Raw genomic sequence first — 57,671 nt, 5'->3', positions numbered from 1 at the left:
AAATCACGCCTTCAAAAATGCCATGAATCCGGTTGTTACGGCCATTTCAGGTTGGTTTGCTTCTATGTTAGCAGGAGCTGTTTTTGTTGAGTATATATTTAATTGGAATGGTTTAGGTAAAGAAATCGTAGAGGCCTTAAATACTCTAGATCAGCCGGTGATTATGGGTGCCGTTTTAGTCATTGCAAGCTTGTTTATTTTGATAAATATATTTGTAGACTTGATTTATAGTTGGTTAGATCCAAAAATTCGACTTGGATAGAGTATCCTATTCTCGAAAACGATTAAGTATTAGAAATATGGAATCTTTTTTATCTTAGGATTTAACAGTAAGTTTGTAGCTGTAATAGGGAATCTAAAAACATGATCCTTATTCATAGAAAATGAAATATTTGAAAAACATAGCATTCGTACTTTTGCTTTTTGTGCTGTCTTGTGGTAAGGCACAAGATAAAACTGAATTTCCTATTGTAGCTTTACAAGAGGAGATGTTGGATTTAAAAGGTAAGAAACTTAATTTTTCTGATATAATATCTAAATACAAAGGGAAACGTGTTCTAATTGATGTTTGGGCTTCATGGTGTGGAGATTGTATTGGTGGTTTGCCAAAAGTAAAAGAATTACAGAATGAAAATGAAGAAGTAGTATTTTTGTTTTTGTCTATTGATAAGAATTTTAAATCCTGGAAAAGAGGGATTGAAAAGTACAACGTTTTAGGAGAACACTATTTTATTCCGGCAGGATGGGATAGTAGTTTTAATAATGCTATCGATTTAGATTGGATTCCAAGATATATAGTATTAGATGAATTAGGAAGAATAAAATTGTACAAGGCGATAAAGGCATCTGACAAAGGATTAGAAAAAGCCTTAAAAAGTTAAAATATAAAATTAAACGATTAAATTAAGTAAAATGAGAAGTAAAATAGTAGCAGGAAACTGGAAAATGAACAATGATTTAGCGGCATCAAATGCATTGGCTAATGGATTGGTAGAAGGGTTAAAAGGAAAAACATTAAACAACACAAGAGTTGTTGTTGCTCCAACATTTGTAAACTTAACTGCTGTAAAGCAAGCTACTGAAGGTTCAGTTGTTGAGGTTGCTGCTCAAAATATGCATCAAGCAAAAAGTGGTGCTTTTACTGGAGAGATTTCAGGAGAGATGCTAACTTCTATTGGTTTAGAATCAGTTATTTTAGGTCATTCTGAAAGAAGAGAATATTTTGGAGAATCTGACGCTTTATTAGCAGAGAAAGTTAGTGCAGCATTGGCAAATAATTTAGAAGTTATTTTTTGTTTCGGTGAGGTTTTGGAAGATCGTAAATCTGGGAATCATTTTGCTGTCGTGGAATCTCAAATTTCAAATGCTTTGTTTGGTTTGGAGGCTTCTGCATGGAAAAATATTGTTTTGGCTTACGAGCCAGTATGGGCGATTGGAACAGGTGAAACTGCAACTGCAGATCAGGCGCAGGAGATGCATGCTTTTATCAGAAAAATTGTAGCTGATAAGTATGATGCTGCTTTAGCAGAAGAAGTTTCTATTCTTTATGGCGGTTCTTGTAAACCAGGGAATGCTAAAGAAATTTTCTCTAAAGAAGATGTTGATGGAGGGTTGATTGGTGGAGCTGCTTTACAAGCTGCTGACTTCATTGCTATTATTGAGGCTATCCAATAAGGAATCATAATAAATTTAAAAAAGGCTGAATATGTTCGAAGGAACATATTCAGCCTTTTTTTTTGTTAATATATGTTAATTTGTTCTTCGTTTTAAAAAACGTATCTTTAGAGGTAACCCTACCCGGATTTTTTTAAGATATGTTAAGAGATTTAAAACCACACTTAGCACTTGTTTTTACGTTGCTATTCTACCTAAATAGTTTTGCATTGGGAATTCCTAAAAAGGAAGATCCTCCGCAAAGAACTTTTGTTGATTATATTTTAGAGCAAAATAATGATTCAGATTATATAGAACTGTATACCAAACCACAACTTAAGAATGGAATATTAACTTTTATGGCTGATGTGGATACTGACGGCGATACTGTAATTGACGGAGCAGATTTAGATGATGATAATGATGGTATTTTGGATGAAATTGAAAATTCCTGTGCCTTAATATCTGGTTATGATGGATATTATACTTTCGAAAATACAGCGGATGATTTTTCAGGAGAAGAACATGATCAACAGAATGCTAGTGTTCCTATTTATTCTACAAATAGTGTAACAGGTTCTCATTCCATTGATTTTAGTTCGGATTATGTAGTGCAATATAGTGATGGAAGTTTTTTAATTGATGCAATTACTAATTTTTCTTATTCCATGTGGATAAACCCTGCTTCTATTTCAGTCGCAGAGCAAGTTGTTTTTGAGGAAGGAGGAAGGGTAAATGGTGTTGGGTTACGATTGATAAATAATACCTTGGAGTGTTTGGTAAGAGAGGATTGGAATTCTAGTTCGCCTTCTACTTTTTCGCTACCTAGTGCAAATGTTTGGTATCATATTGTTGTAACGTATAATAATGGAGATCTGACCTTATATTTAGATGGTGTGCCAAGCACGACTGTTAATTCTGGATATGGACAAATCAATAGGCATACAGGTTCGTCTGGTTTAGGTGGTGTAAGAGGGAATTCAGTTTATAACCAAGGATCAGGATTTTTCTTTAATGGTTTGATTGATGATTTTGTTCATTATCCTTTTGCGCTTACAACGTCTCAAGTAGTTCAGCTAAAAAATAACCCTTCTTGTGTACCTGAAGATACAGATAATGATGGAATAGATGATTATTTAGATATAGATTCTGATGATGATGGGATTCCTGATAATATTGAAGCGCAATCAACAATTGGTTATATTTCTCCAGGATTAACTTTTACAAATGGTTTGAATGATAGTTATCCGTCTGGTCTATCTCCTGTAAATACAGATGGTTTTGATACGCCAGATTATTTGGATCAGGATAGTGATAATGATGGTGTGTTGGATATTGATGAAAATGATAATGCAAGTTTTGTGGGGGCGGTTGATACTGATTCAGACGGATTAGATGATAGTTTTGAAGGGGGAGACATTGACGATGGGTTTGATGTGAATGATGAGTTTGATGATCCTATTAATGATTTTACCGATGTTGATGGAGATAGGAATTCAGGAGGTGATGTTGATTATCGGGATGCAACGTTTACAGATGTTTTTAGTTTTAATAGTGGGGCTACTCCAGAAGAAATGGCAAGTCAGATAACAGGTCCGGGAGTAACTATAACCAACCCGACACTTCTCGTGGGTCAAAGTGCTCAAATAGGTACATTTTCAAATGCGATTCAGGCAAAGGGAACAGAAATTGATGATGGAGTAATTTTAACTACTGGATCTGTAACAGAATCCTTTTCTTCTAATGATGCAACGAATAAAACCATTACCTACGCTGAAATAACATCAGGGACGGATACGCAATTGGATGATTTAGCAAATGGAAGTGCTACTCATGATGCTGTAGTGTATAGTTTTGATGTGGTCTTAGATGAAACAGCGACTGCCATAATCATAGATTATCAGTTTGCTTCAGAAGAGTACGGAGATTATGTCTGTGGAGATTTTAATGATGCTTTCGGATTTTATATCTCTGGAAATGGGTTGCCTGCAAATACCAATGTAGCTTTGGTGCCAGGTACATCTAATATTGTTTCATTAAATACCATTAATAATGGAGTTCCAAATGGAGTTGCAACTCCTTGTGATCTTACTCAAACCGCATATTACATTGAAAATTCTGGAAATGCTATTGATATGCAGTATGATGGTTTTACAAAAAGAATCAGGGCCTATGGGACTGGATTAACTCCTGGTCAGACATATACCGTTAAATTTATTGTAAGTGATATTGTAGATGGACAGTTTGATTCAGCAATTTTAATTAATTTAATTACTGGGTTTTTGGATACAGACGGAGATGGTGTTGATGATGTAACAGATGTTGATGATGATAATGATGGAGTTTTTGACGACGAGGAGGATGCTAACCTTGATAACGATAATAATGTATTGACTAACCCAACAGATACGGATGCTGATGGAATACCAAATTATTTAGATTTAGACTCTGATGGAGATGGTATTGCTGATAATATTGAGGCTCAACTTACTATTGGATATGTGAGTCCAAATGGAACTTATAATAGTTTAGGGGCGGATACTGCTTATACAAGCGGTTTGTCTCCAATAGACACTGATAATGATGGAGATGATGATTATCTTGATACGAATTCTGATAATGAAGGAGGGGATGATACTTCAGAGGTTGGCTATACAGTTAGCGATTTTAATGGGAATGTTGGAACGAATGGTTTTGATAATAGTTCTAGCATTAGTACGGATGATACGTTTTTAGATGTAAATGGGGTGATTAATGATCCTACATTATTAGTAGATAGTGATGGTGATTTAAACAACGCGGGAGGTGATGTTGATTATCGAGATTCTTTTGTGTCTGGAGATACCGATGGTGATGGTGTTTTTGATCCTTCTGATATTGATGATGACAATGATGGTATTTTGGATGTTGTTGAGGATGCTGTTTTGGATTTGGATATTGATAATGATGGTTTGAATAATTCAGTAGATTTAGATTCTGATGGGGATGGAATACCGGATAATATTGAGGCGCAAAGTACCTTAGGTTATATAGCTCCAAGTATCGTTTTTTCGGATGGAGATGGCGATGGTTTAGATGATGTCTATGAAACAGCGTCAGATTCAAACGGAGAAGGTCTGACTCCAAAAAACTCGGACTTGGATAGTGATGACGATTATTTAGATACGGATGCGGATGATGAGGGGCAAGGCGATACAATGGAAGCTGGGTTAACCTTAAGTGGTTCTGTTGGGATCAATGGATTGGACAGTAATATTTATACGTCAAATGATTTTTCGGATGTAAATGGGAATATCGATGATCCTACTGTACTTCCAGATTCAGATTCTGATATTAATACAGGAGATGTAGATTATAGAGATGCTGAGACAACTGTCAGTGCTGGAGAAGGAAATTTATTATGGTTGCGTGCAGATATTGGTGCGTCTTCGAGTACATGGTTGGATCAGTCGGGAAATAGCCATGATGCCATAGATAATGCCACTGCACCAGTACTAAATTCGAATTCAGTAAACTTTAACCCAGCCTTTCAGTTTGATGGAACAACAGATTATTTTGAAATTGTAGGAGGGATATTAGAATCAAGTGTAAGCTATTCAAATTTATCAGCATATGTAGTAACTTTGACAGATGTTGTTAAAGATTCGTATGTATTTGTTGAAAATACAAATGAAAACGATGATTTTTTAATTACTCTACCTTGGAGTGATAATGAAATTTATTATGGTATAGAACATGGAGGTTCAGATATTACACATGCTTGGTTGACAAATACAGCAAGTTTTGATATTCATAATTTTTATGGAAGTGACAATACGGTTAATACAGCTATTCCTTTTCAACAAGCACTTTATTTGAACGGTTCGGTTGTAGATACAGGCACTTCCTTTGAGTCCTCAATAACGGGTTCTGATTCTAACAGTTTCACGATAGGGCAAGGGCAAACTCAGGGAGCAGGTACCAATTATTATCATGATGGTCAAATCGCAGAGATTCTAATTTACTCTGGTAATCAATCTTCTGTTGAGCAGCAGAGCATTCAATCGTATTTAGCACTGAAATATGGAATTACTTTAAATCCAAGTGTTGCTGTTCAAGACGATGCAAGCATAACAGAAGGGGATTATATTTTATCCAATGGAACTACTATGGTTTGGAGTTATGCTGATAATAGCGCATATCATAACGATGTTGCGGGAATTGGACTTGATGCTACAAGAAACTTCGAGCAGAAACAATCTAAATCTCAATCAGGTAATTTTGTAACTATAGGTTTAGGGAATATTGAAGTTAATAATGCAAGTAATTCAAATTCATTCGCAACAGATAAAGATTTTCTTGTGTGGGGTAATGATGGGGCAACGAGTTTTAATAGTAACTCAATATTGTGTAGTAATACGAATATTTTAAATAGAGTATGGAAAATAGTGGAAAATGGAAATGTTGGTTCTGTTGAGATAGCAATTCCAGAAGCGACTATTTTATCTGATCTAAATAATTCTGCAGCACCCATTGCGATGAAAGTGGCAAGTGATGAGCTTTTTACAACGGATGTGGAATATGTTTCCATGAATTCATCTTCTTTAACTATTGAAGGTATTTCTCAGTTGGTTGGAAGTTATGATTTTGATGGAGAGAAATATTTTACATTTACAGAAATCACAGGAATTACATGGAATGGAACCTCTTGGTCGGGTGGATCGGGAATCGATGGTGCTCCGAGTACATCTGATACTACAGATTTGGTGACGGTAGATGCGGGAAGCGGTTCTCAAATTACAGCAACAGAGGATATTTCTATAGGGTGTTTATGGATAACTGAAGGTTCTGTGTTTACAATTGCAGACGGCGTTAGTTTAACTGTAGCCAATGAAATCCAATTAGATGGAGAGTTGCGCTTGGTAGGGGATGCGCAATTAGTTCAGACGCATACAGGCCAATCTATGGTTTCTGGTAATGGAAAGCTATATATTGATCAATCTAGTAGTTTAACAAGTACCTATCAGTATAATTATATTACTTCCCCTGTACTTTCTGTGGGAGAGTCGTTTTTTACAGTAAAAGATGTCATGAAAAATGGGACTGGGGGTACGACAGATGAGTCAACTCCAAAGGAAATTATTTTTACCAATGGATATGACGGTAGTTATACGATGGATGATATAACCCTTTCTAGTTATTGGATTTTTAGTTATTTAAATGGTTTGACAGGCGAATCGTGGATACAGCAAAGAGAAACTGGGGCATTTGAACCTGCAGATGCCTTTATATTGAAAGGGCCGGGGAAAGCTCAGATTTATACTTTTGTTGGAACTCCAAATGATGGAGATATTTCCATTGACATAACAGCTAGTCATTATTCATTGCTTGGGAATCCGTATCCAAGTGCCTTAGATGCAGACGCCTTTTTGAATGATAATCCATCTATAAGTGCATTGTATTTTTGGGAGCAAACTGGTGATAGCGATAGTCATTCTCAAGGTGGTTATGAAGGTGGTTATGCGAGTAGGATTTATCAATCAGGATCCGCTGCCACTAAAGTAGTTGAGGGAACGGCTGGTTTGACTGATGGGCATGTTTATAGATCTCCAGGAAGGTATATTCCGGTAGGACAAGGATTTTATGTTTTAGCAAGTACAGCAGGTGGGACTATAACTTTTAAAAATAGTCACAGAGTTAGTCAGCCAATTGATGATGTTGGCGGAACCTCTGTTTTCTTTAAAGGAGATCAAACAAAAAAATCTAAAATTTCTGAAGAACCAGCTACTCTAAAGTTAGGATTTGAATATACCGATGAAGAAGGCGTTGTGTTGCATAGACAAATTACGGCAGCCTTTCGAGAAGGAAATTCGTTTGCTCATGACAATGGATATGATGGATATATGTTTGATTTGGGAGAAACGGATATGTATTTCAAATTTGACGAAAGTAGGACGAATTATGTGATCGCTGGATTAGAACCCATATCAGAGGAACTAGAAGTTCCTGTCACCATAAAGACGGCAGCTGCGGGAGATGTTTATGTGATGTTAGATGAACAGCAAAATATTACACGACCAATTTTGCTTAAAGACAAGGAAACAAAAACGTACTATGATATCAAAGATTCAGTAGTCAAATTAACATTAGATTCTGGGGTGTATAAAGATCGATTTGTAATTGTTTTTAGTACTGAAAATGCCTTGAATATTAAACCTGTAGATTTGGAGGAAAACCTTAATGTGACTTATGATCGAAGTACGAAAGAACTGAAAATATCAAATGAAGATAATATAGCAATAAAAGAAATTCGTGTTTATAACTCATTGGGACAATTGATAAATGCGTATTCGGATAATGATAAGGTTATGAGTTTGTATTTGTATGATGGAGTTTATGTTGTTAAAATAAATACTGAAATAGGCATGTTTAGTAAATTGATATCAGTCCATTAAAAATTGTAGTTAAGAGGAGTTTCTGTCTTTTTTTCTGAATCAGTAAAACAAATTAAGGTAACTTTGTATTTCAAAATAGAAAAGATGAATACAATTTATAATGGGTTTACGTTTGTTGTAGAACCACGTGATCCTGCAACGGAAATATTAATTGCAGAATTAGGATATGCAGGTTTTGAAAGCTTTGTAGAGAATGAAACAGGGGTTGTGGCATATATTCAAAAGGAGGAATGCTATGATGATATTTTAAATGATATATATGTTTTGAATTCCAATGAATTCTCCATTCAGTATACAAAAGAAGAGATTGAACAAGTGAATTGGAACAGTGAATGGGAAAAGAATTTTTCACCTATTCAAGTTGATGATAAAGTTTCTATTAGGGCCCCTTTTCATGAAAATCCAAATTTAGAATATGATATTATCATAGAACCTAAGATGAGCTTTGGGACAGGGCATCATGAAACGACACATATGATGGTTCAGCATTTGTTAGAAATTGATGTGAAAGGAAAGAAAGCTTTAGACATGGGGTGTGGAACGGGAATTTTGGCCATTTTTGCTGAAATGAAGGGAGCCCAGCCTATTGATGCGATAGATATTGATAACTGGTGTTATTTAAACACAATTGAAAATGTGGACAGAAATAACTGTGAACATATATCATCTTATGAAGGTGAAGCAAGTTTGTTGGAAGGTAAAAAGTATGACTTGATAATAGCGAATATCAATAGGAATATTTTATTGAATGATTTGGAAGTTTATGCCAGTTGTTTATCGCAGGAAGGTGTTTTATTATTGAGTGGTTTTTATGAAGAGGATATTCCTTTGTTAGATGAAAAAGCGAGTGCTTTTGGTCTGACATTTCAAGAGAAAAAGAAAAGAAATAAATGGGTGTCTTTAAGGTATTTAAAAAAATCGTAATTTTGTTTACCAGAAGAAAATATAAAGGATGATGGAGAATATGAGTGTGAAAGAAAAAGTGCAAGAAGATGTTGATGTCCTTGAGATGTTAACTCCGAAACATGAGATCATATTACATAATGATGATGTGAATACATTTGATTTTGTAATAGAGTCTTTAATTAGTGTTTGTGAACATACCTTAGAACAAGCTGAACAGTGTACTGTTTTGGTTCATTACAAAGGGAAATGTGCTGTTAAAACAGGTGAGTATGATGAGTTGAAGCCAAAGTGTAGTAAGTTGCAAGAGCTTGGTTTATCTGCAGAACTTGTATAGATATAAGTAAAAGTTGAAAAAGTCAGGTTTTGAGTCTCATAACCTGACTTTTTTCTTTCTCATAAGTGTAAGTTTTATTTAAAACTTTTTAGATTCGTAGGATGTTATCAAAATGGAAAAAGAAAACGGTAATTAGAAGGTTTGCCAAAGATCGTATTATCGCTAAAAACACTAAAAGAAATCTAAACTCAAGGATTGTGAAGTCCGTTGGGATTCTGATGGAGGAGTCTCAGTTTTTAAAAAGTAATATCGTTTTAAATAAAATACAACAAGAATTGAATATACCACTTGATCATATTGATGTTTTGGTGTTTAAGTCGTATGAAAAAAATAAAGAATATTCAGATTTTGAATGTACGGAAAAAGATTTTGGCTGGTACGGAAGTTTAAAATTAAACAAGCTTCAAGAATTTGTTAAAAATGAATACGACTTGTTTATAAATTATGGATTTGAAGAAAATTTATATTGGAATGTAATAACTTTGCACTCTCTATCTAATTTTAAAGTAGGTTTTGCTTCGGATGATGATAGTTTGTATGATTTATCGGTTTCGGACGAAGGAAGAGATTTAGGAGTATTGACAACTGAGATGATCAAATATTTAAAGATTTTAAAGAAAATATAATGCAAGCATTTTTAGGAACAGGAAACGCTTTGATTACTCCTTTTAAAGAGGACAAAAGTGTAGATGTTGTGGCTTTGGAGCAATTAGTTGAATTTCAAATTGCGAACGGGGTGGAATATATAGTTGTTTTAGGAACAACTGCAGAATCTGTAACATTGACATCAGAAGAAAAAGAGCTTGTTAAAAAAACAATAATAGAAAAAACAGCCGGAAGAGTCCCTTTAGTTTTAGGCGTAGGAGGAAATAATACTTCAACTGTAGTTGCTGATTTGAAAAAATTAGATTTATCTAAGTTTGACGCAGTGCTTTCTGTTTCTCCATATTATAACAAGCCTTCTCAAGAAGGTATATATCAACATTATGTTGCTGTTTCGGATGCGTCTCCCGTACCTGTAATTATTTACAACGTTCCTGGTAGAACTAGTTCAAATATAGAGCCGGCGACAGTAGTTAGGTTGGCAGAAACGTGTGAAAATATAATTGGAGTTAAAGAAGCGGCAGGAGATATGGCACAAGCTATGAAGTTAATTCAAACTGTGCCAAATGAATTTCTTGTGATTTCAGGAGATGATATGATTGCTTTGCCGATGACATTGGCAGGTGGAGCAGGGGTGATTTCTGTATTGGGACAAGCTTATCCTAAAGAGTTTTCGGATATGATTCGTTTAGGTCTAGAAAAATCAGCAGAAGCAGCATTTCAAATTCAATACCAAATGATGGATGTTGTAGATTTGATTTTTGAAGAGGGAAATCCAGTCGGAATTAAGGCATTGCTGTCGATTTTAGAGGATATAAATACTTCTATGGAGGTTCGCTTACCATTAGTTGCTGCAACTGAAAGTCTTCAAGAAAAGCTAAGACAGTTTGCACACGCATTTGCTTAAGTAGAAATTAACAATTTTTTAGGAGCCTAAAAAGTCTTCAATTCTAATTAGAACTTATTTTTGGTAGTGGTTTTCAAAGGAAATCACTTTAATAATTCATAAATAATGTCTAATTTTGCAAAATGCTTAAATTGAAACATCTAATATATTTATTATCCATCGTAGTTTTGGCCTCTTGTAGTAGATACAATAGAGTGTTGAATAAAGGAAGCGTTTCGGATAAATATAAAATGGCTACAGAAATGTATGATGCCAAGAAGTTTGATAAAGCACTTCGTTTGTTTGAGATGATTACACCTGCCTATAAAGGGAAGCCTCAAATGGAGCGAATTCAGTTTATGGTGTCTATCTCTTATTTTAACACAAAGGACTATGCAAATGCTGCTTATTATTTTGAGAGATTTGTAACAAATTACCCTAAAAGTTCCAAAAAAGAAGAAGCTTCTTTTTATGCTGCAAAGTGTCATTTTTTAGCTTCTCCTAAATATAGTGTAGATCAAACGGAAACTAAAGAGGCACTGATTGCTTTTCAGAAATACATCAACGCGTATCCAAATTCAAAAAGATTGCCGGAGGCAAACCTTAGGGTTAAGGAGTTGCAATATAAATTGGAAACAAAAGCCTTTATGATTGCAAAGCAATATTTTGATATCGGTTATTACACTTCTGCTGTAGTTGCCTTTGATAACATGACTTCTCAATATTTAGGAACACAATATAGAGAAGAAGCTTTTTTTTATAAGTTTAAGTCTGCTTATGAATTAAGTGTCCGTAGTACCTTCACTAAGAAATATAAGAGATTGGTGGCGGCTGAAAAGGCATACGAAAAATTAGAAAGAAATTACCCTGAATCTAAATATCTTAAAGAGTCTCAAGTTTTATTGAAAAGGGTACAAAAAGAAATAGCATTAATATTAAGTTAATAAATAGTCAAGATGGATCACAAAAACACAAATGCACCAGATACTACTGTAACATATGATAAATCAAAAGTAGAAGCACCTACTGGAAATATCTATGAGGCAATTTCAATCATTGCAAAAAGAGCAGATCAAATTAATGGAGATTTGAAAAAGGAATTGGTAGAGAAGTTGGATGAGTTTGCTACGTACAGCGATAGTTTAGATGAGGTTTTTGAAAACAAAGAACAAATCGAAGTTTCTAAGTTTTACGAAAAATTACCTAAAGGACACGCTTTAGCAGTTGAAGAGTGGTTAAACGATAAAGTATATTTCAGAAATTCTGATAAAAAAGATTAGTCTACATGAGTGTTTTAAAAGGTAAAAAAATTCTATTAGGTGTAACCGCTGGAATTGCCGCCTACAAAACAGCTCATCTAGTAAGATTATTCATAAAAGCAGGAGCCGAGATCCAAGTGGTCATGACTCCTGCTTCTAAGGATTTTGTAACCCCGTTAACTTTATCAACCTTATCTAAAAATCCAGTTCATTCCGTTTTTTATGAAAAAAATGAAGAAAATGAATTATGGAACAACCATGTTGATTTAGGTTTGTGGGCAGATTATATGGTAGTAGCACCTGCTACAGCCAATACCCTTTCAAAAATGGTGAATGGAATAGTTGATAATTTATTATTGGCTGTTTATCTGTCAGCTAAATGTCCGGTTTACTTTGCACCAGCAATGGATTTGGATATGTTTAAGCATGATTCTACCACTGATAATATAAAAAAATTACAGGAATACGGAAATCACTTAATTCCTGCAGGAACTGGAGAACTAGCTAGTGGTTTAGTAGGTGAAGGAAGAATGGCGGAGCCGGAGGATATTGTTGCGTTTGTTGAAAATGATATTTTAGGTAAATTACCACTTAGAAATAAAAAGGTTTTGATAACCGCAGGGCCGACCTATGAAGCTATTGATCCTGTTCGATTTATAGGAAATCATTCCTCTGGGAAAATGGGATTTGAACTAGCCTTGCAGGCTGCAAATCTTGGAGCGACAGTTTATTTGATTACTGGTCCTTGTTCTTTAAGCATAGCACACTCTTCGGTTCATAGAATAAATGTAAAAAGTGCAGAGGAGATGTTTGATTCGGTTTTTGAATATTATGCTACAGTAGATATTGCGATTGCTGCAGCTGCAGTAGCTGATTATACTCCCGTTTCGGCAGCTGATCAAAAAATTAAAAAGAAAGAAGGAAATTTAACAATTGAGTTAAAGGCAACCAAAGATATTCTGGCGACTATGGGCGCTGAAAAGGGGCATCAATTTTTAGTAGGTTTTGCTTTAGAAACCAATGATGAGTTGGAGAATGCGAAAAGCAAGCTATCTAGAAAAAAATTAGATATGATTGTTCTCAATTCTTTAAGAGATAAAGGAGCGGCATTTGGAGGAGATACAAATAAAATTTCTGTAATTGATGCATCCAATAATATTGTTGAATATTCGTTAAAGTCAAAAGAGGAAGTAGCATCGGATATATTTTCTGAAATTCTAAAAAGAGTGAATGTTTAAAAAGTATCTTACATTTTTATTTTTCATATTGATGGTTGCGATAGGATATTCGCAAGAGTTAAATTGCACGTTTTCGATTAACTCGGATCAAGTGGGTGTTAGCAATAAACAAGTTTTTCAAACTTTGGAAAGAGCTTTGACTGAATTTGTGAACAAACAACAATGGACTAACAAGGTTTATAAAAGTAATGAGAAAATCGATTGTGGTATGACCTTAATTGTTTCTTCATATACGAATAACAAAAATTTTTCAGGTACTCTACAAGTAAACGCAGTTCGTCCTGTTTTTGGAAGTAATTATAAAACTCCAATTTTTAACTTTAAGGATGATGCTATTTCCTTTGAATATACTGAATTTGAACCTTTGATTTACAATCCAGCCACGTATGAATCGAATTTAATTTCTTTAATTTCGTATTATGCGTATATGATCATTGCTATTGATGCTGATACTTTTTCGTTAAAAGGAGGAGAAAATTTTTATCAGCAAGCGTTAGATATCGTAAACCTTGCACAACAAGGTAATTATTCGGGATGGGAAGCAAAAAGAAATTCATTAAACAGATATTCTCTTGTGGATTTAATTATTTCCAATGCTCATAGAGAATATAGAGAAATTATGTACGGTTATCATCGTTTAGGAATGGATGTGTTTGCGAACAATGCTGAAATAGCTAAGAATGAAATTTATGAACAGTTGATGAGTTTTGAGAATTTGAATAAAAGAAGTCAGAATTCATTTATGTTTAGAATTTTTTTCGATGCAAAATCTGATGAAGTTGTGGATGTTTTTGGATCTGGACCCGATTCGAATGTAAAAGATTTAAAAAAGTTGTTAAATAGGATCTCAGCTCCCAATAGCAACAAATGGAAAAAAATTTAAGAATAGATTAAAGCTAATTTAAAGTCCTTGTTGAGGGCTTTTTTTTTGCTTCATATTTAAGGGAAAATTCACAAAAAGAATCGTTAAATTTACGGCATTCAAAAAAATAGCACACATAAAAACATTACATCTTGTTAACTACATTATCTATATCTAACTATGCTCTAATAAAAGAGTTACAAACGGATTTTACAAAAGGACTTTCTATAATTACTGGAGAAACTGGAGCAGGTAAATCTATTGTTTTAGGAGCTTTAGGACTTGTTATGGGAAATAGAGCCGATTTGAATAGTTTAAAGGATAGTGAAAAAAAATGTGTAATTGAGGCAACCTTTTCTGTAAAGGACTATCAGTTGAAAGCGTTTTTTGAGGACAAAGACCTAGATTATGAAGAAGAAGCAATAATTAGAAGGGAAATTTTACCTAGTGGTAAGTCTAGAGCTTTTGTAAATGACACTCCAGTGACACTCGCTATTTTAAATGTATTAAAAGAAAAGTTGATTGATGTTCATTCTCAGCACAAAACAGCACAATTATCTGAATCGAGTTATCAATTTCAGATTTTAGATGCCTTGGCAGGGAATTCAGATTTATTGGATAATTATGGTAATCAGCTTAAAACTTTCAAAAAACATGAAAAAGAGTTAGCGGTTCTATTACAAAGTCAAGAGGCTGCGAAACAAGAATATGCTTATAATTCACATTTGTATAATGAATTAATAGAGGCGAATCTAAAGGCGGGAGAACAAGAAGAATTAGAGGAAACTTTAGAACGTTTGAATAATATTGAAACAATCAGCGACGCATTATCAGATGCCTTAAACTTAGCCACTGATGAGCAAGTGGGTGTGCAAACAAGTTTATATCAAATGAAGAATTCTTTGGATAAAATTTCAAGTTTTTCATCGGATTATGAAAGTTATGCATCTCGTATGGAGAGTATGAAGATTGAGTTGGATGACATAGTGTTTGAGTTAGAGAAATCGATTGAGAATGTAGATGTAAACCCTGAGGAAATAGAAAGCCTTAATGATAGATTACAGTTGATTTATGCACTGCAAAAAAAGCATATGGTTAGTTCTATAGAGGAACTATTAAAAGTTCAGGAAGCATTGGAACTGAAGGTGGGACAGGTTGAAAACGCTTCTGAGTTATTGGAAAACAAGCAAGCTGTTATAGAACAAATAAAAGTAAAATTACTTTCGTTTTGTGATAAAATTCACAAGAAGAGAAAAGCCTCTATCCCAAAATTAACAAAACAGTTAGAGGAGGTTTTGTCTAAGTTAGGAATGCCTAATGCAACGTTTAAAATTGAAATAAATGAGACTAAGGAGTTTTATTTCAATGGAAATGATGAACTAAAGTTTTTGTTTTCTGCTAATATGGGGGGGAATTACGATGAGTTGAAGAAAGTTGCTTCTGGAGGTGAGATGTCTCGGATTATGCTGGGTGTTAAATTAATACTTTCTAAATACACCAAGCTACCAACAATTATTTTTGATGAGATTGATACAGGTGTATCTGGAGAAGTGTCGAATAAAATTGCTGATGTGATGCATGAAATGGGAGATTATATGCAGGTAATTACAATTACCCATTTGCCTCAAATAGCAGCAAAAGGTGAATCTCATTTTAAAGTGTATAAAAAAGATGTAGAAGGAGTTACGACTACCTTTTTAAAGCCGCTAACAAAGGAAGAAAGAATAACCGAAGTAGCGGAGATTTTAGGAGGAAAAAACATCACAGATTCTGCATTAGAACATGCAAAAGAATTATTAAAAGCATAAAGCAAGGATATAATATATGAAGCAGTATATGAATTTAAAAAAGATCACTCCATATGTGATTGCAATACTTGTTTTTACAGGAGTAGCACTCGCTTATTTTTCACCGGTGTTAAAAGGAGAAAAATTGTTTCAGAGTGATATTCAGCAGTTCCGAGGAATGTCTAAAGAAATTGTTGACTTTCGTGCAAAACATGGAGAAGAGCCCTATTGGACGGGGTCCGCTTTTTCTGGAATGCCATCTTATCAGCTGAGTACTTATTACCCACATGATTATGTAAAAAAAATAGATGGGCTGATACGTTTTTTACCAAGACCTGCTGATTATCTGTTTCTTTATTTTTTAGGATTTTTTATTCTGTTGATGGTCTTGAAGTTTGATTGGAAACTTGCGATTATAGGCTCATTAGCATTTGGATTTTCAACTTACTTTATAATTATCTTAGGAGTTGGACATAATGCAAAAGCGCATGCAATAGGATATATTCCGCTTGTTCTTGCTGGAATTTTACTTGTATTTGAATCTAAATATTTTTGGGGTTTTGTACTGACAACCCTGGCAATGGCACTAGAAATAAATACCAGTCACCCACAAATGACTTATTATTTAGGTTTTACAGTTTTGATTTTAGGTATTGTGTTTTTAATTGATGTTCTGAAATCTAAGGGTAATATCAAAGTATTTTTTTCGCAAGTAGGTATCATTGTTTTGGGAACGTTTTTAGCATTATGTATGAACGCTAGTAGTTTGTTAGCCACCAAAGAATATGCTGATAATAGTACTAGAGGGAAAAGTGAGTTAACCATTACAACAGACGGAAAAACAAAAAAGGCAAGTTCTGGTTTGTCTAAAAGTTATATTACCGAATATAGCTATGGAAAAATGGAGACTTTTAATTTGTTTATTCCAAGGTTTACAGGAGGAGCTAATAGTGAAAATTTAGGAAAGGAATCTAAAACTTATGAATTTTTAAGTTCAAAAATTGATAAGAATCAAGCCGCTGGTTTTGCAGAAAACATTCCAACGTATTGGGGAAGTCAACCTATTGTGGCTGCTCCGGCCTATATAGGTGCAATTTTTATATTTTTGTTTGTATTGGGGATTTTTTTCGTGGATTCTAAATTAAAAACTTGGTTGGTTTCTGCTACTGTTTTTTCTATCCTAATGAGTTGGGGACATAATTTTGAGTTTTTAACGAATATTTTTATTGAATATGTTCCTTTATATAATAAATTTCGGGCAGTTAGTTCAATTCAAGTAATAGCTGAAGTTTGTATACCATTGCTTGGTTTATTGGCACTAAAGGAATTTTTTGGAAATAATTTATCGAAGGGAGAAAAAGAAAAACAATTAAAGAAAGCTTTATTTATTGTTGGTGGAATTGCATTGTTTTTTACGTTGTTAGGTTCTATCGTGTTAGATTTTAATGGAACCAATGATGCATATTACGACAATATGTTGAAGGGCTTAGGAAGTGCCATCAAAGCAGATAGACAGGTTATTTTCTTTGATGACAGTCTTAGAACATTGCTTTTGGTGTTGATAAGTGCTGTGGTATTGTTTCTGTATCTAAGGCATACACTAAAGCAACAAGTAGTATTAGTTGTTTTCGGGGTTTTATTTTTGTTTGATATGGTTGGTACAGCAAGAAGATATGTAGATACAAGTGATTTTCATAATGCTAGACAAATAGAGAAACCTTTTGTGAAATCTAAAATAGATAAAGAGATTCTTCAGGATAAAGGTCATTACCGTGTAGCAAATTTTGCGGGTAATTTTATGAATGATGGGGCAACTTCTTATTTTCATAAATCAATCGGAGGATATCATGCAGCAAAATTAGGAAGGTATCAAGAGTTGGTAGATTTTCATATTTCAAAGAATAATATGGAAGTTTTAAATATGCTAAATACCAAATATTTTATCATTCCTAATGAAAAAGGAGAAAAGAGTTTGCAAGTTAACCCAGATATTAATGGAAATGCTTGGTTTGTTAGAGAGGTAAACTTTGTATCTACAGCAAATGAGGAAATATTGAGCTTAGGGGATTTCAATTCAAAACAAACTGCAATCGTCAACGAGTCAGAGTTCCCGCAATTTAAATCGTCGTTTAAGGCAAACGATTTAGATTCTTTGTCAAAAATTGAACTGGTAAATTATGAAACAAACCATCTCACCTATCAGTCAAAAAGTGTTAAGGCACATCTTGCTGTTTTTTCAGAGATATATTACAAAGACGGATGGAATGCTTATATCGATGGTGAATTGAAAAAACATATAAGAGCAAATTATGTTCTAAGAGCATTGGAAGTACCAAAAGGTGAGCACATCATTGAATTTAAATTTGAACCTACAATAGTTGCAAAAGGTGGAATTATAAACCTTGTTTCTTTATTTGTTTTCTTGTTGATTTTAGTGGTAGTATTTGTTAAAAATAAAAAACAGAAAACGAGTGTATAAAACAATGCCAAATAAAAGGTATAAACATACCTTAGAGTTTTTACAAGAAGTATTACCGGCGCCTGCTGTAATTTTAGATTTAGGAGTTCGAAATCCCTTTTCTGAGATCATGGAAGAGCATGGGTATACCGTATATAACACGAATGGAGAAGATTTAGATGAGTTACCTACAGTTGTAAATAATCAAAAAGTTGATGCTGTGACAGCGTTTGAAATTTTCGAGCATTTATTAGCGCCCTATAATGTTTTAAAACTTATTGAAGCAGATAAGTTGATCACTACAATACCTTTAAAATTGTGGTTTGCTAGTGCATATAGAAGCAAGACAGATATGTGGGACAGGCATTATCATGAGTTCGAAGATTGGCAATTTGATTGGTTGATAGAAAAATCAGGATGGAATTCTAAGCGAACTAAAAAATGGACAAGTCCAATTAAAAAAATTGGTTTGAGACCGATTTTAAGAAAGTTTACGCCAAGATATTACGCAGTGTACGCAGAAAGAAAATAAATTATGAAAATAGGGATGCTTTTAGATGCTGTTTTTCCACCTGATCCAAGGGTGGAAAATGAAGCTTTAACCTTGATTAAGGCAGGGCATGAAGTATATCTGTTTTGTTTGCATTATGGCGAACAACTTGATCAAGAGGTTTATAAAGGAATTTTTGTAAAAAGATATGAGTCCTCAAGAATTGAGTATAAATTATCGGCATTGGCTTATACATTTCCATTTTATAAAAATATACTTTCGAAAAAGATTAGCCATTTTTTAGAGCTTAATTCGATAGAAGCAATCCATGTGCATGATCTTCAGTTGGCAGGTGCTGCTTTTAAAGCAAATACAAAGTTTCAGTTACCAATACATTTGGATTTACATGAGAATCGACCTGAAATAATGAAGTTCTATTCTCATTTGAATAAATTTCCAGGAAAATTTATCATTTTTCCCAGTCTATGGAAATATTTTGAGCAGAAGTATGTTGAAAAGTATACCAAAACTATTGTCGTAACCGAAGAGGCAAAGCAAGACTTATTGTCTCGTTGCAATATTTCTGAACATAAGATTGTGGTTGTAGCGAATACGGTTCATAGGTCATTTTATAAAGACGCACTTTTTGATTCTTCTATCATTGATAGGTATGTAAATGATTTTGTTATTCTGTATCTCGGGGATACTGGATTAAGACGTGGGTTAATGACTGTAATTGAAAGTTTGTCGAACTTGAAAGAGTTTATTACGAATTTAAAATTAGTAATTGTAGGAACGAGCAGTGAAGATGAATTGCTGCATAATAAGGTAAAAGAATTAAATTTAGAGCAATATGTTGATTTTGAGGGTTGGCGAGATGTTTCCTTATTTCCTTCATATATAAAAGCCAGTAAGATTTGCGTTTCTCCGCTTCATAAAAATAAACATCACGATACTACTTATGCGAATAAAATTTTCCAATATATGAGTTTTGCAAAACCAATTTTGGTTAGTGATGTTACGGCTCAAAAAAATATTGTTGCCATGGCACATTCCGGGTTAACGCATAAAGCAGAAGATGCCTTTGATTTTGAGAAAAAAATACTTCAACTTTATAGAGATCCATCTTTACAACAGGCGTATGGTGCAAATGGAAATAAATTTATTGAAAATGAGTTTACTTGGGAGCATACCTCAAAAAACTTATTAAATCTATATAAAAATTTAGATTCTTGAAAGTTCTGATTCTAACATATTATTGGCCACCTGCTGGGGGGTCTGGAGTGCAACGTTGGTTGAAGTTTGTAAAATATTTACAAGATTTTGATATTACTCCTGTAGTTTATACGGTAGATAATCCGGATTTTTCTATTATCGATACTAGTTTAGAAAAAGATATTCCTAAAGGGATTGATGTTTTAAAGCAACCTATTTGGGAGCCATATAAATTGGCGAGTTTTTTCTCGAAAAATAAAAAAACACAAACCAATGCTGGTTTTTTGAATGCTAAACAAGGGCTGTTAAGTAAGTTTAGTACTTATGTTAGAGCAAATTATTTTATTCCTGATGCACGTATGTTTTGGATCAAACCTTCTGTGTTGTATTTAGAGGAATATTTGAAAGAAAACTCTATAGATGCTATCATATCTTCTGGACCACCTCATACCATGCATAGAATCGCATTTGAGTTGAAAAAAAGAACCGGAATTAAGTGGATTTCTGATTTTAGAGATCCATGGACAGATATAGATTATTTCCATCAGTTACCACTAAATAAGAGCGCTAAAAAAAAGCATTTTAAGATGGAGAAAGAAGTGCTAGAGCATTCCGATGCAGTGGTAGTTGTAGGAGAAACTATGCGAGAAAAATACCTAGCGTACAATAAGAATACTGTTGTAATAACGAATGGATTTGATTTTATCCCATCCAAAACATCCGAATTGTTGGATGATACCTTTTCTATTACTCATATAGGAATGATGAATGAGGATAGAAATCCAAGTATGCTTTGGGAGGTTTTAAAGGAACTTTGTGTGGAAGACGCTGAGTTTAAGAATAAATTGTGTATTCAATTGATTGGGAAATTAGATGCATCTGTAGAAATTGAATTGGAAAAAAATAATTTGAACGAGAATACTCGTATCATTTCTTATTTGCCGCATGAAGAAGTACATCTTTTTCAAAAAAAATCACAGGTATTGCTTTTGGCGGTCAATAATGTGCCAAGCGCTAAAGGAATTATTACCGGAAAAATATTTGAATATTTAGTAGCGAAAAGACCTATTTTAGCAATCGGACCCGTTGATGGAGATTTGGCAAAAATATTATCTAGTTCTGAGGCCGGCCTTATTGTGCCGTTTGGAGATAAGCATTCCTTAAGATTGAAAGTAAAAGAATTGTATAATTCATATAAAGGAGAAGGTGTACAGATCGCTTCTCAAAATATTGAAAAATATCATAGAAAAGAATTGACCAAACAGATGGCCGATTTGATAAAAAGAACAGTTTCATAAATGAAAAAAATTGTAACCATATTAGGGGCTAGACCTCAGTTTGTAAAAGCCGCTGTTTTAAGCAGAGTAATTGCGGAGAAGGATGAATACGAGGAGATACTTATTCATACCGGACAACATTATGATGAAAATATGAGTGCCGTTTTCTTTGAGGAAATGGAAATACCACACCCGAAATATAATTTGAATATAAATGGAGTAGGGCATGGGGCTATGACAGGTCAAATGCTTGAAAAAATAGAAGCCATTCTTTTAAAAGAGGAGCCTGATGCGGTTGTTGTATATGGTGATACTAATTCCACTTTAGCAGGTGCATTAGCAGCTAAAAAATTGCAGATCAAGGTAGTGCATATTGAAGCAGGTTTACGATCTTTTAATATGGAAATGCCAGAAGAGGTGAATAGAATTTTAACAGACCGTATTTCAAGTTTGTTATTGTGTCCAACAGATACTGCCATAAAAAATTTGGATAGAGAAGGATATACCAATTTAGATATAAAATATATCAATTGTGGTGATATTATGAAGGATGCGGTGAGTTATTACAGTAAAAATTCTGAAAAGAAATCTGATATTATTAAGGAATTAGGATTAGATAAAAATAATTTTGTTTTAGCAACCATCCATAGACAGGAGAATACTGATTCTTTAGAGTCTCTGAAAAATATTTTTGAAGGACTGTCAACAGTTCATAAAGAATCTAAAGTGGTGATGCCAATTCATCCAAGAACGAAAAACATACTGGCTAAAAATAATTTGGAATATCCTATTCAATTTATTGAGCCAGTTGGATATTTTGATATGCTAGAATTATTGAAAAACTGTAATTTAGTAGTGACAGATAGTGGTGGCCTTCAAAAAGAAGCTTTTTTTAATAAAAAATACTGCATCGTAGCCAGAGAACAAACGGAATGGGTGGAGTTAGTGAATCATGGATATGCTGAACTAGTAGGCAGTGATTCAGAGAAAATGAGAAAAGCATTTGATAAATTTCAGATCCAAACTAAGGATTTTACGGAGAATCTTTTTGGTGATCAAGTAGGACTTAAAATTCACAATGCTATAAAAAGTTTGATTGAAAATTAATGGGAATAGTACTAAAGCAATCATTTAAAAATACCTTAACCATTTATGGTGCATTTGCTATTGGTGGGATTAATGCATTGTTTTTATACACTTCCTTTTTAGAGGATACGTATTACGGATTAGTGACATTTTTGTTATCTACTTCAAATTTATTGATGCCTTTTATTGGGTTTGGAGTTCAGTATACCATTTTAAAGTTCTATTCATCCTATGTCTCAAAAATTGAACGGGATAGATTTTTATCAATAGCGTTAATTCTTCCATTGTTGGTTGCTATTCCTATTGGGTTTATAGGTGTTCTATTTTATGAAGGAATTGCTTCTTATTTATCCTTGAAAAATCCGGTAGTAAAAAATTATGTAAGTGTTATTTATTTGGTAGCCATCGCTTGTGCTTATTTTGAAATATTTTATGCATGGTCTAAGGTGCAATTACAATCGGTTTATGGTAATTTATTAAAAGAATTATTTTCTAGAATAGCGGCCATGATTTTGCTTTTTTGTGTTTATTTTAAAATCATTAGCGTAGCAGATTTTGTATGGTATTTAACAGGTGCTTATTTTATTCGAATGTTTTTAATGGGAACGTATGCCTTTTATTTATATCGTCCAAAATTAAAATTTGAAATGCCTGAAAATATGGTTGAAATATTCAGATATTCAGCCTATATAATTTTAGCGGGTGCAGCGGGTACCATATTAATTGATATCGATAAGTTTATGATTCCTCAAAAAGAGGCGATTGCATTGACGGCTTATTATTCAGTTGGTGTGTATATTGGTTCTGTTGTAGAAACACCGGGAAGGGCAATGGCTCAAATTTTACAGCCCTTGATTGCAAAAGCACTAAACCAAAAGGATTTGGCAGAAGTGAAAAATCTTTATAAAAAGAGTTCTATCAATCTATTGGCGATATCTGGGTTGGTTTTTTTGTTGATAAATTTGAATATATCTGAAATGTTTCAATTGCTTCCAGAAAAGTTTAGAGGAGGTGAATGGATCGTTCTATTTATTTCACTAGCTAAGTTATATCATATGTTTTTGGGAGGGAATGGTGCTATCATTTCTAATTCAAAATATTATAAAGTATTGCTACCTTATGGTGTTGCAATGGCACTATCGGTAATTATTTTGAATCATTATTTGATCGATTTAATGAGTATTGAGGGAGCGGCATTGTCTACCTTACTAGTGGTGCTTGTTTTTAATTCGATTAAACTTTTTTATGTAAAAAGTAAATTTAAGATGTACCCATTTACTTCAAAAACGCTGATGTTATTCGTAGTAATAAGTGTCTTTTATGCAGTTTTTTCTTTTTGGGATTTTCAGTTTCATCCTCTTTTGAATATTATATTAAAGGGAACTATTATAGCGGTACTTTATATAATAACTATCTACAGAATGAATATTTCATTAGAAATTAATACGACTATCAATAAGTTAAGATCAAGAATTTCGTAATGTGTTGATGCCATTTGATAAAAAGTAAAAAAACAGTGTAATTGAATTTGTATATTTACGTCAAACACAATCAAAATAGAATTGAATGATTGAAGTTATTGAACAGAATTTAAGAAAGGGAGAGCACTTATTAAAATGTATATCAAACGATCAATACAAAAATACAACTGTAGCACCTTATTATTCTAGCATAGGAACGCATATTCGACACGTTATGGATATGTTTCATTGTATATTTGAAGGCCTACAAGCAGGAAAGGTTGATTTGTCTGCAAGATCAAGAAATAGAGCTGTGGAAGAGCAGTTAAAATTGGGGCTTGATTATATACATATTACCATTGATAAATTGCAAGGTATTGGTGAAGATACTCTAGATAAAAATATCATTGTATCAGATGATTTAGGGGCAGGAAAAGTAGAAGTTACTTATACCTTAGCCGCCATATTAAGCCAAGCTCATAGTCATGCTATTCATCATTATGCAAGTATTGGTTATATCATTCATCAATTAGGCATAGAATTACCTGAAAATGGATTTGGGTTCAACCCTACAACACCCAAAAAAGCGGCAGTAAGTTCTATTTAAAAAGTGATTTTAAAACCGTTCTTATTCCATTAGCAACTAAAAATATAGCACATAAGGCAGCTATAAAACCAATGACACTGAAAATATAGTTGTTGTCTTTTTTTATGGCAGAAAATCCAATACTTATCATAATAGGGGCAAGAGCAATCAACGGAATTGCTCCAAAAATAAATTTAAGTCCTTTTTTTAGTAAATTTTGATCTGTACTCATTTTTTATGATGTTCTAAAACGTTTCTTACATTCCCGTATTTTTCCAACAATTTGGTAGCCTCCTCATAACTTACATTTAGAGAATCTACTACCATTCTATTGGCTCTGTCGATTAATTTGGAATTGGACAGTTTCATGTCTACCATTTTGTTTCCTTTTACTTTTCCAAGTAATATCATGGTAGAAGTACTGATCATATTTAAAATAAGCTTTTGAGCCGTACCCGCTTTCATTCTGGAACTCCCAGTTACAAATTCTGGCCCAACGACAGATACAATTGGAAATTGAGCTGTCAAATGCAAGGGGCTATTTTCATTCATAGTGATACAACCCGTAATGATATTGTTTTCGTTTGCACTTTGTAATGCTCCTAGTACATATGGTGTTGTACCGGAAGCAGCAATGCCAATCACAACATCGTTGGTAGTAATATTATGTGCTTGCAAGTCCTTCCAACCTTGAGTTGTATTGTCTTCAGCATTTTCTACAGCTTTACGAATGGCCTTATCACCTCCAGCGATTAGTCCAACAACCAATTCATGAGGTACACCAAATGTTGGTGGGCATTCAGATGCATCTAAAACCCCTAACCGTCCACTAGTTCCGGCTCCCATATAAAAAATTCTACCACCTTTTTTCAGTTTTGAAACAATCTGTTCCACTAAGGCAAGAATTTGTGGCTTGGATTTTTCCACAGCAAGCGCCACTTTTTTATCTTCATTGTTGATATGAGTTAGCAGGTCTTCTGCTGACATATTCTCAAGATTATTATAAAGAGAACTTTGTTCTGTTGTTTTTGAAAAATCCAAATTGTTATTTTTTTCAAAAATACTAAATGGTAGTTATTTATGATACTTCTATTCTCAGAAATATGAATAAATAATTATAAATTAATAAGGAAGACTCTCTAATTTTTTTTCATAATTAAATTAAAATGGAGGTAAGATGATTGCGTCCTCATCATTTATAGTGTATTTTACAACATCCATTTCAGATAATCTAAAATACCCTAGAGGTTTTTTGTTTGTATCTGAACTAGAGGTATTGACACAGTTCCCAATAACCTGAGCCGGAGGAGTTCCAAATGGGTTTCCACTAGATATTTGTTCAAGTAATAAATCCATATAATTAAAATGTGTTTTAGAGGAGGCATAGAAGTATAGAGTTAAATCCTCTCCTGGTTTTAAACTATCGTCCTGTTCAAAAACACTATTTTCTTGTCCATCAGAAAACTCATCACTTCTCGTTCTATAAACATCTACAGCATAATCAGTAGGATAGCTAAATTGACTTAAATAATAGTTTTCTTCATCCGCAGGATCATCGTAGAAAAATTCAACTTTTATAACTTCTGTTCCAAAGAAATTATCCGTAGACTGTTCAATTCTGGTAATAGCAGGAGCGGCAAGAAGTGTTTCTTCTGCGGTATAAGATTCTCCTTTATAACTCACATTTAGAACATATGAATTTCCTATCACTGGCACAAATGATGAAGTTGTGTAGATTCCTGTACTTCCATCTTCAATAAAATCAAATTCTGCAAGACTTGTAGTGTTTGTTATTTTTACCGTGGCTCCGGTGGCAATAGGGACCGTTAAATCATAGAATCCTGCTGTTTCTGTCAAACGTATCGCTTGTTCGTTACCTGCGGTTCCTTTCTCCCAGTTAATATTGGCATCAATAACCAAACGCTTTGGCCCTTCTTCTAAAGGTAAGTCAATAACGTCTTCGCAAGAAGTAAATAAAAGTATGGTGATTGCTAAGTATAAATATTTCATAACAATTAAAATTTAAAGTTGTAAGTAAATGAAGGAGTAAATCCAAATATTGAAGTTTTTACCGCTTCATTTTTACCCGTCATATCATTTTGTCTAAAATTGATAGAAGCCGCATTTCTTCTTCCGTATAGGTTATAGATACTAAACACCCATTCGCCTTTCCATTTTCTTGGTTTTTTAGGTTGGGGAGTATAGGTAGCTGAGATATCTAAGTGGTGATAGCTAGGCATGTTAAATTCATTTCTTTGACTGTAAACAGGCACCTTTAATGTACTTGTTGAATTACTAAAATCGGCATTGATGTTGGTTTCATATTGCCCATTAGGATATGTAACCGGTTTTCCTGATTGGTAAACAAAATTTGCACCGAATCTCCATTTTTTATTCAAAAAGTAACTTGTGGTAACTGAAAGATCATGTAATTTATGATAAGGAGATTGGTACCATTCCCCATTGTTTATTCCAGTAGCTCCAGGAGTTGTTCCAACAACTTGTTGTTCTGTATTAGAAAGCGTGTAGCTGATCCAACCTTTAAAGTTACCCGTGTTTTTCTTTAAAGATAATTCTAAACCATAAGATCTAGATTTACCGCTCAGAACTATTGTTTCAATTTGATTTTGAGCAATTAAGTTGGCACCATCTCTGTAATCTAGTCTATTCTGAACGTCCTTATAATATACTTCTGTTTCAATAGAGTAATCTCCATCCTTAAGGTTTCTAAAATATCCTACGGCATATTGATCTAAGATTTGTGGCTCAATATATGGCCCACTCGGAGTCCATACATCTAATGGAGCTGCAGAAACAGTATTCGATATTAAGTGAATGTATTGAAACATTCTATTATAGCTAGCTTTAAATGCATGAGTTTCATTAGGAGTGTAAGACATAGAAAGTCTTGGTTCTAGCCCATAAAAAGTTTTGATAACTTCTCCTCTGTCATAATCAGTTTGACCATCAATTACACCTTCTTCATATACCCCCGTTGTGGTATTAAAAGTTATTGGTTCATCATTTGCATAGCTGTAAATAGGTTGTCCCCCCATTCTGTAGAATGAACTAACTCTAAGTCCGTAATTCATAGAAAATGTATCAGAAAAAGAGTGTTCTGCCATGGCGTACACTGCTGGTTCAATAGCGTATTTTTGATCTAGTTTACTAGCAACAATAGAGGATTCATTAGAACTTGGAGTTATTTCTCCGGGATGAAAATGATAGTGAATACCGCTTAATCCATAGGATAGAGAAAAATCATCAGATAAATAATGCTTAAAGTCGTATTTGATATTGATATTTTGTATTCCAGAATCCCAATCAAACCCAACAAAGTCGAGGTTTAAAAAATATTGATATTCACTAAAAATAACGGTAAGGTTAGAGAATAATTTATCACTAAATAAATGGTTCCACCTTGTGTTAAAAGTTTGGTTTCCGTAGGAATTTACAAATAGGTTAGCGATATTAAATTTGTCTCTACCAAAATAACCAGAGAAGTATAATTTATTTTTTTGATCTAAGTCAAAATTTAACTTGGCATTTAAATCATAGAAATAAATGGTATTGTCTTTTGTTTCTGGGTTTAATTTTAAAAATAAATGGGCATAGGAACCACGTCCTGCAATCAAGTAAGAACTTTTATTATTTTGAATAGGTCCTTCCGCCATTAATCTACTAGAAATTAATCCGATTCCACCGGTAAAATGATGTTCTTTTTTATTACCATTTTTTTGATGCACATCTAAAACAGAAGATACACGACCACCGTATTTGGCAGGAATACCACCTTTATAAAGTTTTACATCCTTGATGGCATCTGCATTAAAAATAGAGAAAAATCCAAAAAAGTGGGAAGAACTATAGAGTGTTGCTTCATCTAACAAAATCAAGTTTTGATCTTCAGCTCCTCCTCGAACGTTAAAACCAGAGGCACCTTCACCAGCACTTGTAACACCAGGAAGCAATTGAATAGATTTAATGATATCTACCTCTCCTAAAACCACAGGCATTTCTTTAATTGTATTCACAGAAATTTTATGAACACTCATTTCTGGTTTTTTTAGATTCATTACCCTGTTGTTACTCTTAACAATAACTTCGTCAATTTCTTCGCTCGCCAATTTCAAGCTGAAATTTTCCTTGAGGTTGCCATCAAGCATAATTTTTTTGACAATTGTTTGGTATCCCAAGTAGCTTATTTCTAGGTTGTATTCACCTTTTGGTAAGGTTATAGAATAAAAACCATAACCATTTGTTACGGTTCCTCTCTGCTGATCAGGAAATATTACATTTACTCCAATAAGTGTTTCTCCACTGCTTTCTTCCGATACAATACCACTCAAGGTATAATTGTCCTGGGCATAACTAAAGCTCGATACTAATAATAGTAGCAGGACTAGGATTTTTTTATTCATAATTGTTTAGTGTAATTCTAAAAATGTTAAACAAAAATACACTTTTCTCTTGATTTTACTATCTTTTATAAGATGTTATTTGTCTATACAAGTATTAATTTAACTTATAACGACGAAAAATAGTAAATTCTTAAATGTGCAATTTTTCAAGCAAATATAGTAGGTTTTCATGTCATAACGGATTGGTTGCTGATTTTTAACATTAGCGTAATATTAAATTTTACCTAAAAAAAATATTTAAACATGTATCTTCGAATTTCAATTGAAAAAAATATGAAAACCTATCGAGTACAAAAAGTGCCAAATAATTTAATGGAGATAACTGGGAAATCTAAATCTGATCTCTGGGAAAGAGCTGAAACTATTTCTGAATTTGTCTCACCCTGGAGTACTGATGCAATTGCAAAAATTAATTTCAAAGCTCTTTATGATGATGAAAATTTCTATTTTTCATTTTTGGTTGAAGATTCAGATATATATATTGACCGATCTGGGGATAGCGTTGAAAATATTGGGAATTCGGATAGAGTAGAATTGTTTTTTAGAAAGAACAAGGACTTAGATCCTTATTATTGTTTAGAGATTGATCCTTCGGTCAGAATTATGGACTTCAAAGCCAAGCCAAACAAAAATTTTGATTTTAATTGGAACTGGCCAAAGAATGACATTTTTGTAAAGTCGGATATTCAAAATAATCTTTTTATTGTAGAAGGGGCTATTTCCTTAAAAAGTTTGGAAGAGTTAGGTTTGATTGATAATCATAAAATTGAAACAGGTGTCTTTCGTGCAAAATATAATTTGGATGAGAAGGGATCTTATGAACCTACATGGATTAGTTGGGTTGACCCTGATACCGAGGAACCGAATTTTCATATTGAAAGTTCATTTGGTGTTTTTGAATTGGTAGATTTATTGTAGGTATTGCTCGTAATTTTCAGAATTGATGATGTCTATCGGAAGTAAAGTTTGTTCTGGTAGCTTGGTGCCAAATAATAAGAATTCCGCTAATTGACTCAATCCAAGAAAGGTTTGTTGCTGTGGGTTTTGATGTATCAAAAAATCGATTGCATTTGATTTTAATAAATTGATATTTTCGTGGATTAAATCATACCCAACAATTTTTAATTTATTAGATACTTTGGAATTCAGTTTTCCTGCTATATAGGTTTTTGAGGTGGTAACAAAAATCCCATCTGCTGAGTGTTCATTTACAAAATTTTCAAGTTTTTCAGCAGAAACAGAAGTGTCGTTGTGATTGCTTTGATAAGTTAGTATTTTAAATGCCTTTAAATTTTGATTCTCAAAGAATTCACGAAACCCTTGCTCTTTGGCTTGCATATGAGTTGCATTATCAAAATCTTGATCGATATGTGCAATTACGATGGTTCCATCTTTTAAAAGAGTGTCAAATAGCTTGGCGCCAATTCTTCCACTTTTATGCAAATCTTGTCCGATAAAACTTATGTTTTCTGATGATTTAATCGTGTTGTTAAATGTGGAAAGTAAAATTTCATTTTCTGTACATAGTTCAGCCACATGCAATGCTTCTTTATAAAAGAGAGGAACCATAAGGATAGCATCTGGTTTACTTTCGATAACATTTTTAGAGACCTCTACAAAATCTTTGGTTGATTTAGAGGCGTAGGTTACTGTGTCTATTGCTATGCCAAAATTTTGAAACTTTTCTAATACTTGTGTAACTGCTATCAAACAAGGCGACCAGAAAGAATCTTCCTTAACATCAGGAATGATAAGTGATAATCTATATATTTTATTGCTCTTTAAAGTTTTAGCGATTGGGTTTGGTTTGTATTCTATTTGGTCTAGTATGGCATTTACTTTTTTAAGAGCATCTTCAGAGACACGTCCTCGTTTGTGTAAAACTCTGTCTACCGTTCCTTTTGAAACACCTGCTAATTCAGCAATGTCCTTAATAGTGTATTTTTTTATCATATAGCAAATATAACATTTTTTTAATATTGTTCTCGAGCACACTGTTTTCTTGTGCTCGAGCACAATTTTGATGTGTTTTCGAACACATATTTTTGTGTGTTCGAGCACATTTTTTGTGTTTTTTCTTTTTTTATCAATTGATATTGTATAGTTTTGTAGAAGTAAAAACAGAATATTACTTGTTAAGTTGTTGAAATATAGATAATAAAAAATAAAACATGAGTGAAAATAAACCGACATTAGTAGTGCTAGCAGCAGGAATGGGAAGTAGGTACGGAGGGTTAAAGCAAATAGATTCTTTTACACCTGAAGGTGATACGATAATTGATTTTTCAATTTTTGATGCTCTGGAAGCTGGCTTCGGGAAGTTTGTCTTTATCATTAGAAAAAGTTTTGAAAAGGAGTTTAAAGAAATTTTCAACCCAAAGTTAAAAGGAAAGGCAGAGGTAGCATATGTATATCAGGAATTAGACAGTGTGCCTGAAAAATTTATCAACCCAAAGCGAACGAAACCATGGGGAACGGGACATGCTTTACTGATGACCAAAGAGGTGATAGATTCAAATTTTGCTATTATTAACGCGGATGATTTTTATGGAAAGCAAGCTTTTAAAATTATGGCAGATGCGTTGCAGGAAATTGATGAGGAATCTTACGATTTTAATATGATTGCCTATTCTTTAAAAAATACTGTGTCAGAATACGGTTTTGTTTCTCGTGGAGAATGTCAAGTAGATGAAAACGGATTTTTATTAGATGTTACAGAGCGCACACATATAGAAAAGATAAATGGAAGCCTCAAGAGAAAGAATGCTCAAGGGGAATTTATTGATATAGATGAAAATGTTACTGTTTCAATGAATTTTTGGGGCTTCACACCTAAATGCTTCGACTTTGGAAGTCAGTTGTTTGAAGAATTTTTGGAAGACAATATAGAAAATCTAAAAGCAGAATTTTTCCTACCCTCTGTTGTCAATGAAATTTTAAAATCTGGCAAAGCAAAAGTCGAAGTATTAAAATCAGACGCTCAATGGTTTGGTGTAACTTATAAAGAAGATAAAGAAATTGTCCAAGAGGCAGTAATGAAATTAAAGGAAGCGAATGAGTACCCTGTAAATCTATGGTAAAATGATAAATGACAAACTCAATAAAGTTTTTGAACAATTTGACCAGTCTTCAAAATTTGTGTCTTACAAAGAATTGGCTTCAGGTCATATTAACGATACTTATTTCATTGAAACTGACCAAAGGCCTTTTTATGTAATGCAAAGAATAAATCATGGTGTTTTTAATGATGTGCCAGGATTAATTAATAATAAAGTAGCAGTAAGTGAGCACATAAGAAAAAAACTTGATATTGATTTAGAGCAAGCTAATACAAGACATGCTTTAAGTTTTATTAAGACAAAATCTGGAGCATCTTACTATCGAGGAGATGAAGGCGATTATTGGAATTTGATGATTTTTATTGAGGATAGTGTTACGCATGAAGTAGTAAAAGATGGGGAGATTGCTTATGAAGGAGGAAGGTTGTTTGGTGAGTTTTTAGAACTGACAAATGACTTTGATATTGCTAGTTTATGTGAAGTAATCCCAAAATTTCATGACATGTCTTTTAGGTATTCTCAGTTTTACGATGCTTTAAAAAATGCATCCGAAACTAGGTTGATTCAGGCAACGGAATACATTGATTTAGCTAATGAGATGAAAGAAGAGATGCACATCCTTCAAAACCTGAAAGAATCTGGCGCTGTAAAGATGAGAGTAACTCATAATGACACGAAAATTTCAAATGCTCTTTTTGATCAAAATAATAAAGGCTTGTGTGTGATTGATACAGATACCGTGATGCCGGGAATTATTCATTATGATTTTGGAGATGCTATTAGAACCATTTGTAATACAGCAGCAGAAGATGAAAAGAATTTGGAGTTGGTTCATTTCAATGTTGATTATTATAAAGCTTATAAAAAAGGATTTCTAGAGAAAATAGGAAATGCTATTTCAGAAACGGAACTAAAATATTTAACGCAAGGTGCAAAATCAATGATTTTTATTATGGCACTCAGATTTTTAACGGATTTTTTAAATGGAGATGTTTATTATAAAACTTCTTATGATGAGCATAATTTAGTTAGAGCTAAAAATCAGTTTAAGTTATTAGAAAGTTTGAATGCACAATTGGATAGATCTGGGGATTTTTCTAATTAGTACTAATAAAATTAGGAAAGTTAATTGGTTTTTGCAGAGCAAGAAGCGGTAACCAAATATAAGTAGGCTCTGGTCTTTAAAATAGAAAAAATAAAGGATAAACATACTATGAAGGAATCAAACGATAATAAAAGTACATTCATACCAATATGTATAATAGCGGGACTATTTGCCATATTTGGTTTTGTAACATGGATTAATGGAACTTTAATTCCATTTATGAAAACTATAAATGAGTTAACTGAGGCTCAGTCATATTTAGTGGTTTCCGCATCATACATATCTTTTGTAGTGATGGCATTACCAGCATCTTATCTTCTAAATAAAATAGGCTATAAAAAAGGGATGTCAGTTGGTTTGATTATTATGGCCTTAGGAGCTTTGATTTTTATCCCTGCAGCGGGCTCCCGGACCTATTGGTTGTTCTTGTTGGCAATATTTATACAAGGAGCAGGAATGACTATTTTACAAACAGCAGCGAATCCTTATATCACTATTTTAGGCCCCTTAGAGAGCGGAGCGAAGAGGATTGCAATGATGGGGATTTCTAACAAAGCAGCTGGAGTAATTGCTAATATTGTGTTTGGTTCTTTGTTATTATCCGGAATTGATGAGGTTCAAGAAAAGTTACTCACAGTTTCCAATTCAGAAAAAGATATTTTATTAGACTCTATGTCTGGAGCTGTGGTTGTGCCCTATATAATCATGGCAATTGTGTTGTTTTGTTGTGGAGTTTTAATTCGTAAAGCTCCCTTGCCGAATGTAGAAGTGAGTGGGGATAATAAAAATGAAGATGTTGCTTCTGATAAAACAAGTATTTTTCAGTTTCCACATATGTGGTTGGGGGTATTGTCACTTTTTGTGTATGTTGGTGCTGAAGTTATGGCCGGTGATTCTATTATTGCCTATGGATTATCTCTTGGTTTTCCGGCAGAATACGCAAAATATTTTACACCGTTTACCTTATTAGCAATGATTTCTATGTATGGATTGGGAATTGTGTTGATCCCGAAATATTTAAAACAAGAGACAGCTTTAAAAATAAGTGCAATTTTAGGTATTCTTTTTAGTTTTGGAATAGTAACAACCAAAGGGTTTACCTCCGTTTTATTTGTTGCAGCTTTGGGGGTAGCAAATGCTTTAGTTTGGCCTGCAATTTGGCCTTTGACATTAAAAGGATTAGGGAAATATACGAAAACAGCATCTGCCTTGTTGGTTATGGCTATTGCGGGAGGAGCGGTGATACCACCTTTATATGGAAGATTGGTTGATGCTGGTAAACAAGAATTGATTGTAAATGGGATAGCAGAAGAACTAGCAACGGCACAAGCATCCACTGAAAGTTATTGGATTTTAATTCCTTGCTATTGCCTTATTTTGTGTTTTTCAACATTTGGCCACAAGTTAAAATCATGGAGACCGAATCTCTAAAAAGAAAAAAATAAATTATTAAAATGATTAGAATATGATGAAAAGTATCACAGACAATGCGACGGGTTTCGAAAAAAGATTCGAAAATATAGGAACTGTAGTTTTTGAGGATTCCAACAGTGCTTCAAAGGCTGTTGCTAGGGAGATTTCTAATTTGATTTTGGAAAAACAACAAGAAAATAAACAATGTATTCTGGGGTTGGCAACTGGTTCTAGTCCAAAAGGTTTGTACGCAGAATTGGTGCGTTTACATAAAGAGGAAGGCTTGAGTTTTGAAAATGTGGTTAGTTTTAATTTAGATGAATATTATCCAATGGAACCAGATTCGGTTCATAGTTATGTTCGTTTCATGAAAGAACTTCTTTTTGATCATATTGATATAAAACCAGAAAATTGTTTTGTTCCTGATGGAACTTTAAGTAAACAAGAAATCTCGATCTATTGTAAAGAATATGAAGAGAAAATTGATGCTTTAGGAGGAATAGATCTTCAAATATTAGGTATTGGAGGTAACGGGCATGTGGGTTTTAATGAGTCTGGTGCCTTGCAAAACTCTAAAACCAGGTTGGTCGCTCTAGATCATATGACAAGAGTAGCAGCAAGTGCAGAGTTTCTTGGACTTTCTAATACTCCAAGAACAGCAATTACATTAGGTGTTAAAAAAATTATGGAAGCTAAAAGAGTGATACTTTTAGCATGGGGTGAGTTAAAATCCAATGTGATTAAGGCTGCAGTTGAAGGAGAGGTTACCAGTAAAATTCCAGCCTCATATTTGCAAGAACATAATAATGCCACTTTTGTTTTGGATAAAGAGGCGTCATCAAAACTGATTAGAATCAGAAAACCATGGTTGGTAGAACAAGTGGATTGGAGTGAGACTATGATACGCAAGGCTGTGATTGGTCTTGCTATGGATTTAAAAAAGCCTATACTCATGCTTACAGATGATGACTATATAGAAAATGGTATGAGCGACTTGTTAGCATCAGAAGGCGAGGCTTATGATATTAATATTAAGGTTTTTAATAAATTACAAAATACCATAACGGGTTGGCCAGGAGGAAAAGCGAATGCTGATGATTCTCATAGACCCGAAAGAGCACAGCCAGAAAAGAAAAGAGTTTTAATTTTTAGTCCGCACCCTGATGATGATATTATAAGTATGGGAGGAACTTTTAAAAGGTTACAAGAGCAAGGTCATGAAGTTCATGTAGCTTACCAAACCTCTGGAAATATTGCAGTGGCGGATGATGAAGCTCTTCGATTTGCAAATTTTGTCACAGACTATAATTCACATTTTGAAATTAATAGTCCAAAAGCAACTGATATTTTTGAGGAAGCAAAAAGCTTTTTGGAACATAAAAAATCGAGTGATATTGATAGTTCTGCAGTTCGTCATATCAAAGGATTGATTCGAAAAGGCGAGGCAAGAGCAACAAGCTATTTTGTAGGATTGCAAGATGAACATATTCATTTTATGAATTTACCGTTTTATGAAACAGGTACCATAGAAAAAAATCCAGTGGGGCCAAAAGATATTCAATTGACAATGGATTTGATTGAAGAAATAAAACCACACCAAATTTATGCAGCGGGAGATTTAGCAGATCCACATGGAACACATAAGGTTTGTTTGGATGCAATTTTTGAAGCTGTTAAAAATTTGAAAGGAAAAGAATTTATGAAGGATTGCTGGGTTTGGTTGTATAGAGGAGCCTGGCAAGAATGGGGAATTGACGAGATAGAAATGGCTGTTCCAATGGGACCAGATCAAGTATTGGAAAAACGATATGGAATATTTAAGCATCAATCTCAAAAAGATGGTGTTGTTTTTCAAGGAAGTGATAGTAGAGAGTTTTGGCAGCGTGCTGAAGATAGAAATAAAGAAACAGCGGACCTATATAGTTTATTAGGTCTGGCAAGATATGCTGCCATGGAAGCTTTTGTTCGATGGCACTATTAAGTAGTTTAGTGTTTTAAATTGGAAAGCCATTACAAATTTATGTAATGGCTTTTTTATTTATCGTGTAAATGCTTCACCTATTCTAAAATATATTCCCCAGTCATCTTTACCGGCAGCAACATCCATCCCAACGGTAATTCTTGATTTTGGAATGGCCATAAAACGAACACCGGCACCGATTGCAGGAAGGGTATTGTTTAGGCTAATTTCATTCGGGTTGTTAATGGCAGTAGCAACACCACCAAAAGCAACGTAACCCCACTTTTCTGTGAAACAATGTCTATATTCCGTTTGAACATCATACACTTGATTTGCTCTATATTTTCCGTTAGAATATCCTCTTAAATCATCTCTTCCTACTACATTTTGGCCCGCAAAAGGAACATCACCAATTGCAGCTTGTCCATAGGCTCTTACTAATAAGGTATTTCGTTTTCCTTGTTTGAAATATTTATTGTATTCAATAGTGACATTTGTGTAGTTAGAAGTACTACCTAGACTCTTTAGAAAACTTGTGGTATTGAATTTACCGTTAAATCCATCCAAAGGTTGCATTTGGTTGTCTCTTTTGTCAAATTCAGAAGAAATACCAAAACCGAATAAATCTTGCGTGTCTTCTGGTTGGCTTGTGGTATCAAAGGTTTTGAAAATGGAAAAAATTGTTACCGGTGTAAGTAATAATGGTATCATGAAAGGTTTTTCATTTTCAGGTTATGAATTGACTTATGTCATTTAGCTTGAGAGTTTAGAAAAACCTTAAAATTGATTTTAATGCATTATTAAGCCTTTATTAACGATGGAAGTTACTTTTGAAAAGTATTGTTAGTGAATAGAGGACTATGATATTAAAAATAATTAAAAGGAATATTCTGTATTGACTCCGAGACTTGTTTTATGTTGCCTTAAACGATTTAAAACAGGTGTGGATAAAACTTTGTTATGGAATCTAACAATAGGGCGTTCCTAATTTAGAAAAAAAAAACTGTAGAGGGAATATAATTAAAAAAGCGGATCATACCGTAGTTGTTTATTACAAACCCCATAAACAATGCAGAATTTTAGAATATCAATGCCCATGATAGTGTCTGACGAATTGGATGTAGATTAGGATTATATAATGTTAGAGGCAGTTGGATAGGATATTGAAGAATTTAATAGAGATGTGAAGAATTGGAAACGGTACATTCAAAGAAAATGGATAAAATTAGGGAGACGCGAGCAATGAAAAGACTTATCTTGATACATGAAGGTTATACGGTGATATACTTTACAAGATAGTTTGGAAGCTGAAAAAAGATAAGAATTTCATGTTTTAGGAATTAGTATCTCATATGGAGTCTTAGTAGAAACAATTTTGAGACGTTAGTAAGCTTAAAGAGAATCCCCCTAAAAATGAAAATTATGTTACACTAATTGGTAAATCAATACCAAATGTAGATTCCAAGGATACTGCGAACAGAAAACGGCAAAATAGTGAACTGTATGGTAAAGGAGGAATTTCTTTGGTGAAAAATTAATAAAAATTATATGGAAAGAAGACAATTTATTAGAAACAGTTTGCTGTTCTCTGCTTCTACATTTTTGATACCAACAATAGGTTGTTCAATACAAAATGATAAGGAAGAACGATTTAAGATGTTGGGGAGCTTACAGTTATCAGATTTTGATGATGAGCAGGATGAGGCTCCAATGTTATTTCAGAACAGAAAGAATACCTATTTGACCACTTTGAGAAGACTTGAGTATCCATCTGATAAAGAAGTGATTACTCTTTTTAAAAAAGAAGGTGACAATTGGGTAGAGCAAAGTCCAATTACGGCAAAACCGGGGTCTTATGAATGTCATTATGTCGATTGTCATTTAGATGGGAATCCAGCAGTAGCTTGGTCTGAAGTCATAAATCACCAATGGGTCATTTATGTAACTGTTCAAAAAGATGGAGTATTCTCGTCACCAATAGCCGTTAGCGATTCTAAAAAGAAATCCATAAATCCAGTTTTGAAAGCCTTGGCTAAAAATGTTTATTTATTGGCATGGGAATGTTTCGAAGAAGGAAAATTTTCAATATACCTATCAAAATATGATAAAGGTTCTTGGTCAAGTCCGGTTAGAGTATCGGATAAATCTGATAACTGCTTCAACCCTTCATTAGAACAAGATGATTATGGAAACATATATATGGCCTATGATACAAACGAAGGACCCCACAGAAATATTCAAATGAAAATTTTGAATTCAGAATTTGTTGAACAAAGTACGGTGCCTATAGCTATTGGAGGTGGTTTTAAAGATCGTGTTAACATCAATGTGAAACCTAATATTTGTTTTGATAATACAGGCAAACTTTGGATTTCTTGGGAAAACAACCGTTTCGCACACAGGCTTGAGGATAGTGACAACTATACCGGGGATAGATGTTGTGCGATGGTTTGTTATAGTGATGGAGTACTTTATGAAGAGAAAGTTAATGGGAGATGGCTGTTCAAAGGGAAAAATGATCATTGGCCAACGTTTCAAAAAGATTTGAAAGGACAGCTGTATATACTTTCACACTGTGGAGGCGATTTTGAAGGCAGCCCACATTGGAAGTTTAGAATTTCATATTTAGATCCAGCAAAAGGTTGGTCAAGTCCACAAACGATTATCCAAACCAAACAAAAAGGTGAATCTATAAGGCCAACAATTTCCTTTGATTCAAAGAATAATTCTTTTTGGTTGGCGTGGAAAAGTGAAAATTTTAAAGATAGAGACTATGATAATACAGATAAAGATAATCATAGAAAAGATTCTATTAGGCGAGGTATGTTAGAAATAAACCAATTTGCCGCTCCAATATTCAAGGATCAAAACTCTGAAATAACTTTGATACCCACCATCGTTGAAGAACATCATACTGTTGATGGGTTTAAACCAGTGTTAAGTGGTCGACCAAAATCAAAACGTTCGAAGATAACCTATAAAGGAGAAACATATACTTTGCTTTTAGGGAATTTACACGAACATTCTGAAATTTCTAGTTGCTGGCCAGCGGGAACAGATGGTACTTTACATGATGATTACAGGTATGGTTTGTACTCTGAAGGATATGATTTTATGGGGATTACAGATCATGCTTACTCTCAAACAGAAGTGTATTGGAGAAAGCATTTAAGATTAGCAGATTTTTATAATGATTATTCAAATTTTGTGGCTTTTCCATCTGTAGAGTTTACCTTATCTAATAGGAGAACTTTTGAAATAAAACGAGGAGCAGGGCATAGAAATGTAATATTCACAACAACTGACGATGCGAAAAAATATATTCGTGATAAGGATCAGGTGTATTCTGTTAAAAGTCCAAAGACTCGTGATGCAGAAGGATTATGGAAATTTATTCGAGAAAACGATATCGATTGTATATCTATTCCTCATCACCCTGCAGACGATGTTCATTCTTGTTGCTGGGAAACAAGAGATGCTGAGATTGAACCGGTGGTTGAAATATTTCAATGTCGTGGAAATGCCGAATATAGAGGTGCCCCAAGAATGATAAATATTGATAGACATAAACCATCAGAAAATGATAAAGGTTTTATAGATTATGCCCTTAGGGAAAAGGGACATAAACTAGGTTTTATAGCTAGTGGAGATCATAATAGTATAGGAGTTGGTCTTGCTTGTGTCTGGGTCAAAGAAATAAGCAGAAAGGGTATCATGGAGGCTTTTAGAAATAGAAGGGTTTTTGCAACTACTGGAGATCAAATGGAAGTTGACTTTAGAGTTAATAATGCGATACAAGGACAAACTACGAAACGGAAAACACCAAACTTGTTTTTTAGCATAAAAGCCGTTGATGATATTAAATCTATTGAAATACTCAGAAATAGTAATGTCATACATTCAATTACTCCTGAGAAAGAAAGTTATTCCTATACTGGAAATTTTGTAGATGGACATTCTGTAAATAAAAGAGGTGTTTTATATTATTACATAAGGATTACTCAAAAAAACAATCATATTGCATGGTCAAGTCCTATATGGATGGAAAGTTAAAATCAAATTTAAATAAACGTTAGAAATTAAAGAAATTTATGACAAAATTATTTTCACTTAAAGGAAAAGTTCAAAATTACGCCTGGGGAGGCTTCCAGTATATTCCTAATTTGCTAGGCGAGGAATCTACAGAAGAAAAGTGTGCAGAGTACTGGTTAGGCGCACACGATAATGCGCCATCTACAGTGATAGACGTAAATGGGGTCAAAGAAGGATTAAACTCATTTTTGAGGGAAGATTTAGAAAGGAAACTTGGAAGTGTTATTTCAAAGAAGTTTGGAAGATTGCCCTTTTTGTTTAAGGTGTTGGATGTGGCGGACATGTTGTCAATACAGGTACATCCAAGTAAAAAGGAGGCTGAAAAAGGCTTTAAGTTAGAGAATGAAAAAGGAATACCTTTAGATGCTTTCAATAGAAATTATAAAGACGATAACCATAAACCAGAAATTATGGTAGCTCTAAGTGAGTTTTGGCTGTTGCATGGGTTTTTACCTAAGGATAAATTGTCAAAACTACTGGATGTCATTCCAGAGTTTAATGTATTTCGTTCTATTTTCGATTCTGAAGGTTACTATGGGCTTTATAAAACGGTAATGGAACAAAGTCAAGAGGAGGTGAATAAAACATTAATGCCACTTGTCAATAGAATATATCCTTTATACAAAGAAGGAAAACTCGATAAATCAAGTCCTGATTATTGGGCTGCAAAAGCTGTAGATTTAGCAACTGATTCTTCTGTTTTTGATAGAGGAATATACTCTATCTATTTTTTTAATATAGTAAAAGTGAATCCAGGGGAAGCCGTATTTCAAGATGCTGGTATACCACATGCATACCTTGAAGGTCAGAACATGGAGTTGATGGCGAATTCAGATAACGTTTTAAGAGGAGGTTTAACTCCTAAGCATATAGATGTTTCCGAATTACTTAAACATGTAACATTTGAAGAAACAATTCCGAATATATTGAAAGGAGAACTCCAGTCAGATGGTCTAGAACGAATTTATAAAAGTCCAGCACCCGATTTTGAATTAAGTCAAATAACTTTGAAAAATAATGAAACTTATATTGGAAGAAGCAAAACTGTTGAAATTTTGATTGTAATGAATGGGAGTGTTTCAATAACAGAAGGCGAGACACACTTAGAACTAAAAAAAGGAGAGGTTGCTACATTGACAGCAAGCAGTAATTATGAAATAAATACTTCAAGAAATACAGTTTTGTACAAAGCAACTGCTCCTTAATTAAGGTTTTGGGTTAAGCAATGTTACTAACTAAATATTACTAATCATTAAAGAAATAATGTTAATCACTTTGATGCCTTATTTAAAATCCAAGAATTTGTAATAAATCAAATCTTGGATTTTTTTATGCTTTATTAATACCTAAATTAAACTCTAAATTAATTTTAGAAGTGAAACGTTTGTGAATCCCTATTTTTGAAAAAATGCACTGAAAAATAAAAAGGTTACTAAAGAAGTTTCACTCAATAAAGTGTTTCTCAGCAACCTTTTTCTCTTAAGGGTAGTTGTAATTATTTAGAAAGATCACTTTTTATGAAACTTATTAGTGGGCTTTCGGATAAGTATGATTTTATTATTACAATGTCATTTGAGGTTTAGCTCCTTTTTTACTTTCCCAATGGTATCCACCATTTTTATCAAAAATTAGTTTAAGTGTTTTCTTTGATGTTGCAGGTTTCCTGAATTTAGTTGGAACTGCTTTTTTCATTTCATTAATAATCGGTTGATACTGATCTTCTTTTATCAGGTTATTCCATTCATTGTAATCTTTTTTTATGTCATAAAATTCCTCGCCACCCTCTTTGTAATAAATATATCTATATTGGCTGTTTACAACAGAATAACTTCCTCTTTCATGATATGGAATAAACAAATCTCTATCAGGCTGTTTGTTCTTTGTTATTTCTGGCACTAAAGATTTACCATCTAGATTCGGTTGATTCGGTAGGTTACAAAGATCAATCAGCGTTGGGTAAATATCAATAAGACCAGCTGTTGTTGTTACTTTTTTGTTTTTAGGAAGGTTTGCACCAGATATAAAGAATGGAACGCGAGAAGTTTCGCTCCACAAAGTATGTTTACCCCAATTACCTTTTTCTCCTAAGTGGTAACCCTGATCACTCCAGAATACAACTATTGTGTTGTCTTTATACGAGCTTTCTTCTAATGCATCTAATACCTCACCTAACAGACTGTCAGCATAACTTACAGCGGCTAGGTACGCTCTTACTGCTTCTTTAACAGCACCTATGCTTTCTAAAGTTTGTTGAATTTTACTTCTGTTTATCATTTGATTTCTCATCGGGTTAGGTATGTCCTCTAGATCGTCTTTAGGTAAAATAGGTATCTCAATTTTATCCAAGTCATACATGTCAAAAAACTTCTGAGGAGCATAATTTGGAAAATGAGGGGTGTAAAGACCCATTGCCATGAAAAAAGGCTTGTCATGTTTTTGTTTTAAGAGCCCACATATCCATTTGGTACGTTGGACGCCCATCATTTTATGACTATCTTCATTGGGAATTGGTCCCCATTCCAAAAAGGCGCCTCCATTTATTTTTTTTCCGGTTTTTCTGTAATAAGGGCTATAAGGATATGGATCAGGATATGGTAAGTCGTCACCAAAATATCCAGTCTCATAACCTACAGATCTTACTTGTTCATTTCGAGCGTAAAATTCGTCCCAACCATCTAGATCAACAAAACCTGCTCTGTGGTGAAATAATTTTCCGGTTCCAAAGGTATTATAACCTCCTTTTTTAAAAGCTTCGTGCATTGGTATTAAATCAGGATAATCATAGAAATATACCTCATCTCTGTAGCATCCAGTTGTACTAGATTGCATACCTGTCCAAATAGCTGTTCTTGATGGAGCGCAATATGAGTTTGGAGCATGAGCGTTCGTAAAAATTATTCCTTGGTCGGCTAATCTATCCATATTTGGTGTAATAGCTTGATGGTGACCTAAAGGATTTATAAAATCATTCATGTCGTCCACTGAAAAAAAGATGATATTGGGGTGTTCAATTGTTTTTTTTGCATTTACTATGGAAAAAGAACAACAAAATATTGCTGTAATATAAATCGAATAAAAGTTTATAAATTTAATTTTCATGTGTTTAATTAGTTTTGTTTTTTAAAGTTAATCATACGATAGATCTGTTAATGGATTTTTTTTAATCCAACTGCATTGAAATAAAAACTTTTTTTTATCCGATTATTTTTTATGGAATTTAAAGACTCTCTTTTTCCCATTATGATCGAATACACTCAGAATATAAATTCCTGAAGACAAGTTATCTGTTTCTAATATTTGGGAGTAGTTGTTTAGAATATGAATATTTTGCTCGGATTGTTTAACACCAAATAGATTATGAACATAGAATTTATACTTTCCATCGGTTAAACCATTTATTTTAATAGTATTATTACTATAAGATAGAAATACCTCATTTTGTTTATCTATAGGCATCGTATTTAAATTTTCTCTCAATACGTCCCAGTTTATTTGGGGCCAAGCAGCATTACACCAATTGATAACACGAGTCATAATATCACCATTTACACCTATTTCATAGAATTTAGGAATTAAATAATAAAACTGATCTACCCATAAACCAACGGCATTCGTACTAAAAATGTCATCCCCCTTTAAAATTTCAGATTCCAATATGTTTTTAGGTTCTAATTTGTTACTCGCATCACCATCTTCTGTGTAGCGCTCCCAATAAATATCACCATTCATCTCATATAATCGATTCAGACCTTCATTGTAGAAATTTCCATCTGTATCTGCATCACCATCTTCCACTTCAGTTAAAAACTGCATTAAAAGAGAGTTTGTTATACCTGTACGCAAACCTGGAGAAATCTCATTCAAGAATTCAGGAAATTCACCTTCATCAAATCCCTCAAAATTCCTCCTAAAAGTCATACCGTTAAACATCCAAGGTCCCATTACTCGAATCCTAAAGCCTCTACTTGTATTTGGACCTCCAGCATCAGACCATGTTTTTGTTCTATATGATGTATTTATTGCTTGATAATAGCGCAACGGTTCATGGATTCCGGATAAACTACTAGCTTTTAAGATAAACATACCTTGATAGTTGTAATCTACAGGACTGTTTTGTAACATCATTCCTTCACCACCATTAACAATGGATTGCAAATGATACCAATTTGTAGTTTCAAAGGCTCCTGTTGAACTTGATTGACCTTTAAAATTTAGACTATTCCCGTCAGCACCTTCCGTGTCTACAGAGGCTTGAAAATGTGGTGGCACTTCGAAAACCTGATAGTCGTCTCCAAACCATTGTCTATCTTGCGGATGGTCTTGTTCATCAAATTCAGTGAACCAATGCGCTTTATCTTGAAAATTAAACTCGTTCATAATTTCAAAAAATTGAACAGCCATTAATCTTGCTAAACTTGTACCAGCTAGTTCTCTAGGAATGTCATCTGCTAATTTTGAAGTAGCTGTTCCATCATGTGATCGCCAATGCTGATTTCTGCTACCTCCATCTGAAAGAAAGAAACGGTATTCTCTATGAAAATCTGAATTTGCCTTCATTAATTCATCAGCATCTTCAGAAGATATGTTTTGTAATTGATAGGTGTCAATATGATCAAGAATAAATTGTCTAAAATCGAGATAACCTTGTTTTGGATTTGCATTTTCTCCAGGAGAATTCCAATAGTCATCTTTGGTATAAGCATCCATTGGATGTACAATTGGTAACCAATGTTTCCAATCAGGAAATTGTATTGCAACTGGCATTTCGGTTCTGTCACTTGTAGCATCAGAATCGAACACCTTATACAACTCGTCTTGTGACACACCATTGGGAAAAAGATAAGGAAGCATGTCGGCATCCTTCTCTAGAACTGCGTCTAAACCAGCTCCAGCAGACCATTGTTCAATGGGTTTTCCAGAAAGCTGGGGGCCTGGTTGGTAGGGCGGGTTCCATGGTCTACCATATCGTCCTATATTACCCGTAGTTGGACTATCTCCTGATAAGGATCTAATGTAAGAAGCTATTAGTTTTCCTTCTTCTTCGGTGAGATTGTGAAATTTGGATCGTTCAATAATAGATAAGTTAGAATATGAAAATATTTCGAGGTCTCTACCATCGTGTGTATGGCAACTTGTACATTTGGCTTTAATGGGTTGACCGCTGCTTAGGTTAGTATAACCATACCAAAAACCTTTTCGATCAATAGGCAAATAATTGTTTAATAATGGATCTCCTTCAATCTCAGGACTTCCATTTCTCCCATAATACCAAAGGTTTTTACCTTCTTCAACTTTGCTCGCTATGTCTGCTGGTTCACTTCCATCAGCATAATATGGAGAATTCCAATTATTTGGGTCATCTTCAACATAGAAACTTGTTTCATAGTCTTTAACTGTTTTACCAGGTAATACATAATATTCGCTGTTTTTTAAAATTCTTTCTGAATTATCATCTAATAAATCAAGATCGATAATTCTGTATCCGTTTGAAATACCATCAGAATTGTTAAATCTAAAAGTAATCGTATTTACTCCTCTTATAAAGCCTGTAACTGATACAGTAAAACGGATGGTATTATGTCCTCCATTGGTCATTCCACCGCGTTCTTTTTCCGGGCTATATATATTACAAGTACTATGGTTTAAAGAAATCCAATCTCCTTCATTAACCTTAACAGAAGCTTTGTCTTCGTATCCCAGATTATTTGCCCTGATGTATAAATTATCTGTATCCTTAATACTGTTATTAAGTGGGTTGTTTAAGGTGAAGGATACGGATTCAGTAAAGCCTTCTGGTCCCAAAACTTCAACAGGAAGAGTTATTTGTTGAGGGAAACCAAGCCTTATAATTAAACTAGTAGCAATTAATAATATTATTTTAAATTTCATTTTAACGATTTTATTAGTTAGAGAGGTATTCGTTTTTTTAATATCATCTGAAAATACATTTTCAAATCCCAAAAAAAATAGTTCCACAAAATCATAACTACTTTTAGTTTATAATTACAGAAAGGAATGCTGTTGTTTTAGAAAATCATTTTTTTAAAACTCCCTTATTCAGGTTTGATGTATTTATTTACTTATAAAGATTCATTCAACTAAGTTAGGTGGATCCATTTTTTGTAAATTGAAATGCAATTAAATGGAAACATGAAATCAATTCTGGATAACAAAATTTGAAGGAAATAAATATTGATTTTGGTTTTTTAAACATTGTGGTTAAAAATTAATTGGTTGGTTAAACGGAATAATTAGTTTAAGATCAGCATCTTTGTTTTTTTGAGAATAAAATAGACGCATCTAACGGGGATTAAAAATAGTTAGGGCAGGTTAAAAAAAAATTAATATTAAATTAATACAAAAGTTAATTAGGGGCCTAATTGACTGTTAATTATGCTGATAATGGTTGTTTTTGATAGGAAAAAGTGAATTTTTATTTAAAAACAATGTGTGTATTATAAAAGTTCCTGTAGAGAGTGTAAGTTTTTTTATAAAAGTTTTATAATTCGGTTGGTGAGTAATAATTATTTAATAATGACCATACTTTTGGCATCTTGGTTTTTCGAGAAAGCTAGAAAACCCCACTTGCTATTTAATATATTTTAAAGTATAGTATTTTACTGGATTTTTCAGTTTTTATGGATAAATATGTCCAAAATTTTATTGTTTTCAATAAAAAAACAAGAGTGGGGGCCTTGGTGTATTCCATGAATTTTAGTAACCATTTTTTTTCAAGAATACTTTTCAAGAACCTTTTTTTTAAGGGAGGTTTTAAGTTGTTTTTTGCTGTTATCTTTCAGTTGTAGATAACATATAAATTATCATAAGTGCTCGACTCCATAAATGAATGGAAGATTCTGTATTGCAAAGTCATTATGATTCAATTGGAACGGCTTTTTATTTCACCTTTTTTTTAGTCTAAATCATTGATAGGGTGGTCATTCTAGTTTTTTTATATAGATAGAGGCTATATAGAACCTTTAAGTAGTTCTTTTTAAAAGATTGTTGTTCTATGAAAGAAAACCCAGGTCTTCTCTTAAGCTATTCATTAACTTTATTATGATTTTGCATTAAGGGTATTAATTAATTTTCTGTTTTTTAATGAGTTAGTTTACTGTTGTGGCTTGTAGGTTCTCATTTTTTATCTTTGACTTCAAAGCTAAAGTTTTTTCGATATAAAATTTTAGAAATCCATGCACAATTTATTTTGGGGACGAACATAATATTTTTCTGTATTAGGCAAATTTGGTGAGTAGAATCTGAAACCTGCCATAGGTAAACAAAATTTTCATTTTGATATGTCGTGATTTGATCAAGGTTTGCTTTTTTATTTATCGTGTAAATGCTTCACCTATTCTAAAATATATTCCCCAGTCATCTTTACCTGCAGCAACATCCATCCCAACGGTAATTCTTGATTTTGGAATGGCCATAAAACGAACACCGGCACCGATTGCAGGAAGGGTATTGTTTAGGCTAATCTCATTCGGGTTGTTAATGGCAGTAGCAACACCACCAAAAGCAACGTAACCCCATTTTTCAGCAAACCAATGTCTGTATTCTGTTTGCACATCGTATACTTGATTTGCTCTGTATTTTCCGTTAGAATATCCTCTTAAATCATCTCTTCCTACTACATTTTGGCCCGCAAAAGGAACATCACCAATTGCAGCTTGTCCATAGGCTCTTACTAATAAGGTATTTCGTTTTCCTTGTTTGAAATATTTATTGTATTCAATAGTGACATTTGTGTAGTTAGAAGTACTACCTAGACTCTTTAGAAAACTTGTGGTATTGAATTTACCGTTAAATCCATCCAAAGGTTGCATTTGGTTGTCTCTTTTGTCAAATTCAGAAGAAATACCAAAACCGAATAAATCTTGCGTGTCTTCTGGTTGGCTTGTCACATCAAAAGTTGTTTTTGAGTACGAATAAATGATATTCATACCTGCATATAATCTGTCGTATATATTTACCATAAAATCTAGATAAGCAAAATAGAAGTTGGTAGTGTAACCCACAAAAACTCCATCTTCAGGGAGTTCAGGTGGAAGTGGGGGCAAAATATTAGGAGGAATATTATCTAAAATATCGCCCCAACTTACATAAGTTTGAAAATTGATTCCTCCGGTACCAACAACTACTTTTGATCTAAGTTTGTCTTCTTTAAAATAAAATTTATTGGGTTGAATTAAAAAATACGTATTGTTTGTAGAGTAACTTCCAATAATGGTTGAAGAAGAAAGAGGAGATATAGTATCCTTTTTATTTAATTTATAAAAACCGGCTGCCATAACACCGAAAGAAGTTTTAAAACTATTATTGTAGGAGATGGTTGGTATTAGAATGGTTTTAAAGTTTTTGTCTTTATCATCTTCTATACTTGTATCTCCTTCTTTTTTACTTTGTGCCGAAAGGTTTGCAACACAAATGAAAAATATAAAACTAGCTGCTAATTGATTTAATTTCATATACTGGAATTAAAATGATTGGTTTGTGACTTTTCCTTTTAGGATTGAAGCGGAGTCCATACCTAATTTTTTTTGAATTTTAAATGCTTCTATTGAAGTGATGTCAAGTTTTTTAATTCGATTCTTTTTTACAAATACTACATCACCAGACATCGGACTTGGTGCGCCCGGAAGAAAAACGGTATAAAGTTCTTCGTCTAGTTTATCCATAAGGATTCCTAACTGCCAAGTTTCTTCAATATCAACTAAAATGATTTGATTATCGGTATTGTTTTCTATTCCAATAGCTGTTTCCGTCATTCCTTTGATCATGTTATAACCGGGAATATTTGATAAAAGAGTAGATTCTAGCCAGTTTTTAAAGTTTTTTGCAGTTTGAGTTTTTGCGATGATTCCAGCCATTAAACAAATTAAAATTAGGACAGTAAATGCCACCAATCTTGCAATTGTTACTCCGCCAATAGTATCTAACGGAAGTCCTTTTACAATAGGTTTTACTAGGAGTCTTAATATTTCAATTACTTTTCCTAAAATAAGAATAACAATAACGATTGGTACAATTAGAAAAACGCCACCTATAAGGGTTGTTTTTAAAAAGTTTAAAAAGGTTTTCATTTATTTCAGGATGGCTTTAGAAGGAGTATTATTTTTAGACCAAATAGCATATTCAATTTCAAGGTCTTTAGGACAATAAACAACTATTGGCAATTTACTATTATAGCGAATGTGTTCTGTTTTAGAACGAATGACTTTTTCCGTTTTAGAGTCTTCAGGACAAGCCATTTGAGTGCTCATGATCAATCCGTTGGTCTCAAATTGATAGTAGGAGTATCCCCAACCTTGGACTGTTTTTTTTATGAATTTACCGGCTAAATTATGTTTGTTGCAATCAACCAAATCAGTTTTACCAGCCCAAATTTCTAGATTGAAAAGTCCCTCATTTGGTTCTATGGGCAACTCAATGATATATCTTGCTAGTGTCTCGTTTGGTTTAGGGTACATACTCAGGTCGTATTCAGCAAATTTCTTTTCTGAATTAGAATTGTCTTCAACTTTTGTATTACAACTTAGAATCAAGAAAAATGAAAGCGTTAAAAATGTGATAGATAACCTCATGAGTATGCAATTTTGTGTGTAAATCAAATATACATAAAAATGTAGTCAAAGGTAATATTGAGGTATGAAATTTAGCGATCAAAGGAAGGGTTTAATTATTACAAATTAAGTATCTTTGCAGCCTGAATTATAAATGGAGATACGTGGACAAAGGTTTCGTTTTTTACTGAAAGTTTTCCTTTTAAAAACGACCTAATGAACAACATGAATAACCATTAAATACGAATACAATGAAAAATATCACAGAAGTTTTAAAAGAAAGAATCCTTGTTTTAGACGGTGCCATGGGAACTATGTTGCAGGCGTATAAATTTACGGAAGAGGATTTTAGAGGTGAGCAATTCAAGGATTGGAAATTATCTGTGAAAGGAAATAATGATATGCTTTCTATTACGCAGCCAGAGGCAATTAAAGAAGTGCATAGAAAATATTTTGATGCAGGTGCTGATATTGTTGAAACAAATACATTTTCTAGTACTACTATTGCAATGGCAGATTATGAAATGGAGGATTATGTATATCAATTAAACTTTGAATCTGCGAAAATAGCAAAAGAAGTAGCAGATGAATTTACCAAGGCAAATCCTGATAAACCAAGATTTGTTGCTGGTTCTATTGGACCAACTAACAAAACAGGGTCTATGTCTCCAGATGTAAATGATCCTGGTTATAGAGCTATTACTTTTGATGAGTTAAGAATAGCTTACAAGCAGCAGGCAGAAGCTTTATTAGATGGAGGGTCTGACATTTTATTGGTAGAAACGGTGTTTGATACTTTAAATGCGAAAGCGGCTTTGTTTGCAATTGAAGAAGTAAAGGATGAACGTGGAATTGATGTTCCTGTGATGTTAAGTGGTACCATAACTGATGCTAGTGGACGAACATTATCTGGACAAACTGCGGAGGCATTTTTGATATCAGTATCGCACGTACCGTTGTTAACAGTTGGATTAAATTGTGCATTAGGTGCAAGTGCTTTAGTTCCGCATTTAGAGGCCATCTCAAACAATACAGGTTTTGGAGTATCTGCACATCCAAATGCAGGTTTGCCAAATGCCTTTGGTGAGTACGATGAGACTCCGGAAGAAATGGCAGGTCAAATTAAAGAATATTTAGATAAAAGTTTGATTAATATTATTGGAGGTTGTTGTGGTACAACACCAGGCCATATAAAGGCAATTGCTGAAGTAGCAGCAGCATACAAACCTCGTGAAATGGCTGTATAGGCTGTTGTAATTTTAAGCAATACAATTCAAGGATAGAATGAGTATAAAACAAACAAAATACATGAAGTTATCTGGTTTAGAGCCTTTGGTTTTAAGTCCGGATATGAACTTTATCAATGTTGGTGAAAGAACAAATGTAGCAGGGTCACGTAAGTTTTTGCGCCTTATTAAAGAGGAGCAATACGACGAGGCTTTAGCGATTGCCAGAGATCAGGTTGAAGGTGGTGCCCAAATTATTGACATCAACATGGATGATGGTATGATTGATGGGAAAGAGGCGATGGTTCGTTTTTTACATTTGATCATGGCCGAACCGGATATTTCTCGTGTGCCTATCATGATTGATAGTTCTAAATGGGATATTATTGAGGCTGGATTGCAGGTTGTTCAAGGAAAGTGTGTTGTGAATTCTATTTCTTTAAAGGAAGGAGAAGAAGCTTTTAGAAAACATGTTAAGTTATTGAAACGTTATGGTGCTGCGGTTATTGTAATGGCTTTTGATGAGGTTGGACAGGCTGATAATTATGAGCGTCGTTGTGAAATAGCAAAACGTTCTTATGATATCATGGTAGATGAGTTGGGGTTTCCATCAGAAGATATTATTTTCGATTTAAATATTTTTCCTGTGGCAACAGGAATGGAAGAGCATAGAAAAAATGCGATAGATTTTATTGAGGCTACACATTGGGTACGTACCAATTTATTAAATGCCAGTGTAAGTGGAGGTGTAAGTAATGTATCGTTTTCTTTTAGAGGTAATAACGTGGTACGTGAAGCGATGCATTCCGTGTTTTTGTATTATGCCATCCAGAAAGGGATGAATATGGGAATTGTGAATCCAGCAATGTTGGAGGTTTATGACGATATCCCAAAAGATTTATTGGAACATGTTGAAGATGTAATTTTAGATAGACGTGATGATGCTACAGAACGTTTATTGGATTTTGCTGAATCAGTAAAAGGAAAAGGAAAAGTACAAGTTCAAAACCTTGAATGGAGAGAAGGTGCTTTACAAGATAGAATTACACATTCTTTAGTAAAAGGTTTAGATACTTATATTGTAGAAGATGTAGAAGAAGCACGTTTATTGGCTGCGAAACCATTAGAAGTTATTGAGGGGAACTTGATGATTGGAATGAGTGTGGTTGGTGATTTGTTCGGTGAAGGTAAGATGTTTTTACCACAGGTTGTGAAATCTGCTCGTGTAATGAAAAAAGCAGTTGCTCACTTAATGCCTTTTATTGAAGCAGAGAAAGATGAAAATTCTAGAGCACAAGGAAAAGTGCTATTGGCTACTGTAAAAGGAGATGTACATGATATTGGTAAAAATATTGTTGGGGTTGTATTGGCTTGTAACAATTATGAAATAGTGGATCTTGGAGTGATGGTTCCGCCGGAAAAAATATTAGAAGAAGCGAAAAATCATAACGTGGATGTTATTGGTTTGAGTGGATTGATTACACCTTCCTTAGATGAAATGGTACATATAGCCAAAGAAATGAAAAGGTTGGATTTTAATATCCCTTTACTTGTAGGTGGGGCAACTACTTCTAGAGCTCATACGGCAGTTAAAATTGCACAACAATATGACCATGGAGTAATTCATGTGTTAGATGCTTCTAGATCAGTTCCCGTTGTGAGTACTTTGATTAGTGATGATACAAGAGAAGGCTTTTTAAAAGAGACTTATGCGGAATACGATAAATTACGTGAAGGCTATTTAAATAGAGCTCGTAAAAAAGTGTATTTGCCGTTAGAAGAAGCGCGTGCAAATAAATTTAAGATTGATTGGAAAGCAGAAGACGTGTACAGACCTAAAAAATTGGGAGTACATGTAATAGAAGATTTAGATTTTAACGAATTGGTTCCTTATTTAGATTGGACTCCTTTCTTCCAATCTTGGGAATTACATGGGAAATTTCCAGCAATTCTTGAGAATGAAATAGTAGGAGAACAAGCAAAAGATTTATTTAAGGATGCTCAAGCGATGCTTGAACGCATTTTAAAAGAAAAATGGTTTAAAGCAAAAGCTGTATACGGTCTTTTTCCAGCGAATACAATTGAGAACTCAGATGATATTGAGGTTTACAAGGATGAATCTAGAACAGAAGTTTTAGAGACAGTTTTGACATTACGTCAACAATCTAAGAAAGGTGCTGGAAAACCAAATATTGCCTTGGCAGATTTTGTAGCTCCTAAAGAAACAGGTTTAGAGGATTATATTGGTGGTTTTTGTGTAACAACAGGATTTGGTGTTGAGGAAATTGCAGATACTTATAAAGCCGACTTAGACGATTATAACAGTATTATGGTTAAAGCGCTTGGAGATAGATTTGCGGAAGCGTTTGCAGAGTATTTGCATGATAAAGTTCGTAAGGAATTTTGGGGTTATGCATCGGATGAAAATTTAAGTAATGAAGATTTGATACGTGAGGAATATCAGGGGATTCGTCCTGCACCTGGGTATCCAGCGTGTCCAGATCATACTGAAAAAACTGCCTTGTGGAGACTGTTAAATGTTGAAGAAAATATTGGAGTAACGCTTACAGATAGTTTGGCGATGTTTCCTACTGCGGCAGTTTCTGGTTTGTATTTTGCACATCCAAAAGCCAGGTATTTTGGTGTTGGAAAAATCACTTTAGAACAAGTGCATGACTTTGCAAAACGTAGAGGATATAGCAATGAAGTTATGGAGCGTTGGTTAGCACCAAATTTAAATGAATAAAGGAAAATATTATTTTATTGATACGAGGAAGCCTAACATTTTTAAAAGTGTTAGGCTTTTTTTTATAGAATGGAATTGTTTATTTTCGCAAGCGCGTTAGGGATAGCAGTGATATCCTTTTTTTAATTTTTAGACGGAGCAGGTTGAAGTCATAAAAAATGAAAAAGATAAAACGAAAAGCCCGGCCGAAAGGTAACGCCCAAATAAAAAACAGAAATGAAAGTTACAGATCACATAAAAGCAGCAAAAGGGAAATCATTGTTTTCTTTTGAAATTGTACCGCCAGTTAAAGGACAAAATATTCAGAAATTATATGATAATATTGATCCTTTGATGGAGTTTAAACCTAAATTTATTGATGTAACCACTTCAAGGGAGGAGTATGTTTACCTTGATAAAGGAAATGGTTTGCTTGAGAGAAAGATTACGCGTATGCGTCCGGGTACAGTTGGAATTTGTGCTTCTTTAATGCATAAATACAACGTAGATACGGTTCCTCATGTTTTATGTGGAGGCTTTACGAGAGAGGAAACAGAATATGTTTTAGTAGATCTACATTATTTAGGGATTGACAATTTAGTTGCTCTGAGAGGGGATGCAATGAAACATGAAGCTCAATTTGTGCCTAGTAAAGGAGGTAATAATTATGCGGTTGAATTGGTTGATCAGGTGTCTCGTTTGAATGAAGGAAAGTTTTTAAATGAAACAGTTGAGATGGATTCTAAACCTGATTTTTGTATTGGGGTAGCGGGCTATCCAGAAAAACATTTTGAATCACCTAGTTTAGATTCTGATTTATTGCGTTTGAAAGAAAAAGTAGATGCAGGGGCTGATTATGTGGTAACGCAGATGTTTTTTGATAATAAAAAATATTTTGAGTTTGTGGAGGCTGCAAAAAATATAGGAATTACAGTGCCGATTATACCGGGAATCAAACCAATAGCTGTAGAACGTCACTTGCAAATTTTACCTAAGGTGTTTAGTTTAGATTTGCCTTTGGCACTAGAAAAAGCCGTGTTGGATTGTAAGGGTGATAAAAAAGCGATTCGTCAAGTTGGTATAGAGTGGGCGATACAACAAAGTAAAGAATTGATGAGTGCAGGGGTACCAACGGTTCATTATTACTCTATGGGTAAATCAGATAATATTGTAAAGATAGCGAGTGAGGTGTTTTAGTCGTTTAAATTTTCCTTACAAATAATTAATAATTATCTCAAATACAACTATAAAAAAAAGTGATTCATACTAAAACTTTTAAGTGAATTATTTGACTACATTTGTATAGATAAAAAAATAAAATAACAATCTAAAAATATATAGTTATGGCATTAGAAATAACAGACGCAACATTTGACGAAGTAGTATTGAAATCAGATAAGCCAGTATTGGTTGATTTTTGGGCAACTTGGTGTGGGCCTTGTAGAATGGTTGGACCAATCATTGAGGAAATCAGCAATGATTATGAAGGAAAAGCTGTTGTTGGGAAAGTAGACGTTGATAGCAATCAAGAATTTGCTGCTAAATACGGAGTAAGAAATATTCCTACGGTTTTATTGTTTAAAAACGGTGAAGTTGTTGATAAGCAAGTTGGAGTTGCGCCAAAAGCAACGTATGCATCTAAAATTGACGCAGCGTTATAAATTATATAAGAATTTAGAACAAAAAGCCTACTAATTATTAGTAGGCTTTTTTTGTTAAAGCAAACTTATCTGTCTCTTAATGATAGGTATGCGATTCATTTTTTTTCTAATATGCTCAGATAAAAGTTATGGTTATTTATTATTCAGTGTGTTCTAACATATTCAAGGACAAAAATAGTGCATACAATAAAAATTATCACGGAAAGATTGCTTTTTTCAGAGGCATCAGGAATTAAAAGAGCTTTATACCGAGACTCATTTTTGAGTTTAGGTTTCTATATGAACAGTGTATAAGTCATTGAAATGAAAATGTTACTGATGAATTTGTAAAGGTTTGAGGGGACTTGATGCTGTTTAAATTTAGGCTTTGGATTTACTGTAGTCTCTGGTTTAATAAAGCTTCTAAGCCAATATTATTTAATTCAATGCGAACGATATTTGAGTCTTCAAGTTCTTGTCGATCGTTAGGGCTACGCTTCCCAAAAATTCATAAACTAAAAAAGAAAGGAAATTATTTTTAGAATACACACTCAATAAATTCTTTAGAATTAGTTATTCGTTTATATATGTCCGGAACAGATAGATAACTATGAATTAAATTTTTCCTAAAATAAAAGTTTGGAAACTTTCCTGTACAAGTGGCTTAAGAAATAGAACATCATTTTGTTTCCTAGGTTTAGAATTTGAATTTATGTTTCGTAGTTTTTTTATAAAATAACAAAAACTGCATTTCTGTTAGCATGACAAAGATGGTTTAATTTCTTTCGTTCTGAAAATGTATTCGTGGGTCAAAATCTAACTGAGTTGTTTTGTAATAAATTATCCTTTAAACTCGAATAGGCAAGAATTGTTATGGTTTGTCTGTAGCTACTAATAGTTCCTAAAGTCATTTAAAAATAATTTTGAACGGTTTGTCGTGTAAGATGTAAAAATAATGCACTTAATTCTATAAATCATACTTAATACCTGGGGGTATTCATGTTTTGTTAATATTAAATTAATGTCAAATAGCGTCATTTGTTATTCTTTTTACTAGCCAATAAAAATAACAAGTACTAAGTTTAATAATACTCTATTCATATGATTTTTTACACTCACAAATTAATAGCAATAATTAATTATTTAAAATCTTTAGCTCTAGTAGCTACAATAATAATTTTCTCTTCTTGTGTCTCAAACAATCAAGAAACAAATAGGGATAGTAAGATCAAAAAAGATTATTCTGCATATGTAAATCCCTTTATTGGAACAGGAGGTCATGGTCATACCTACCCAGGACCAACAAGACCATATGGAATGGTGCAATTGAGTCCGGATACACGCTTAACAGGTTGGGATGCTTGCTCAGGGTATCATTTTTCTGATGATATAGTTTATGGATTTAGCCATACACATTTATCAGGTACTGGTATTGGAGATTATGGAGATATACTTTTGTTGCCAACTACTGGTAAGGTTTATTTTTCGGACGAAAAAAGGGTAACATCAAAATTTAATAAAAAAACAGAAATTGCGGAGGTAGGCTATTATGCAGCAGATTTAGAGGGTTTTAACATCAAAGCTGAGTTGACTTCAACCACAAGGGTTGGGATGCATCAATATACTTTTCCTAAATCAGATGAGTCTTCAATTATAATCGACTTAGGACATAGTTTACAAATGCATAATAATAAGAAAATACAAATTAAAATTATCAGTGATACTGAAGTAGAAGGAATGAAAATTACGCAAGGTTGGGCTACAAATCAGGTAATTTATTTCTATGCTAAATTTTCAAAACCATTTAAGTCAGAAATCTTTGTAAACAATCAATTAAGAGAAGGATTGACAGAATGGAATAAAGATAAAAATGTCAAAGCAAAACTTAATTTTACAACTTCTGAGAAAGAGGCAGTAAAAGTAAAAGTTG

43 protein-coding genes (2 of these 43 running past the window's edge) are annotated in these 57,671 nt (G+C 33.5%); 32 read left to right on the top strand and 11 right to left on the bottom strand.

Annotated features, from left to right (window positions below):
• The 20 genes from AC2DZ0_RS05730 to AC2DZ0_RS05635 all read left to right on the top strand — a co-directional run.
• Window positions 1–262: the end of an ABC transporter permease gene (locus tag AC2DZ0_RS05730; RefSeq protein WP_484644253.1), read on the top strand. 815 nt of this gene lie to the left of the window's left edge; only the last 262 of its 1,077 coding nucleotides appear in the window; its start codon lies off the left edge, out of view; it ends in the stop codon at window positions 260–262.
• Between the two features lie 121 nt (window positions 263–383).
• Window positions 384–881 (top strand): TlpA family protein disulfide reductase, encoded by a 498-nt coding sequence (locus AC2DZ0_RS05725; RefSeq protein WP_484644252.1) that lies wholly within the window; start codon window positions 384–386, stop codon window positions 879–881.
• A gap of 31 nt (window positions 882–912) precedes the next feature.
• A complete protein-coding gene (gene tpiA / locus AC2DZ0_RS05720) occupies window positions 913–1,674 on the top strand; it encodes a triose-phosphate isomerase (RefSeq protein ID WP_484644250.1) in 762 nt (253 codons plus the stop codon).
• A gap of 140 nt (window positions 1,675–1,814) precedes the next feature.
• The gene (locus tag AC2DZ0_RS05715; RefSeq protein WP_484644248.1) at window positions 1,815–8,087 is read left to right on the top strand and encodes a choice-of-anchor L domain-containing protein; all 6,273 of its coding nucleotides are present in this window, start codon (window positions 1,815–1,817) and stop codon (window positions 8,085–8,087) included.
• Window positions 8,088–8,171: 84 nt separating this feature from the next.
• A complete protein-coding gene (prmA, locus tag AC2DZ0_RS05710) occupies window positions 8,172–9,011 on the top strand; it encodes a 50S ribosomal protein L11 methyltransferase (protein WP_484492057.1) in 840 nt (279 codons plus the stop codon).
• Window positions 9,012–9,051: 40 nt separating this feature from the next.
• Window positions 9,052–9,327, top strand: coding sequence for an ATP-dependent Clp protease adaptor ClpS (locus AC2DZ0_RS05705; RefSeq protein WP_300325440.1), 276 nt, complete (start codon window positions 9,052–9,054; stop codon window positions 9,325–9,327).
• A gap of 101 nt (window positions 9,328–9,428) precedes the next feature.
• Entirely contained in the window at window positions 9,429–9,953 is a 525-nt protein-coding gene (locus tag AC2DZ0_RS05700) for a DUF6913 domain-containing protein (protein WP_484492056.1), read from the top strand.
• Complete coding sequence (gene dapA, locus AC2DZ0_RS05695; RefSeq protein ID WP_484644246.1) at window positions 9,953–10,837, top strand: 4-hydroxy-tetrahydrodipicolinate synthase; 885 nt, start codon at window positions 9,953–9,955, stop codon at window positions 10,835–10,837. The genes AC2DZ0_RS05700 and dapA overlap by 1 nt, the downstream gene beginning before the upstream one ends.
• 131 nt (window positions 10,838–10,968) lie before the next feature.
• Window positions 10,969–11,760, top strand: a complete 792-nt coding sequence (locus tag AC2DZ0_RS05690) for an outer membrane protein assembly factor BamD (protein WP_484644244.1) — start codon at window positions 10,969–10,971, stop codon at window positions 11,758–11,760.
• Between the two features lie 12 nt (window positions 11,761–11,772).
• A complete protein-coding gene (locus tag AC2DZ0_RS05685) occupies window positions 11,773–12,096 on the top strand; it encodes a DNA-directed RNA polymerase subunit omega (RefSeq protein WP_484492053.1) in 324 nt (107 codons plus the stop codon).
• A 5-nt stretch (window positions 12,097–12,101) separates the two neighbouring features.
• Window positions 12,102–13,313 carry a bifunctional phosphopantothenoylcysteine decarboxylase/phosphopantothenate--cysteine ligase CoaBC gene (gene coaBC / locus AC2DZ0_RS05680; RefSeq protein WP_484644242.1) on the top strand — a complete coding sequence of 404 codons (1,212 nt, stop codon included), beginning with the start codon at window positions 12,102–12,104 and terminating at the stop codon, window positions 13,311–13,313.
• Window positions 13,306–14,196, top strand: a complete 891-nt coding sequence (gene porD / locus AC2DZ0_RS05675) for a type IX secretion system protein PorD (RefSeq protein ID WP_484644241.1) — start codon at window positions 13,306–13,308, stop codon at window positions 14,194–14,196. The genes coaBC and porD overlap by 8 nt, the downstream gene beginning before the upstream one ends.
• Before the next feature lie 131 nt (window positions 14,197–14,327).
• On the top strand, window positions 14,328–15,983 hold the full coding sequence (recN, locus tag AC2DZ0_RS05670; RefSeq protein WP_484644240.1) for a DNA repair protein RecN: 1,656 nt from the start codon (window positions 14,328–14,330) through the stop codon (window positions 15,981–15,983).
• A 28-nt stretch (window positions 15,984–16,011) separates the two neighbouring features.
• Window positions 16,012–18,441: a YfhO family protein gene (locus AC2DZ0_RS05665; RefSeq protein WP_484644239.1), complete on the top strand. Its 2,430-nt coding sequence runs from the start codon at window positions 16,012–16,014 to the stop codon at window positions 18,439–18,441.
• A gap of 4 nt (window positions 18,442–18,445) precedes the next feature.
• The gene (locus AC2DZ0_RS05660; protein ID WP_484644237.1) at window positions 18,446–18,952 is read left to right on the top strand and encodes a methyltransferase; all 507 of its coding nucleotides are present in this window, start codon (window positions 18,446–18,448) and stop codon (window positions 18,950–18,952) included.
• 3 nt (window positions 18,953–18,955) lie between these two features.
• Window positions 18,956–20,146 (top strand): glycosyltransferase, encoded by a 1,191-nt coding sequence (locus AC2DZ0_RS05655; RefSeq protein WP_484644236.1) that lies wholly within the window; start codon window positions 18,956–18,958, stop codon window positions 20,144–20,146.
• Window positions 20,143–21,423, top strand: coding sequence for a glycosyltransferase family 4 protein (locus AC2DZ0_RS05650; RefSeq protein ID WP_484644234.1), 1,281 nt, complete (start codon window positions 20,143–20,145; stop codon window positions 21,421–21,423). Before AC2DZ0_RS05655 ends, AC2DZ0_RS05650 begins: the two co-directional genes overlap by 4 nt.
• Window positions 21,424–22,509, top strand: coding sequence for a non-hydrolyzing UDP-N-acetylglucosamine 2-epimerase (gene wecB, locus AC2DZ0_RS05645; RefSeq protein ID WP_484644232.1), 1,086 nt, complete (start codon window positions 21,424–21,426; stop codon window positions 22,507–22,509).
• Entirely contained in the window at window positions 22,509–23,969 is a 1,461-nt protein-coding gene (locus AC2DZ0_RS05640) for a lipopolysaccharide biosynthesis protein (protein ID WP_484644231.1), read from the top strand. Before wecB ends, AC2DZ0_RS05640 begins: the two co-directional genes overlap by 1 nt.
• Window positions 23,970–24,054: 85 nt before the next feature.
• Complete coding sequence (locus tag AC2DZ0_RS05635) at window positions 24,055–24,555, top strand: DinB family protein (protein WP_484644229.1); 501 nt, start codon at window positions 24,055–24,057, stop codon at window positions 24,553–24,555.
• Here the strand turns inward: AC2DZ0_RS05635 and AC2DZ0_RS05630 are convergent.
• The 4 genes from AC2DZ0_RS05630 to AC2DZ0_RS05615 all read right to left on the bottom strand — a co-directional run bounded on the left by AC2DZ0_RS05630 (window position 24,548) and on the right by AC2DZ0_RS05615 (window position 28,955).
• Entirely contained in the window at window positions 24,548–24,766 is a 219-nt protein-coding gene (locus tag AC2DZ0_RS05630; RefSeq protein WP_484644228.1) for a DUF6095 family protein, read from the bottom strand. The two genes, AC2DZ0_RS05635 and AC2DZ0_RS05630, sit on opposite strands and share 8 nt — an antisense overlap.
• On the bottom strand, window positions 24,763–25,575 hold the full coding sequence (murQ, locus tag AC2DZ0_RS05625) for an N-acetylmuramic acid 6-phosphate etherase (protein WP_484644227.1): 813 nt from the start codon (window positions 25,573–25,575) through the stop codon (window positions 24,763–24,765). Before murQ ends, AC2DZ0_RS05630 begins: the two co-directional genes overlap by 4 nt.
• A gap of 120 nt (window positions 25,576–25,695) precedes the next feature.
• On the bottom strand, window positions 25,696–26,544 hold the full coding sequence (locus tag AC2DZ0_RS05620) for a DUF4249 family protein (RefSeq protein WP_484644225.1): 849 nt from the start codon (window positions 26,542–26,544) through the stop codon (window positions 25,696–25,698).
• 5 nt (window positions 26,545–26,549) lie between these two features.
• Window positions 26,550–28,955: a TonB-dependent receptor gene (locus AC2DZ0_RS05615; RefSeq protein WP_484644224.1), complete on the bottom strand. Its 2,406-nt coding sequence runs from the start codon at window positions 28,953–28,955 to the stop codon at window positions 26,550–26,552.
• Between the two features lie 273 nt (window positions 28,956–29,228).
• Here AC2DZ0_RS05615 and AC2DZ0_RS05610 point away from each other — a divergent pair, with 273 nt between their 5' ends.
• A complete protein-coding gene (locus AC2DZ0_RS05610) occupies window positions 29,229–29,873 on the top strand; it encodes a sugar-binding protein (protein WP_484644223.1) in 645 nt (214 codons plus the stop codon).
• Here AC2DZ0_RS05610 and AC2DZ0_RS05605 read toward each other — a convergent pair.
• The gene (locus AC2DZ0_RS05605; RefSeq protein WP_484492037.1) at window positions 29,865–30,908 is read right to left on the bottom strand and encodes a substrate-binding domain-containing protein; all 1,044 of its coding nucleotides are present in this window, start codon (window positions 30,906–30,908) and stop codon (window positions 29,865–29,867) included. The two genes, AC2DZ0_RS05610 and AC2DZ0_RS05605, sit on opposite strands and share 9 nt — an antisense overlap.
• A gap of 218 nt (window positions 30,909–31,126) precedes the next feature.
• Between AC2DZ0_RS05605 and AC2DZ0_RS05600 the strand changes: the two genes are divergently transcribed.
• The 4 genes from AC2DZ0_RS05600 to nagB all read left to right on the top strand — a co-directional run bounded on the left by AC2DZ0_RS05600 (window position 31,127) and on the right by nagB (window position 36,513).
• Window positions 31,127–32,035: a nucleotidyltransferase family protein gene (locus AC2DZ0_RS05600; RefSeq protein WP_484644221.1), complete on the top strand. Its 909-nt coding sequence runs from the start codon at window positions 31,127–31,129 to the stop codon at window positions 32,033–32,035.
• A 1-nt stretch (window position 32,036) separates the two neighbouring features.
• Window positions 32,037–33,119 (top strand): phosphotransferase enzyme family protein, encoded by a 1,083-nt coding sequence (locus AC2DZ0_RS05595; protein ID WP_484644220.1) that lies wholly within the window; start codon window positions 32,037–32,039, stop codon window positions 33,117–33,119.
• A 108-nt stretch (window positions 33,120–33,227) separates the two neighbouring features.
• Window positions 33,228–34,550, top strand: a complete 1,323-nt coding sequence (locus tag AC2DZ0_RS05590) for a sugar MFS transporter (RefSeq protein WP_484644219.1) — start codon at window positions 33,228–33,230, stop codon at window positions 34,548–34,550.
• A gap of 34 nt (window positions 34,551–34,584) precedes the next feature.
• Window positions 34,585–36,513, top strand: coding sequence for a glucosamine-6-phosphate deaminase (nagB, locus tag AC2DZ0_RS05585; RefSeq protein WP_484644217.1), 1,929 nt, complete (start codon window positions 34,585–34,587; stop codon window positions 36,511–36,513).
• 57 nt (window positions 36,514–36,570) lie between these two features.
• Here the strand turns inward: nagB and AC2DZ0_RS05580 are convergent, their stop codons facing one another.
• Window positions 36,571–37,203, bottom strand: coding sequence for a BamA/TamA family outer membrane protein (locus AC2DZ0_RS05580; RefSeq protein WP_484644215.1), 633 nt, complete (start codon window positions 37,201–37,203; stop codon window positions 36,571–36,573).
• A gap of 837 nt (window positions 37,204–38,040) precedes the next feature.
• Here AC2DZ0_RS05580 and AC2DZ0_RS05575 point away from each other — a divergent pair.
• On the top strand, window positions 38,041–40,545 hold the full coding sequence (locus tag AC2DZ0_RS05575) for a DUF3604 domain-containing protein (protein WP_484644213.1): 2,505 nt from the start codon (window positions 38,041–38,043) through the stop codon (window positions 40,543–40,545).
• A 38-nt stretch (window positions 40,546–40,583) separates the two neighbouring features.
• Window positions 40,584–41,789: a mannose-6-phosphate isomerase, class I gene (gene manA / locus AC2DZ0_RS05570; protein WP_484644211.1), complete on the top strand. Its 1,206-nt coding sequence runs from the start codon at window positions 40,584–40,586 to the stop codon at window positions 41,787–41,789.
• Between the two features lie 355 nt (window positions 41,790–42,144).
• Here manA and AC2DZ0_RS05565 read toward each other — a convergent pair whose 3' ends face one another.
• The 5 genes from AC2DZ0_RS05565 to AC2DZ0_RS05545 all read right to left on the bottom strand — a co-directional run bounded on the left by AC2DZ0_RS05565 (window position 42,145) and on the right by AC2DZ0_RS05545 (window position 50,171).
• Window positions 42,145–43,683 (bottom strand): sulfatase, encoded by a 1,539-nt coding sequence (locus AC2DZ0_RS05565; RefSeq protein ID WP_484644209.1) that lies wholly within the window; start codon window positions 43,681–43,683, stop codon window positions 42,145–42,147.
• 102 nt (window positions 43,684–43,785) lie between these two features.
• Complete coding sequence (locus tag AC2DZ0_RS05560; RefSeq protein WP_484644207.1) at window positions 43,786–46,473, bottom strand: T9SS type A sorting domain-containing protein; 2,688 nt, start codon at window positions 46,471–46,473, stop codon at window positions 43,786–43,788.
• A gap of 1,442 nt (window positions 46,474–47,915) precedes the next feature.
• Window positions 47,916–49,055 (bottom strand): BamA/TamA family outer membrane protein, encoded by a 1,140-nt coding sequence (locus AC2DZ0_RS05555; protein ID WP_484644205.1) that lies wholly within the window; start codon window positions 49,053–49,055, stop codon window positions 47,916–47,918.
• Between the two features lie 9 nt (window positions 49,056–49,064).
• On the bottom strand, window positions 49,065–49,670 hold the full coding sequence (locus tag AC2DZ0_RS05550; protein WP_484644203.1) for a DUF502 domain-containing protein: 606 nt from the start codon (window positions 49,668–49,670) through the stop codon (window positions 49,065–49,067).
• Window positions 49,671–50,171 (bottom strand): ecotin family protein, encoded by a 501-nt coding sequence (locus AC2DZ0_RS05545; RefSeq protein ID WP_484644201.1) that lies wholly within the window; start codon window positions 50,169–50,171, stop codon window positions 49,671–49,673.
• 230 nt (window positions 50,172–50,401) lie between these two features.
• On the opposite strand from AC2DZ0_RS05545, the gene AC2DZ0_RS05540 reads away from it, so the two are divergent.
• The 5 genes from AC2DZ0_RS05540 to AC2DZ0_RS05520 all read left to right on the top strand — a co-directional run.
• Entirely contained in the window at window positions 50,402–51,397 is a 996-nt protein-coding gene (locus tag AC2DZ0_RS05540; RefSeq protein WP_484492017.1) for a homocysteine S-methyltransferase family protein, read from the top strand.
• A gap of 37 nt (window positions 51,398–51,434) precedes the next feature.
• Window positions 51,435–54,122, top strand: a complete 2,688-nt coding sequence (gene metH / locus AC2DZ0_RS05535; RefSeq protein WP_484644199.1) for a methionine synthase — start codon at window positions 51,435–51,437, stop codon at window positions 54,120–54,122.
• A gap of 216 nt (window positions 54,123–54,338) precedes the next feature.
• A complete protein-coding gene (metF, locus tag AC2DZ0_RS05530; protein ID WP_484492015.1) occupies window positions 54,339–55,298 on the top strand; it encodes a methylenetetrahydrofolate reductase [NAD(P)H] in 960 nt (319 codons plus the stop codon).
• Window positions 55,299–55,444: 146 nt separating this feature from the next.
• On the top strand, window positions 55,445–55,762 hold the full coding sequence (gene trxA, locus AC2DZ0_RS05525; protein WP_484492014.1) for a thioredoxin: 318 nt from the start codon (window positions 55,445–55,447) through the stop codon (window positions 55,760–55,762).
• A gap of 1,080 nt (window positions 55,763–56,842) precedes the next feature.
• Window positions 56,843–57,671 carry the beginning of a GH92 family glycosyl hydrolase gene (locus AC2DZ0_RS05520; protein WP_484644197.1) on the top strand. Its footprint extends 1,481 nt past the window's final position, so only the first 829 of its 2,310 coding nucleotides appear in the window; the start codon lies at window positions 56,843–56,845; its stop codon lies off the right edge, out of view.

Source organism: Flavicella sp. IMCC45668 (assembly GCF_057219105.1).
Note: the sequence above shows the minus strand (reverse complement) of the source record. Positions and strands in the feature narration are given on the sequence as shown.

What these genes read in the sequence shown, in the direction of transcription:
- AC2DZ0_RS05590 (WP_484644219.1), top strand. Translation starts at nt 33,228, where the DNA reads ATGAAGGAATCAAACGATAATAAAAGTACATTCATACCAATATGTATA.
- AC2DZ0_RS05580 (WP_484644215.1), bottom strand. Translation starts at nt 37,203, where the DNA reads ATGATACCATTATTACTTACACCGGTAACAATTTTTTCCATTTTCAAA.
- AC2DZ0_RS05550 (WP_484644203.1), bottom strand. Translation starts at nt 49,670, where the DNA reads ATGAAAACCTTTTTAAACTTTTTAAAAACAACCCTTATAGGTGGCGTT.
- AC2DZ0_RS05600 (WP_484644221.1), top strand. Translation starts at nt 31,127, where the DNA reads ATGAGTGAAAATAAACCGACATTAGTAGTGCTAGCAGCAGGAATGGGA.
- AC2DZ0_RS05575 (WP_484644213.1), top strand. Translation starts at nt 38,041, where the DNA reads ATGGAAAGAAGACAATTTATTAGAAACAGTTTGCTGTTCTCTGCTTCT.
- AC2DZ0_RS05635 (WP_484644229.1), top strand. Translation starts at nt 24,055, where the DNA reads ATGATTGAAGTTATTGAACAGAATTTAAGAAAGGGAGAGCACTTATTA.
- AC2DZ0_RS05630 (WP_484644228.1), bottom strand. Translation starts at nt 24,766, where the DNA reads ATGAGTACAGATCAAAATTTACTAAAAAAAGGACTTAAATTTATTTTT.
- AC2DZ0_RS05605 (WP_484492037.1), bottom strand. Translation starts at nt 30,908, where the DNA reads ATGATAAAAAAATACACTATTAAGGACATTGCTGAATTAGCAGGTGTT.
- AC2DZ0_RS05540 (WP_484492017.1), top strand. Translation starts at nt 50,402, where the DNA reads ATGAAAAATATCACAGAAGTTTTAAAAGAAAGAATCCTTGTTTTAGAC.
- AC2DZ0_RS05565 (WP_484644209.1), bottom strand. Translation starts at nt 43,683, where the DNA reads ATGAAAATTAAATTTATAAACTTTTATTCGATTTATATTACAGCAATA.
- dapA (WP_484644246.1), top strand. Translation starts at nt 9,953, where the DNA reads ATGCAAGCATTTTTAGGAACAGGAAACGCTTTGATTACTCCTTTTAAA.
- tpiA (WP_484644250.1), top strand. Translation starts at nt 913, where the DNA reads ATGAGAAGTAAAATAGTAGCAGGAAACTGGAAAATGAACAATGATTTA.
- wecB (WP_484644232.1), top strand. Translation starts at nt 21,424, where the DNA reads ATGAAAAAAATTGTAACCATATTAGGGGCTAGACCTCAGTTTGTAAAA.
- AC2DZ0_RS05685 (WP_484492053.1), top strand. Translation starts at nt 11,773, where the DNA reads ATGGATCACAAAAACACAAATGCACCAGATACTACTGTAACATATGAT.
- AC2DZ0_RS05665 (WP_484644239.1), top strand. Translation starts at nt 16,012, where the DNA reads ATGAATTTAAAAAAGATCACTCCATATGTGATTGCAATACTTGTTTTT.
- AC2DZ0_RS05660 (WP_484644237.1), top strand. Translation starts at nt 18,446, where the DNA reads ATGCCAAATAAAAGGTATAAACATACCTTAGAGTTTTTACAAGAAGTA.
- AC2DZ0_RS05615 (WP_484644224.1), bottom strand. Translation starts at nt 28,955, where the DNA reads ATGAATAAAAAAATCCTAGTCCTGCTACTATTATTAGTATCGAGCTTT.
- metH (WP_484644199.1), top strand. Translation starts at nt 51,435, where the DNA reads ATGAGTATAAAACAAACAAAATACATGAAGTTATCTGGTTTAGAGCCT.
- AC2DZ0_RS05640 (WP_484644231.1), top strand. Translation starts at nt 22,509, where the DNA reads ATGGGAATAGTACTAAAGCAATCATTTAAAAATACCTTAACCATTTAT.
- AC2DZ0_RS05595 (WP_484644220.1), top strand. Translation starts at nt 32,037, where the DNA reads ATGATAAATGACAAACTCAATAAAGTTTTTGAACAATTTGACCAGTCT.
- AC2DZ0_RS05545 (WP_484644201.1), bottom strand. Translation starts at nt 50,171, where the DNA reads ATGAGGTTATCTATCACATTTTTAACGCTTTCATTTTTCTTGATTCTA.
- porD (WP_484644241.1), top strand. Translation starts at nt 13,306, where the DNA reads ATGTTTAAAAAGTATCTTACATTTTTATTTTTCATATTGATGGTTGCG.
- prmA (WP_484492057.1), top strand. Translation starts at nt 8,172, where the DNA reads ATGAATACAATTTATAATGGGTTTACGTTTGTTGTAGAACCACGTGAT.
- AC2DZ0_RS05725 (WP_484644252.1), top strand. Translation starts at nt 384, where the DNA reads ATGAAATATTTGAAAAACATAGCATTCGTACTTTTGCTTTTTGTGCTG.
- metF (WP_484492015.1), top strand. Translation starts at nt 54,339, where the DNA reads ATGAAAGTTACAGATCACATAAAAGCAGCAAAAGGGAAATCATTGTTT.
- AC2DZ0_RS05700 (WP_484492056.1), top strand. Translation starts at nt 9,429, where the DNA reads ATGTTATCAAAATGGAAAAAGAAAACGGTAATTAGAAGGTTTGCCAAA.
- AC2DZ0_RS05655 (WP_484644236.1), top strand. Translation starts at nt 18,956, where the DNA reads ATGAAAATAGGGATGCTTTTAGATGCTGTTTTTCCACCTGATCCAAGG.
- AC2DZ0_RS05555 (WP_484644205.1), bottom strand. Translation starts at nt 49,055, where the DNA reads ATGAAATTAAATCAATTAGCAGCTAGTTTTATATTTTTCATTTGTGTT.
- coaBC (WP_484644242.1), top strand. Translation starts at nt 12,102, where the DNA reads ATGAGTGTTTTAAAAGGTAAAAAAATTCTATTAGGTGTAACCGCTGGA.
- AC2DZ0_RS05705 (WP_300325440.1), top strand. Translation starts at nt 9,052, where the DNA reads ATGAGTGTGAAAGAAAAAGTGCAAGAAGATGTTGATGTCCTTGAGATG.
- AC2DZ0_RS05715 (WP_484644248.1), top strand. Translation starts at nt 1,815, where the DNA reads ATGTTAAGAGATTTAAAACCACACTTAGCACTTGTTTTTACGTTGCTA.
- AC2DZ0_RS05620 (WP_484644225.1), bottom strand. Translation starts at nt 26,544, where the DNA reads ATGAAATATTTATACTTAGCAATCACCATACTTTTATTTACTTCTTGC.
- nagB (WP_484644217.1), top strand. Translation starts at nt 34,585, where the DNA reads ATGATGAAAAGTATCACAGACAATGCGACGGGTTTCGAAAAAAGATTC.
- AC2DZ0_RS05610 (WP_484644223.1), top strand. Translation starts at nt 29,229, where the DNA reads ATGAAAACCTATCGAGTACAAAAAGTGCCAAATAATTTAATGGAGATA.
- trxA (WP_484492014.1), top strand. Translation starts at nt 55,445, where the DNA reads ATGGCATTAGAAATAACAGACGCAACATTTGACGAAGTAGTATTGAAA.
- manA (WP_484644211.1), top strand. Translation starts at nt 40,584, where the DNA reads ATGACAAAATTATTTTCACTTAAAGGAAAAGTTCAAAATTACGCCTGG.
- AC2DZ0_RS05560 (WP_484644207.1), bottom strand. Translation starts at nt 46,473, where the DNA reads ATGAAATTTAAAATAATATTATTAATTGCTACTAGTTTAATTATAAGG.